This is a genomic window from Sphingobacterium sp. UBA5670, from assembly GCF_002420705.1.
Classification (GTDB): Bacteria; Bacteroidota; Bacteroidia; order Sphingobacteriales; family Sphingobacteriaceae; genus Sphingobacterium.
In genome coordinates, this window is sequence record NZ_DIIM01000011.1 from 115,343 (window position 1) to 173,013 (window position 57,671).

Sequence of the window (57,671 nt, forward strand, 5' to 3'; positions counted from 1 at the left end):
ATCACGTAATGCGTCATTTAATGACGTCTTTTTGTCCGTAGACTCTTTACGTTGGCCGATGATCAAAGCACAAGGAACTTGATATTCTCCAGCGGCAAATTTCTTCGTATAAGATCCTGGAATCACAACTGAACGGGCAGGTACATAACCTTTATATTCAACTGGCTCAGGGCCTGTCACATCAATAATTTTTGTTGATGCTGTCAATACAACATTGGCGCCTAATACTGCTTCTTTTTCGACACGAATACCTTCGACCACAATCGCTCTTGATCCGATGAATACATTGTCTTCAATAATAACAGGAGCTGCTTGTACGGGTTCCAGTACACCACCAATTCCGACACCGCCACTTAAGTGAACATGTTTACCAATTTGTGCACAAGAGCCAACAGTTGCCCATGTATCTACCATAGTGCCTTCGTCTACATAAGCACCAATATTAACATAAGAAGGCATCATAATCACCCCTTTGGCCAAATAGGCACCTAAACGAGCGGAAGCTCCTGGTACAACACGCACGCCCGTGTGTTTGTAGTCTGTTTTTAATTTCATTTTGTCATGAAACACAAAAGGACCAGCAGTCGTTTCACGCATATCATTGATTGGAAAATATAAGATGACGGCTTTTTTGATCCAATCATTTACATGCCATCTCGTCCCGATCATTTCAGCCACCCGGATTTCCCCGCTATCTAACTTCATGATAACAGCACGGATCGCTTCTGTATATTCTTTATATTCTAATAATTGTCTGTCTTCCCACGCTTCCTCAATCAATTTTTTTAGTGGCTCTACCATATTATTTGTTTGCTTATTTGAATTAGTTTATTTTGATGTACAAACTTAGATAAAGTTGGACTTAAAAACAACTTTATCCATTGTTCCTTGCAATAGACTTCCCTGATAATAATAGCCTACCAACTTATGATCAACTTCTGACTGCAACCACAGTGTGTGCACAGTGAATCCACGTTGAGTGCATCTTTTAAAGGGACCATCACTATACAGATCTCGTTTTAACAATCCGCTTGCAGTCAGGAGTTGGTATGGGGAATTTTCTATAATTGATTTTGGTTATATCGGTTCTAAAAATATAGTTATTTTTGTCATATGGCAGGAACATCAGAAAAATTGAGAATTGATAAATATCTGTGGTCAATTAGGTTATTTAAGACAAGGACTTTGGCGACAGAAGCCTGTAAGGCAGGGCGAGTGAAACTAAATGGCCAAAATATAAAACCATCTTACGAAGTCAAGATCGGTGATGTATATCATGTCCAAAAGGGAATTGAGAAAAAAGTGGTAAAGGTTACTGGTCTTTTAGAACGTCGTGTTGATGCGAAGACGGCAGTTCAATTTTATGAAGATCAGACGCCTATAGAAGAAACCGTAGGATTTAAATCCGTGTTTCATGCTCCAGTCCTAAAGCGCGATCGTGGTACCGGACGCCCTACGAAAAAGGACCGTCGTGAAATAGATGGTTTACAATCTTCAGAATGGTGGGAGAAAGAAGATGAATAATCTGAAGATATGCGTCATAATTACGGCGGGAAGCCTGTTGGCGATGTCCTGTAAATCGTATGTAAAATCGACAACCTCAGCTAAAGGTGAATTTGTCTTGGCTATCCATGGTGGGGCTGGCACGATCTTGAAAAAGAATATGACAGATTCGATGGAGCAGGCTTATAAAACCGTATTGGGACAAGCTCTCAAAGTTGGCTATGAAAAAATTAAGCAAGGCGGCAGCAGTTTGGATGCGGTTGAATCTGTGATACATATTATGGAAGATTCACCATTATTTAATGCTGGTAAGGGTGCTGTTTTTACACACGATGGGAGAAATGAACTGGATGCCTCAATTATGAATGGAAAGACTTTGGCTGCAGGAGCTGTTGCAGGGGTTACGACTATCAAAAACCCGATCTCAGCAGCGAAAGCGGTGATGGAAAAATCTGAGCACGTGATGATGGTCGGTAAAGGTGCGGAGCAATTCGCTGCACAAGCGGGATTGGAAATCGTAGATCCTTCCTATTTTTGGACCGAAGCACGTTGGGAATCTCTACAGAAAATTAAAAAAGAAGACAGTACCAAAACGCAATTGGATCATGATCAAAAACAGGTTTCGCGTTTGGGGCTGGCTAATAAAGATGCAAAATTCGGTACAGTAGGCTGTGTTGCTTTGGATGGATACGGTAACTTGGCGGCGGGTACTTCGACAGGAGGGATGACAAATAAGAAGTTTGGACGAGTTGGTGATTCTCCAATTATCGGAGCTGGAACTTATGCCAACAACGAAACCTGTGCAGTTTCTTGTACAGGGTGGGGAGAGTTCTATATTCGTCATGTAGCTGCCTATAAAGTGTCGGCATTAATGGAATATAAAGGTGAAGATGTTGTTCAGGCAAGTCAGGAAGTGATCGACGGTATTGGTAAGATGGGCGGCAATGGAGGGATGATTGTTTTGGACAAAGATGGTCATGTCGCTATGCCTTTTAATACCGCCGGCATGTATCGAGGAACTGTGACTAAAGATGGTAAGATTACCGTAGAAATTTATAAATAGTCACTTGGCTACTTCATAACCCTAAAATAGCCCAAGCGATCAATACAAGAAATACAACCAGTTGATCACTTGGGATAAGTTTTGTGGTTTTTATAGCATTTACAGGTGGTAACCTTAAAGTGCAGTCAGGTATTTTTCAATTTCGTCAAATTGAATATCACCATGCGAAGCATCATACCGGTTATTCTTCCCTTCTACGATCAGTATTTGTGGCGACTGGTGTTCTACGTTCCAGCGTTGAGCAATTTCATTCGATAATGAACGGTAGCGTAAGAGGTCTAAGAGATAAATAGCATAATCATGATCAGAAGTAGCTGACATTCGCTCCAGGCTACGCTTGGCCATGTTACTTATGCCACAAGTAGTGCTATGTTTAAAGATGGCCACGACTTTATCGGATTGGTAAAGTTCCTGTAATTGTTCTTCTGTATTTAATTCTATCCAATTAATCATATTATAGTTCTGTGAATTTTTTCTGTTCTACTTGTACAAAGGAAGAAATAGAGGAGAATACGCAGGTCTTCTTATCGTTATTCGTAGCGTTAAAAAAACTAGGGAGCCGTATGCCATCCCCGATTTCCTTGTATTTGCTTACTTCATAAGCAATTTTCTCTCCTTTATCGGTGTATTCGTAATAAGTGATCTCGCCGGTATTTTGATCTATGTAAATAGATCCATCTATCTTTAAACCAAAAATAGAACCCGACGAACTGATATTCGCTATTGTTAATTTTTGTCCACCAATGAAACGATCGGTTTGACCTTTGAGTGTGACATTCTTATGTCCAATTAAGGTGGGTAAAAGGAGTAGATTGAGGTCGGAAAATAGTTGGCCTCGGATTGATTTTCTAAGTTCCGCACCGTCTGGCGTCGAATTTCCTCCGATGTAGAGTTTATCCGCGCTACTTTTTTTAAAATTAAACAGATAAGTTACCTGATCTGTTCCACTATAGCCGTCAAATCTGCATTCTCCGGTTGAGCGATTGAATAAGAATTTTCGCTCATCATTGGACACTTGATCTGAAATCGTATTTCCCTTTGCTGAGAAAGCTAGAAATTGTAAAGAGTCCCATTTACCTTGGCCACCGATACTTTGCCATACCTGTTTGTTTAGACTATCACCTTGTGCTATAACATTGAGCTGACAGCAAAAAGTAAAGACAAATATCAACAGTACATTCGATAATGTTTTCATAATCCTATTTTTAAAGAAACAATCACAAAGCAACCGACTCCTGAATCGGGCGCATTCAGCTCGATGATTGTATTTTTATGCTAGTGAAAAATAAAAATCGATTAATAAAATAAGTGAATATCTTATTAATCGATTTATTCAAAATATGCAGTATCTGAGTTTCTAAGTTGTGCTCAAAAATACCTTTCATCATTGAATGGTAGGCAAAATTAATACCAAACTAGAATTTTTTGGCAATATGAGCCATTTGTATAGCAGTAATAGCGGCTTCTTCACCTTTATTGCCATGCTTGCCACCCGCGCGATCCAATGCTTGTTGCAAATTATCCGTTGTCAGCACACCAAAAATAGCGGGTTTGTTGTATTTGAGCCCCACATTGGCAATGCCGTTTGCAACGGCGTCGCAAATAAAATCAAAGTGTCTAGTTTCTCCCTGAATGACGCATCCTAAGCAGATAACGGCGTCAAAACTCTGATTTCTTAATGCTAGATCTGCTCCAGAAATTAACTCGAAACTCCCAGGAACCTCGATCACCTCTATATTGCTTTCCTTAGCGCCGTGCTTTTCTAAACCTGTAATTGCACCATTCAATAATGCACCAGTAATTTCTGCGTTCCATTGTGCAACAACGATTGCAAATTTGAATGGACTTGCATCCGCAACCTGGATATGCGAAAAGTCTGATAAATTTTTAATGCTACTTGCCATAATAGTAACAAAGATAGTGATTTTAGGTGGGCACAAAAAAAGAGGCTATAAAATAGCCTCTTTTTTATTATGTTCTAGATTTATTCTATTAAAGATGTGCTTGTACACGGCCTAATAAGCCATCAATTGTAGAAGCTTCTTGGCTCTCTGGAAAATCTGTTTTGATTTTTTTGTAAGCATTCTCTGCACTTTTGTAATCATTTTGTGCTTCGTATACAAGCCCTAATTTTTTCAAAAAGAGTGGCGTTGTATAGGAGTTGCTAGATTTTTCAGATGCTTGCTTATAATAGTCCGCGGCTTTTTTGTAATCTTTTAATTCTGAGTAAGCGTCACCTGTTAAACCGATTACCAAAGGATCTAAAATTTGGCTTCCAGTAGGAGAATATTTTTCGAGTGCTTTCACCGCTTCATTGAATTTGCCTTGACGCAAATATAAACCGCCTAAATATGCATTTGCAATATTTGCAGATTTTGTATTTGAATATTCGTCGGCAATTTGTTTAAAACCAAGAAATGCACCATCGCCCATGATTGCTTTGTTTTGCAAAGAATCAATTGTTGCAAGCTGTTCTGCTTTGTACATACGGTTCGAAGCTTCTTCTGCTCTTGGATCTAGATAAAGCTTTTGATATCCAAAATAAAGTAAGATCAATACAACGATACCACCTAAAATGAACACTACACTTTTTTGGTTATCTTGAAAAAAAGATCCTTTTGAAGGTTTGAAACCTTGATTTGTATTATTTGTGTTTTTAGACATTACTAATCAGTAAAATATGGATTGCAAAAATACACTTTTCGAGCAAATTTGCAAGTGTTTTGTAAATTTTAAAGTAATTTAACTTTAGTTTTCCGACCCGTTTGACAATTCAATTTCCTTGTCCAGTTGTTCGTAGATGGAATTTTTACTTTTGAATTCCGGTACAATAATTTTCATTTGATATACAACTTCGTTTTTGTTTTGTGTCGCTAAGCGCTGTTGCAATTCATCGATTTTTATACACACGATATCATAATTATTTTCTCTGACTTTGGCGATCATGATTTTCTCGTGGTGAGTGGGCAAGGTATTCTCTAAATCATTTAATAGTTCCTCATATAATTTTTCTCCGGGTCTCAAACCAGTGAATTTTATTTCAATATCTTCATTCGGTTTAAACCCTGAAAGGCGGATCATTTTTTTAGCGAGCTCAACTATTTTTACCGATTTCCCCATATCAAAAACAAAGATCTCTCCGCCTTGTCCCATTGTTCCGGCCTCAAGAACTAATCGACATGCTTCAGGAATGGTCATAAAATAACGGGTGATTTCGGGGTGGGTAACTGTTACAGGGCCACCTTTTTGAATCTGATCTCTAAATCGGGGAATAACTGATCCATTGGAGCCTAGGACATTGCCAAAGCGGGTTGTTATAAATTTGGTATGAACATTTCCGCCCGATGCGTGCTCCAAATGATTATTTAATGATTGTACATAAATTTCTGCGATACGTTTGGTTGCTCCCATGATATTTGTCGGATTTACTGCCTTATCTGTGGAAACAAAAACAAATTTTTCCACTTGGAATTCTACGGCTAAATCAGCTAGATTCTTTGTTCCTATGACGTTTGTCTGTACAGCTTCCAGCGGGTGGTTTTCCATCATTGGCACATGTTTGTATGCTGCTGCATGATATACATAGTGCGGTTTGAAGGTTTCAAAAAGTAAATGCATGCGTTTTGTACTTCGAACATCCGCGATATAGGTATGATATACCTGATTTGGGAACTCATCTTGAAGGTCAAGCTGGAGGTTATGTAGTGGTGACTCCGCCTGGTCACAAAGGATAATCATTTGAGGTTCGTATTTCCCTAATTGAGAAGCTATTTCACTTCCTATTGAACCAGCAGCTCCTGTGACCAATATCCGTTTGCCTTTTGTCTGGCTTAGTATATGGTCGTCATTAATCTTAATCGGATCTCTTTCTAGCAAATCTTCGATTCTTATTTTCTGAATCTGATTAGGGTTAAGGTCGCCATTCATAATCTTCTTAACGGGTGGTAGCGTTAAGATATTTACATTTTTTTCAAGTGCAACGTCCGTGATTTCATTTTTGCGGTCTGACGGGATGTTGTGGGAGGCGATGATGACTTCTTCAATATTTAGTGTGTTAATGAGGTGACTAAACTTTTGAGAAGCGTAAATTTTGGTCCCATCAATTACTTTATTGATCTTTTGCTCATTATCATCTAAAAAGCCTACAATAGCATTTTTGGAGCGTACGTCATGGTCTAGTGTTCTTTTTACAGCGATCCCCAAATCACCAGCACCATAGATCAGGGTTTTTTTTCTGGAACCGTTGACTTTTTTTGTATATAAAAAGAAAATTTTAATAATCGTTCGATATACGGTTAAAATAAGAAAGGAGAAGAGCGCAAAGAAGATAATGAGCGCGGTTGGGACGTTTCTTTCAACCTCGTTAGCCTGGATCACTAATTTGATTACTAAGAGAACGAAAACGCTAAATATTATAGTCGATAATATCCGTATGGAATCGATGGCGCTTGTGTAACGAACGATCCCGGTATACATCTTGAAGAGGTAAAATGACAGAGAGCATACACTTATGAATAAAATGTAACGAATACTAAAATCAATGTCGAGTAGAAAATCGAAATTAAAATCGTAGTAAATGACATTTGCAAGCAGATAAGCAATGGAGACACTAAAGATATCCAATAAAAAAATGATCCATCGAGGCACTATATTCACTTTGCTGAGCATGGTATTATATCTGATTAATTTAGACAAATGTAGATAAATTTGTCTCATTCCAAAGCTGGGCGGTGCCAAATTTATCTTCGTTTGATAAGATTGATTATTTATTGTAATTTTAGCTAACGATCAATTTTACAAGATGAATGAGTTAGGAAAGCTTGCGAGCCAGGCTATGATTTCTCCAAAAGAGATGCTGTTTGAGAAGAAAAGGAATGCAAAAAGTTTATTTATAGGCATTCCAAAAGAAACCTCGCTTCAGGAAAAGCGGATTTGTTTGACACCTCTAGCGGTTGCATTATTGGTAGAAAATGGGCATGAAGTAATCATAGAGACTGGCGCGGGCAGTGGAGCTAATTTTTTGGATCATCATTATAGCGAACAGGGCGCTCGTATCGTTTCTTCGAGGGAAGAAGTTTACCAAGCAGATCTGATCATTAAGGTTGGTAGCCCTACGACCAGTGAAGTTAAGCTGATGAAAGAACGGCAGCTGCTGCTGTCCTCTCAGCAACCCTCGTTAATGAACTTGGATGTACTAAAGGCATTAATGCACAAAAAAATTACAGCAATTTCTTATGAATATTTAAGAGATGAAGGCGGTTGCCTAGCTGTGGTTCGCGCGATGAGCGAAATTGTGGGAGCGACAGCAACTTTAATTGCAGGAGAATATCTGAGCAATGCATTTGGAGGAAAAGGACTGATGCTAGGTGGTGTTACCGGTGTAGCCTCCACAGAAGTTGTTATTATTGGAGCGGGTACCGTTGGAGAACAGGCCGCCCGAACGGCTTTGGCGCTTGGTGCAGAGGTTAAGGTTTTTGATAATTCGATTTATAAACTTAGACGCCTACAAAACAATCTGGGGAGCCGTGTATTTACCTCCGTTATCCAGCCCATTATTTTAAACAAGGCCGTTATCAGTTCAGATGTAGTTATCGGCGCTTTACGAGCTCGTAACGGACGTTCCGCTTGTGTGATTTCGGAAGAGACGGTTTCTAAAATGAAGCCTAATTCCGTTATAATAGATGTAAGCATTGATCAAGGCGGTAATTTCGAGACCTCTGAAGTGACTTCGCACGATAAACCTATTTTTCGGAAATTTGATGTTATTCACTATTGTGTTCCCAATATCGCCTCTCGGGTAGCGCGGACGGCGACGTACGCCATGAGCAATATTTTTACTTCGATTTTACTTGATTTTGCTGAACTCGGGGGATTGAAAAATGCAATTTGGAAGAATCCCGGTATCAGAAGTTCCATTTATTTATATCAAGGTAATCTTACAAATATAGATATGGCTTCCAGGTTTAATATGACAGCTAAAGATCTGGATCTTTTAGTGGTATCCTCTTTATAAGTGATTAATCTCAACGGTTTCTGGTAGGCAATTTTTAGAACCTGATATGCTAAAAAATACCTTATAAATTATTATTCTAATGAAAAAAGTTTTTATGATTTTATGTTCGTTGATTTCTTTCGTTCAGGCGCAGGAAACAATAAATCTTTATACAGATTCCATTCCGAATGCCACGGATAAAGAGGCTGTAAGTTTAGAAAAAAATGTCCCTAAACTGTTCGCTTACACGCCAGATAAAGGAATCGATAAGAATATTGCTGTACTTATTATTCCTGGAGGAGGTTATTCTCATATTGCGATGGACCACGAGGGGCACGCTGTTGCGAAAGAACTCATAAAAAATGGTTATTCAGCATTTGTGTTACAGTATAGGTTGCCTTCTCCAAATATTATGCGCGACAAATCAATCGGGCCGCTTCAAGATGCTCAACGATCGATACAATTGATTAGGGCTTTACATCCCGAACTTCGAAAAGTGGGGGTGATTGGCTTTTCTGCAGGCGGGCATTTGGCATCTACATTAATTACAAAGTTTAAAAAAGATTACATCGCAAATCCTTCCCATATCTCATTGAGACCTGATTTTGCTGGGTTGATTTATCCAGTGATCTCCATGGAAAATGATATAACCCATAAAGGGTCTCGTATTAATCTCATCGGAGAAAACCCATCGGATGATCTAATTAAACTGTTTTCTTCCAATTTGCAGGTGTCTCCTGAAGTTTGCCCCGTTTTCTTTGTGCACGCCAAAGATGACATGGCCGTACCTATAGAAAATAGTTATAGAATGATGGCTGCCCTGGATAAAGAAAAAGTGCCGAATAAGCTTTATACGTTCGAGCACGGGGGACACGGTTTTGGATTAATTAACAAAACCTCTGATAAATTATGGTTTGACGCATTCTTGTCTTGGCTAAAAACACAAGAGTAGGGTATCAAATTAATGGTCAAAAGCAATCCAGTGGGATATCGTTAAATCAACAGCCTGTTGTTTTTGTGGAATTACTTGGGACGTGATAATCGCGTGTAAGTTAATCTCATTATTGCTGACGACGATTTCATAATAAAAACCTCTGAAACGGACATCTTTTACAAAAAAGGTAGACTCTTCTGAAGGACTTATTGAAATCCATTCTTGATGGATCGCGATTGGTTTTTCGCTAGCTATGCCTAAATTTTGAGCCTGCTCAACTTGTAGTATATTGCTTTTTGCTAATAGTTGAGCGGTATAAGGATGAGATGGTTGGTTGTAAAGTAGATGCGGATTATTTTGATCCAAAATTTTACCTGCTTTCATCACAATCAGATTGTCTGCCAAGGCAAGTACTTCGGTTGGATCGTGCGAAACCAAAATGACTGTTAATCCAGTTTCTTTAACGATATCCTTTATATCCTGTTGTAGAGTGTCGCGAAATGAGGCATCTACCTGATTAAATGGCTCATCCATTAGTAAAACTTCAGGCTCGTTGATTAGCGCCCGACAGATTGCTACGCGCTGTTTCTCTCCACCGCTGATGTCCGCTACTCTTTTTCTGGCTAAGTGATCTATACGTAAACGTTGCAATATTTCCGCTGTTTTGTCTTGCTTGCGTTTGATATCTGTATTGGGTAATTGTGAAGCAACATTATCCCATACATTGGCATACGTATTCAAATCGTCGAAGCCTTGTGAAACTAATTTCATGGCATCGTGTCCAGGAATTAACTTGTCTTTACGTGTAGGGACTTGCCAACCTTTGTAGCGTACGATACCGCCTGTCGGTTCCAATAAGCCATAAATAAGTCTCAGCAAAGTACTTTTTCCGCTACCGGATTCACCAATGATAGCCGTTATTTTTCCCTCTTCGATATCGAAAGAACTGTTTTCAACAGCGAACTGGACATTGTTCTCGTGAAAGGAAAAGCTAAGGTGTTCGGCGTGTATGGCCGCTAATCCGGGTACATGGATATCAGATGGAATATATTGACAAGATGAGTGAGCCATAGTAAGCGTAAAAAGGTAGGTTAACGAATCGAAATTTTCCGTGTTGTTGCATCTATGATGCTGATGTGTATTTCTTTTGCTTCTTCAGGAAGTAAATTTGGGATTTTCTCCGGCCACTCCACAAAACAGTATGCACCTGAATAAAAATATTCCTCATAGCCAAAATCGAATGCTTCTTGTTCATCTTTAATACGGTAGAAATCAAAGTGATATATTGGCCCGGTGGGAGATTCGTATTCGTTAACAATGGAGAATGTTGGACTGGAGGTGCTATCCTTTACGTTCAATTGTGTGCACAGGTGTTTTACAAAAGTTGTCTTTCCAGCTCCCATTGGACCATATAATAGAAAAATTCGGTCCTTTGGAAAACTATTTAAAAGTGTCTGCGCAGCTTGTGATAGACCTGCTGTCGTATTTACGATAATTTCCATGGTGTAAAATTACTATTTCGGTAGGTATGTCGCAAAGGGGATAATCATTTCTTCCAAAGAGATTCCACCATGCTGGAACGTTCCATTAAAGTAATTTACAAATTGATTGTAATTGTTGGGGTAAACAAAATACGAATCTTCTTTGGCGAAAACGTATGTTGAGCTAACATGAAGTTTAGGTAGCTGTGCGTCATGGGGATTTTTGATGGCAAAAACATCTTTGTCGATATAGTTCAGGTTTTTCCCTTGTTTATATCTCAAATTTGTATTTGTGTTTCGGTCACCCACTATTTTACTTGGTTTTTTTACACGGATGGTGCCGTGGTCGGTTGTAACAATCACACGAACTTTCTTTTGTGAAAGCCATTTCATTGCCTCTAATAGCGGGGAGTGTTCAAACCACGACAAAGTGAGTGAACGGTATGCTGCTTCGTCGTTTGCTAATTCGCGAATCATTGAACTGTCCGTACGCGCATGAGATAGCATATCAACAAAGTTATATACTAATACATTGAGTTGATTGTGCATTAAATTACCGAGATTGTCTAAAACATCTTTTCCCTGTTCTAGAGTCAATACTTTTGTATAGGAGTGCTTTATAGGTTTGCGGTATATCCGTTTAACCTGATCTTCCAAGAATTTATCCTCATATAAATTCTTGCCGCCTTCATCTTCGTCGTTTTGCCATAATTTTGGAAAGCGTTTCTCCATTTCCAATGGCGTTAAACCACTAAAGATGGCATTTCTGGCGTATTGCGTTGCTGTCGGTAAAATACTGAAATAGTTTATTTCCTCTTCAAGCCTAAAATAATCGGTAATTACCTCATTGATAATTTTCCATTGATCGAAGCGCAAATTGTCTATTAGAAAGAAAAATGTAGGGATCTCATCCTCTAATGTTGGAAATACTTTTTTCTTGAATAGTTGGTGTGATAGGATGGGGGCATGCTCAGGGCGATTGATCCATTGTATGTAATTGTTTTCTATAAATTTAGAGAATTGCATATTTGCTTCGGATTTTTGCATCGTCAGAATTTCGTGCATATTATTGTCCTCCAGCTTTTCGAGTGATAATTCCCAATAGACAAGTTTTTTGTACACTTCCGACCATTGATTGAAATCCAAATTGTCATTTAGGATCATCCCTAAGTTGCGGAAGTCTTGCTGATAAGCCATAGATGTTTTCTCATTCACAAGACGCTTGTTCTCGGTCAATTTTTTTATCGTCATTAAGATCTGTTTGGGATTAACGGGCTTAATGAGATAATCATCTATTTTGGAGCCGATAGCATCTTCCATAACATGTTCTTCTTCGTTTTTTGTAACCAGAACAATAGGGACAGTAGGGTTGATCGATTTGAGTATGGCAAGTGTTTCGAGGCCTGTAAGCCCAGGCATATTTTCGTCTAAGAAAACGAGATGGAAAAAACCATTTTTAAAGGCTTCAACGGCATCATTCCCATTATTGACTGTGTCAACTTTGTATCCCTTGCTTTCTAAAAATAAAATATGTGGTTTTAGAAAGTCAATTTCATCGTCAGCCCAAAGAATATGTGTTTTTTGCATCGTGTTGTTATATATGTCTATTAGTAGGGGGAGATCGGATTTGCGATCTAATGCTAACATAAGCAAATATCGTGCTTTAGATTTTATTTTTAACATTTCTTAACGATGAACTAACTATCTTTGTTTTAAGTTTATACTAGTGTTAACCAGGAGTTCATGATTAAAGGGCTCGGTTTCATATTTATAGTGTTGATGATAGTATTAATTTATCGCCACATTGAACAAAAATAAAATTATTAATGATCCGGTATATGGATTTGTTGCGATTCCTTCGGGATTGGTTTTTGACCTAGTACAACATCCTTATTTTCAAAGGCTCCGTTATATTAAACAGGTGAGCATGACACATCTTGTGTACCCGGGGGCTTTACATACGCGTTTTCAGCATGCAATAGGGGCGATGCATTTGATGTCTATGGCTTTGGAAACTCTGAAGAGTAAAGGTGTTAGAATTTCAGAGGAAGAAGAGGAGGCTGTCCTTTCGGCAATTTTGCTCCATGATATTGGTCATGGTCCTTTTTCTCATTCTTTGGAGCATAGTTTGATTGACGGTGTTTCTCATGAGCTATTGTCCTCCCTCTTAATGGATCGAATTAACAGTGATTTGGGTGGAAGATTAAGCCTTGCAATCACAATATTTAATAATAAATACGAACGGAAATTCCTTCATCAATTGGTGTCGAGCCAATTGGATGTTGATCGAATGGACTACCTCAATAGAGATAGCTTTTTTACAGGCGTATCGGAGGGTGTCATCTCATTTGATCGTATCATAAAAATGCTCCATGTTGTAGAGGATGAGATTGTGGTGGAGTATAAAGCGCTCTATTCTGTTGAAAAATTTCTTATTGCAAGGAGACTGATGTATTGGCAGGTGTATTTGCACAAGACCGTTATTGGTGCTGAACAGTTACTAATTAAAATTTTGCAGCGGGCAAAATATTTGACGGCTGCCGGCGGCAAGCTTTTTGCGACACCGGCGTTTCATTGGTTTTTAAATCAACAGATCAACAAAAACAATTTTTTGGATGACCCGTTACATTTGGATTGGTTTACTCGTTTAGATGATACGGATATTATGTCCGCCATAAAAACATGGGAGCATCATGAGGATCATATTTTAAGTGAGATGTGCCAACGGGTTATGAAACGTAACCTTTATCGGTCTATCATGAGTGATAAACCATTTACAACGGCATATATTGATTTGGTGAAGGCGAAAGTACAGGAAAGAATGGGGGTGGCTCAAGAGGATATTCATTATTATGTGTTTACGCAGGAAATTCAAAACCGTGCCTATAACTCTTCGAAGGATCAGATTAAAATATTGTTGAAATCAGGTGAACTTGTCGATATCGCCGGAGCTTCTGATCTCGGAAATTTAGAGGCATTGTCGAAAAATGTGGCTAAATATGCTTTGTGTTATCCAAAAGAGGTGGGATATGTTGCAATTACTTCCAGCAAGTAGTTATTTTTTAATAAAAAAACATAGATTTGTACCATGCAATTTACTGCTCAACAAATAGGGACATTATTAGAAGGACGGATTGAAGGAAATCCAGAAGTTACTGTAGGTAACCTTGCCAAAATTGAGGAAGGTAAAAAAGGCGATCTTTCTTTTTTGTCAAATCCAAAATATGAGCATTTTATTTATACTACTGACGCCTCGATTGTAATAGTTAACGATGACTTACAATTGATCCAGGAGACCAAACCGACATTGACGATCATACGGGTAAAGAATGCTTATGCGGCGTTCTCTACTATTCTGAACATGTATAATGAGTTTCGTCTTGACAAAAGTGGACGTGAGGAACCTCATTTTATACATGCTGAAGCTGAGATCGGCCAAGGTGGGTATATAGGTGCATTTGTCTATATTGGTCGAGGTGCCTCTATTGGAGACAATGTGAAAATTTACCCGCAAGTCTATATTGGAGATAAAGTTACGATTGGAGATAATACAACGCTTTATCCTGGAGTAAAGATTTATCACGATTGTAAGATTGGAAAAAATGTGGTAGTACATTCGGGTGTTGTGATCGGATCAGATGGATTTGGATTTGCACCGCAAGAAGATGGAACCTATAAGAAAGTTCCTCAGATTGGTTATGTTCAAGTGGAGGACAATGTTGAGATTGGTGCGAATACAGTAATAGATCGGGCAACTATGGGGGCTACAATAGTACGTGATGGTGTTAAGTTGGATAATTTGATCCAAATTGCCCATAACGTGGATATTGGAAAGAATACTGTTATCGCTGCACAAACAGGGATTTCTGGCAGTTCAAAAATTGGAGAGCATGTGGTTTTGGGAGGCCAGGTTGGTGTTGTTGGGCATATTGTTGTTGCAAAGGGATCTCAAATTCAGGCACAATCAGGGGTGAATAGATCAATTAAGGAGGAAGGTAAAAAGTGGGGCGGTACCCCAGTGATGCCTTACCAACCGCAATTGCGTTCTAATGTGATTTTTGCACGTCTTCCTGAATTAGAAAAACGGATCCAAGAGTTAGAAAAGTTAGTAGAAAAAAAATTGAAATAATTATTTTTCATTGAAAATAAACTGTTCTTTAATTGTGATGAAGCAATTATTCATAGCCTCGCTCTATAGATTGGTCTAAATAGCTTAACGCATGAATGTTTTATCAAAAGAAGTTTTGATTTAAAAATATGTTATTAGAAATGAATGTAAAACAGAGAACCATCAAAAACGAGGTTGAAATTTCGGGGGTAGGTCTTCATACAGGGAAAATTGTATCGATGACCATTAAGCCAGCTCCGGAAAATCACTGGTTTAAGTTCAGACGTGTAGATTTAGAGGGGCAGCCAGAAATTTTGGTTGATGCGGATAATGTTACGGATACCTCTAGGGGGACGACAATTACGCAGAATGGGGCAAGTGTGAGTACAATTGAACATTTGATGGCATCTTTAATTGGTTTACAGATTGATAATGTGCTGATTGATATTGATGGCCCTGAAATACCCATCCTAGACGGGAGTTCAGCGATTTTTGTAAAATTGCTTGAGGAGGCAGGATTCGAAGAGCAGGATGCTGATCGGGATTATTATGAGATATCCAATAATATCCATTATGCGGAGCCAGATCGTAAAGTTGAGATATTGGGCATGCCGATGGATGGGTATCGGTTGACTTGTATGATCGATTTCAACTCACCTGTCTTGGGTAGCCAACATGCTGCGATCACATCAATTGAGGATTTTAAATCTGAAATCGCTTCTTCGCGCACGTTTTGTTTTTTGCACGAATTGGAAATGTTGGTCGATCATGGACTTATTAAAGGGGGGGATCTGAGTAATGCGATTGTTATCGTGGATAAGGAGACTTCTCCTGAGGAGTTGCAAAAATTAGCGCATCTTTTCCATAAAGAAACCGTTGCAGTTGCTAAAGAAGGAATATTAAACAATAATCAATTGCGTTATCAAAATGAACCTGCCCGGCATAAATTGTTGGACATGGTTGGAGATTTAGCGCTCGTCGGAAGACCTCTGAAAGGACATATTATGGCTGCTCGACCAGGGCATGCTGCAAACGTTGCCTTTGCAAAAAAGATAAAAGAGCAGATCAAGAAAGATAAAACACGTAAAAAAATTAAAGTTTACGATCCAAATATGCCGGCCTTGTACGATACGGTAGAAATTATGAAAATTTTACCTCATCGTCAGCCTATGCTTATGGTGGATAAAATCCTCGAATTGACAGAGACGCATGTTGTAGGTTTGAAAAATGTAACCATGAACGAAGATTTATTTATGGGGCATTTTCCTGGAGCACCATTATTTCCAGGGGTCTTGCAAGTAGAGGCTATGGCGCAGACAGGTGGAATTTTGGTTTTAAAGACAGTTCCTGATCCAGAGAATTGGTTAACCTTGTTCCTTAAAATTGAAAATGCACGTTTTAAAGCCCAGGTAACTCCAGGAGATTCGGTTATTTTTAGATGTGACCTGATGGAGCCAATTCGAAGAGGTATCGCAAAAATGAAAGGTGTGGCGATGGTAGGAGAGAAAATTGTGTGTGAAGCAGAGCTTATGGCACAGATCGTAAGAGTAAATAACAACTAAAGTAGTATAGATGATACAGCCATTAGCTTATATTCATCCTGAGGCAAAAATTGCTAAAAATGTGGTCATCGAACCATTTGTAACTATCTATAAAGACGTCGTCATTGGTGAAGGCACTTGGATAGGATCAAATGTGACCATTATGGATGGAGCTCGAATTGGAAAAAACTGTAAGATATATCCCGGCGCTGTAATTTCTGGAGAACCTCAAGATTTAAAATTTGATGGGGAGATCACTACAGCCGAAATTGGTGATAATACAACCATTCGTGAGTGTGTAACAATCAATCGTGGAACAAAGGATAGGTATAAAACGGTGATAGGGAAAAATTGTTTGATCCAAGCTTATAGTCATGTTGCGCATGATTGTGAAGTAGGTGATAACTGTGTTTTTTCAAACAATAGTACACTTGCTGGACATATTACGGTGGGTGATTATGTTGTACTTGCAGGAATGGTAGCTGTGCACCAGTTTGTCAAAATAGGCTCGCATGCATTTGTTACCGGTGGTTCATTGGTACGTAAGGATATTCCTCCTTTTGTTAAAGCTGCGCGTGAACCGATTTCTTATGCGGGGATTAATTCTGTTGGATTGAGAAGAAGAGGGTTTTCAGAAGAGCAAATCGCCGAGATTCAGAATCTTTATCGAATTCTTTTTGTCCAAAATAGAAACTTGGCTAAAGCGATAGAAATTATAGAAGCGGAATATCAGGCAACGGAAATCCGTGATGAAATTTTGGATTTTATTCGGAACTCAGGCCGGGGCATCATGAAAGGATTCAATAATAGAGCGATGTAATCGCGTTATCGATTCTAGTGAATTTGAAAATTACATTAAAAGATATTGGTAGGAGGTATAACAATGAATGGATTTTTAGGCATATAAACTATACCTTTGAGTCCGGCAAGAGTTATGCCATCCTTGGCCATAATGGTTCAGGGAAATCTACTTTTCTAAAAGTGCTTTCAAGTAGTTTGACACCCTCATCGGGTGAACTGATCTACACAGATGGAGACGAAATCCTTCCTTTAGATCATATCTATCAGCAACTATCTCTTGCAGCTCCTTATGTTGAACTGATCGAGGAATTTACCCTAAATGAGCTGATTGATTTTCATTTCAAATTTAAAAATTATCTTCCTTCTTTTGATAAAGAAACTGTCGTCAAACTTTTGGGATTGGAGCATGCGCTGGATAGAGAGCTACGCTTTTTTTCATCAGGTATGCGGCAGCGTGTAAAGCTGGCGCTAGCTTGCTGTTCCGCATCTGACCTAGTTTTATTGGATGAACCTACAAGTAATTTGGATAGTGCGGGTGAACAATGGTATCTTAGCTTGATAGATCGTACAAAGTTGCCATCCAGATTATTTATTGTCTGTTCGAATCAAAAGAAAGAGTATGAATTCTGCGATGAAACTATTTCCATTGTAGATTTTAAAAAGTAGCGAATGAAATTTTAATAACACAATTAGTTTTTGTACTTTTGACGACTCAATAATGAGATAACCGTTTAAAGTTCAATTCAAAGAATGGCTAAGGCATCAGAGGTAAAATCAGGAAATATCTTAAGATTTAACGGAGAACTAGTATCCGTAGAAGAATATATACACCGTACACCGGGCAATTTACGTGCATTTTATCAAGCTAGAATGCGTAATGTTAAAACTGGAAAGTTAGTTGAATACCGTTTTAGAGTTGATGAATCTGTAGAGATCGCTCGGGTAGAAACAAACGATTATCAATATTTATATGAAGATGGTGATTTCTTTGTTGTAATGGATAATAATACATACGAGCAATTTAATATTCCTAAATTTTTGTTCGGTGATTCAGCGCGTTTCTTGAAAGAGGGAATGACTGTAATTATTGCTTTTGAAAGCGATGAGCCTATTATGGCAGAAGCTCCAAAAAGTGTAGAGTTGGAAATTACATATACTGAACCGGCTGTAAAAGGAGATACTTCTACAAATGCTTTGAAAAAAGCGACTGTAGAGACAGGTGTTGAGATTATGGTGCCGTTGTTCATTAATCAAGGTGAGAAAGTAAGAGTAGATACGCAAACTGGTAATTATATCGAGCGCGTAAAATAATAGAAAGATTTTAGGTTTAGGTTGATTATTCGGTCTTGATAGCGCTCGCTACAAGGCCGTTTTTTTTGTATTTGAATAGATTTGAGTGCCAGTTTTTCGGTTTCGAATTAGAATTTCTTTTTTGCCTTAAATACAATTGAATGGCAGGAATATTATTTTTGGCTAATATTGACATAAATGATGGCCTCTAAAGGATCTTTTGAATGGGGATTGAGATTAGTTTTAATAAATAATTATTTTACAGATGAAATCAAAAAAGGAATTAAGATTGGAATATAAGATTAAACGATTGCAGCTGTCATTGGACATCGAAATTGCACTTAATGAACTTCTTCTTTCTCAGTTTACAAAGCTTGATCTTTCAAAGATAGCGTTTCTACATATTTTTATTCCCATAGAAAAATACCGCGAACCGAACACTTATCCAATTATCAATTATGTACAGCAACATTTTCCGCAAATAAAAATTGTTGTTTCCCGATCTAACTTTGAAGATTGTTCGATGCAACACTATATATTGGATCAACATACCATATTTGAAACGAATAAATGGGGTATTTCTGAGCCAATATCGGGTGCTCAGGTGGCTTCATCAGCAATTGATATGATTATAGTCCCCTTGTTAATCTTTGATCTTTTTGGTTATAGAGTGGGATATGGGAAGGGATTTTATGACCGCTTTTTCGCTAGTTGTAGAGTCGATGTACAGCGTGTTGGATTATCCTTTTTTGACCCAATTGATGTTATTTGGGATAAAAATAAATACGATGTACAATTAACGCAGGCAATTACACCAAATCGAATTTATCATTTTGATGCTGAATAATTATCTATATGAAATGACTGATTTGCTCCCTTTTGAATAGCACGATGTTTTTTCTAATATGTGCCTGTTTTGTTCGATGCTGCAACAATAGCGGAGTGGTTGGAACTGTATTCTTTTATTAAGCGGAGAGAGTTTAAGTCCATAATTGATGCTCTAATCCTAGGGATGGTTTGTGCGAGTTGATTTTGTCTTATGGTGATTTAATTAAAATTATTTTTTATTTTTATTGCGAAATTCAATGCCTGTACCGATATGTTTCGATTTCTTCTATTTCTTCTTTTCCTCACAATCATGCCTCGTCATGTTGTCTGTGGGATGGATCTAATGGACTCCAATTCCTCGGTTGAAGAGAAGAACTTTTACGAAACAATTATCAAGGAATCAGAAAAGTATCAAACCTCTAGTCTAACCTTAAGTAAATATCTAGCACCATATTTTAGCCAAGCGGTACGAAAAAATGATAAGGCACTTTTGGCAATTTATTATTGTCTGCTGGCGGATCAGTCTTTTAATGATGAAGGTGCACGAAATAGTTTTAGTGACAAATACTATTTGAAAGCCCTGGGTCTTGAAGAAGGATATAGCTACCAAAATGTACGAGCTTGGGTTAAAGTGATGTACGGATTTTATCTATATCGATGTCTGAAAGCTTCCGAAGCATTACCTTTTATCTTGGAAGGAGAAAAAGGGCTGGAAGATATCCCCAAAGAACTTGTTTTAGACCTAACACAAACCTATAAGAAGCTCGGTTATTTTTTTGGAACCTTAGGCGATTATACCTCTGGAATCAAATACCTAAATTTAGGGCAGCAACAGGAACAAATTTCACCAAGATTAAAAGCCGAAATTTTAGACAATTTAGGTGTATTGACGTTAAAGAGCGGTGGGGATACGCTGCAGGCAATGAGAAATTTTGAGCTGGCTCAAACTCTGGCTCTTTCTGAAAATGACTCGTTGCGTTATGCAAAGATTTTGGGTAACCAGGCTGCGGTATTTGAAGGCATGAAGGATTATCGTAAGGCTTTATTGTTGCTAGATAAGGATCTTGAAATTTCAAGATCTCTTGGTAATGACCGAAACACAATCTTTGCCTTAATGATGCGGATTCGTTTAACCATCGCGAGTAAGGAAACTAAAGATGTCCGACAAATGATAGCGGAGACTGAATCTCTTTTGTCTGGTTCGGACGATAAGAAGACGATACTTGAACTAGAGATTCACAAGCTGAATTTGGCTATTCAAAGCCGGGATATGGGGCGTGAGCTGAATGCGCGAAGACGGATTGAACGCCTCCAAGATTCCTTACGCTTTTTAGATGGCGATCCGGTATTGTCCCAATTGAAGTTTATGGCTGACAAGCAAAAGTATGCCGATAAATTATCGCTGGCACAAGCTGTTATTAAGAAAAAACAAGCGGAAAGACGACTATGGCTGATCGTAAGTTTATTGGTACTGGTGTTATTCTTTTTTATATACAATGCTGTACGATCCCGTGCTAGAAAACGGATACGTGATTATGAATATCAGCTTCTTAATTTAAAATATACGAAGGCTGAATTGGATAGGGAATTGGTGAGTTCCAAAAGCCAGGTGGAAGAGTATGTCGCTTACCTCAAGAGGAATAATGAACAGATAAATGTGCTTTCAGCGATGCTTGAGGAAAAAGGGAATGTGGTTGAAAAGGACCGTGATGAACTAAAAACGTTGCTACAGTCGCATCTTATTACTGATGAGAAATGGCAGGAATTTAAATTATTGATTGTAAAAGAATTCCCAAATTTACTTCAGGATATACAATCTAAATTTTCCGATATCACCGAATCTAATTTGCGTGTCATTGTGCTTATGAAATTGGGACTAAATAATAAGGAAGTTGCCAATGTCCTAGGTGTTACTCCTGATGCCATAAAAAAATCAATGCAGCGTCTAAAAAAGAAACTTGGGGACCGAGCTAGTGTACTGATGGAATATATTTCAGATAAGGAGTTTGTATAAGGATTTTAATTATCCGTAATCGCGGGCATCAATAGAAAAATGCGCAATAGGAAACGTCCAATGTCGGCGACATTGGACGTTTTTTTATTTTTAATCCAGGGGATTTTCCTGTAGATTTTTTTCCCAGGCCCAAGCAGAGGCCATCATTTCGTCAATGCCGAGAGCTGCTTTCCAATGCAGCTGATTGGCTGATTTAGTGACATCACCGTATACTTTGATAATATCTCCATCACGGCGAGGACCAAATTCGTAATTTAATTTCTGTCCAGAGGCCTTTTCAAATGCTTTAATCGCTTCAAGAACAGAATATCCATTTCCGGTTCCCACATTGAATACATCGTATTTTCCATTTGGGTTACCTTGTTCCAATAATTTTATGGCTGCAACATGCGCTTTGGCTAGATCAACTACATGGATATAATCGCGGATGCAAGAGCCATCTGGGGTATCATAATCTGACCCAAAAACGGTTAGTTTTTCTCTTTTTCCAATTGCGGTCTGCGTGATGAAAGGCAATAGATTTTGCGGTACACCATTTGGTAATTCGCCGATTAAAGCGGATTCATGTGCTCCAACTGGATTGAAGTAACGTAATGCAATAATATTATAGTTGTCATATGCCGAAGCAGTTTCTTGTAATATTTCTTCTGCGATTTGTTTGGTGTTCCCGTATGGGGAAGTCGCCTTTTTAACAGGAGCACTTTCATCGACAGGCAGGTAGTCGGGCTCACCGTATACAGTACAGCTTGAAGAGAATACGAAATTAATCGGTTTATTTTGATAAGCTTCCAACAAGTTGATTAATGAAAAGAAATTGTTGTGGTAATACTTTAATGGTTTTTGCACCGATTCACCGACAGCTTTAGATGCCGCAAAATGGATAATGCCTGAAATGTCCGTATTGTTTTTCACAAAATCATTGACTTTGTCTGTGTCACAAAGATCGAATTGATGGAATTCGGGTCTAACACCAATAATCTTCTCGATCTGATCTAAAATTTTAATATTTGAATTCGATAGATCATCGACAATAACAGGAACATATCCTGCTTGATGAAGTTCAACTACTGTGTGTGAACCGATATAACCCGTTCCCCCTGTGACTAATATTTTTTTGTTCATTATTGTTGATTATAGTAAGTAAAGTCTTTATGTGATAAGTTCTCCAAAGGAATCTCTTTGTAAAATTCAATGGTCTTTTTTAATCCTGTTTTGCGGTCTATCTCAGGTTGCCAAGCTAATTTTAATCTAGCCATTCCAATGTCGGGTTTCCGTTGTTTAGGGTCATCGACCGGTAAAGCTTCGTAAGTAATTTTACTTGAACTTCCTGTTAATGCTATGATTTCTTTGGCCAATTGGAGCAAGGTAATTTCGTCGGGATTGCCAATATTGATGGGATTTACACAATCAGAGTGCAACAATCGATAGATGCCTTCGATTTGATCGTCGATATAGCAAAATGATCGTGTCTGTGAACCGTCTCCAAAAATGGTGATATCCTCTCCACGTATGGCCTGAGCGATGAATGTCGGGATAGCTCGACCATCATTGAGGCGCATTCTTGAACCAAAGGTGTTAAATATTCTGACAATACGGGTATCCAAACCATGGGCGTTGTGATAAGCCATGGTTATTGCTTCTTGGAAACGTTTAGCTTCATCATATACTCCGCGAGGTCCTACGGGGTTTACATTGCCCCAGTAGTTTTCGGATTGAGGAGAGACTAGTGGGTCTCCATAAACTTCTGAAGTAGATGCGACCAATATGCGCGCTTGTTTTGCGCGTGCTAATCCGAGGAGGTTATGCGTGCCTAAGGATCCAACTTTCAGTGTTTGTATTGGGATCTTAAGGTAATCGACAGGACTTGCCGGCGACGCAAAGTGTAAGATATAATCCAGATGTCCGGGGACATGGACAAATTTTGATACATCGTGATGATAGAAGTCAAAATTTTCCAATTTGAATAAATGTGCAATGTTCTGTAGGTCTCCGGTAATCAAGTTGTCCATCCCAATGACATCATAATCTTCTGCAATAAAGCGATCGCAAAGATGGGAACCTAGGAAGCCTGCTGCACCTGTTATCAAAATTCGCTTGCGATGTTTATTTTCCACTCAATGGTTCCTTTTAATGAAATGGGTTTAATATCTTTGACTAAGATAAACATTATTTTAAAAACATGCGTTTGCTTTATTCAATTGGAATCGTTCTTTATGGACTGTTACTGCGTCTTTTGACCCCTTTTCATGCCAAAGCAAGACTGATGGTAAAGGGGCGAAAAGACTGGTATTCCAAGATGAAACAAACGGTTGATTCCTCCCAAAAACATATCTGGTTTCATTTTGCTTCATTGGGTGAATTTGAGCAAGGGCGACCAGTATTGGAGGCGGTGAAAAATTATTATTTGGAGCATAAAATTATTGTAACATTTTATTCCCCTTCTGGCTATGAAATCCGCAAAAATACAAATCTGGCAGATTACGTTTTTTATCTCCCTTATGATACAGCGAAGAATGCGCGGTTATTCTTAGATCTTGTAAATCCGAGTTTTGTTCTGTTTACCAAGTATGAATATTGGTATTATTTTTTTGAAGGTCTACATAGGCGCTCCATTCCACTTTATTTAATTTCTGCCATTTTTCGACCTGAACAGATTTTCTTCCAAGCGTACGGAACTTTCTTTCTAAAAATTTTAAGTTATGTGACCTATTTTTTTGTCCAAAATGAGGAAAGTGTACGTCTACTAAAGGAATTTGGGATAAGAAATGCGAGCCTCGCAGGGGACACCCGGTTTGACCGTGTTGTGAACCTTCCTAAAAATAGGCAGATGATTCCTGAAATAGTACAGTTTATCGGAGATCGCCCTATTTTGGTTGCGGGAAGTACTTGGCCAGAAGACGAACAGATTTTGCAGGAATTGTTTCAGGATTATTCCAATTATAAATTGATCTTAGCGCCACATGAAATTAATGAATCGCACCTGGCGAGTATTTTTAATCTTTGGCCAGCGGCACTACGTTTTTCCAAAATGGCAACTTATAGTTCTACAGTATTGGCGGAATCAAATGTGCTCGTTATTGATAATATTGGCATGTTATCTTCCCTTTATGGTTATGGTCAAATGGCCTATATCGGGGGAGGGTTTGGTGTAGGCATACACAATACGCTTGAAGCGGCAACTTATGGCATTCCCGTTCTTTTTGGTCCTAATTTCAAAAAATTTCAAGAAGCTAAAGATCTTGTCGAAAATGGCTCTGGTTTTTCTATTTCAAATAGTAAAGAACTGAAGAGCGTATTTTGCACACTACAGGATCAGTCTACTTGTCAAGAAGCAGGCAAATTGGCTCGCGCGTATGTATTACAGAAAGCCGGTGCAACGCAGATTATTATGAAATATCTTAAGGGCAATGATGTAAATATAAAAAAGTCGGAAGCAGAATCTTCCGACCATGGCTAGCTATGTCGTCGCCTTTTATATCTTTTAGGATTGCCTGTTAATAGTAAGTGTACCTTCTCACACCCGTGATATGGCGTGACAAACGCATAACTTGGTGTGAATATCCATACTCATTGTCATACCAAACATACAGAATGACGTTTCTGCCGTCGGCAGAAACAATAGTAGCGGGGGCATCAACAATTGAAGCAGCAGTACTACCAATGATATCTGAAGAAACGAGCTCATTGTCCTTAGAAAATTTAATCTGTTCAACGAGCTCGCCATGAAATGAAGCCGCTCTTAAAAGCTCATTTATCTCGTCGACAGTTATTTTAGATTTTGTTTCAAGATTTAAAATAGCCAATGATCCATTTGGGACGGGGACACGAATGGCGTTAGAGGTCAGCTTACCGGCCAATGAGGGGAGTACTTTTGAAACAGCGCTGCCGGCGCCAGTCTCTGTAATCACCATATTCAGTGCAGCGGCACGCCCACGTCTAGATTTCTTGTGCATATTATCTACAAGATTCTGATCATTTGTGTATGAATGTATGGTCTCAATATGGCCTTTTTCAATGCCTATTTTATTTTCCAGAACCGCCAGAATAGGGGAGATTGCATTGGTGGTACAAGAAGCTGCAGAAAATATATGCTGTTCTTGTAGATCAATATCTTTTTCATTGACAGCATAAACGATATTTGGAATGCCTTTTCCAGGAGCTGTTAATAGAACTTGAAGGGTGCCTTTAGACAACAAATGACGACTGAGCTCTTGCTTATCTCGGAACGCTCCGGTATTGTCAATGACTAAAGCATCCTGTATACCGTACGCTGTATAATCGATATCTTCGGGTTGTTTGGCTGAGATGAGGTGAACAGTTATACCATTAATAATAAGTGATTGATTTTCTGCGTCTACCCGTACTTTTCCTTCAAATTCACCGTGTATCGAATCAGTTTTTAATAATGTTGCCCGCTTCAAGAGAGATTTGGCATCGTTTGCATCCCGTGTTACAATAGCGCGCAGGCGAAGCTGTTGTCCTGAGCCCGCTTTGTTTATAAGTTCACGGGCAAGTAAACGACCAATACGTCCAAATCCATAGAGCACAACATCTCGTGGTTTTAATTCCTGTTGCTGGTTAATGCCCTTTAACTCGTCTCTGATAAAATTGACAAGCTGTGCATGGTCAACATGGTATTTCTTGATCTGCAAGGCTAGTTTTCCAATATCAATACGTGCGGGAGAAAGCGGTAATCTCTCCAAGGCCTGAGCGGCGTGGAGTATTTCAAATATGTTTAATGGTTTTTCCGCAAGAACAGTGCTTTCGCTGAGTAAGTTGAGAATTGAACTGGATTTTACATCAATGAGCTGATTTCTAAAAAAGACAAGTTCGACAGCTTGGTTGTACCATAGGTTGCTAACAATTTGGATTAAGCTTACTGCAGCATTTTGTTGTGCTTGATAACTTTTGATTTCCTCGTCAAAAGATGGCTTGTGTGACATAATAATTTTATAATAGATTATGTTGCAAACATAGCACAAACTGTATGAAAAAATGAGTTATATTTTCATTTTAGCAATTTTTTATGTTATTTTAGTCTTACTATTATGCTTTTATTAATATTTAATATGTTTTGTTGCTAATCTTCTATAATAAACAAGTCTGACATAATATGATCTGCCATCAATTTCCCAGTATCCGTTAAACACAATTTGTTTTCCTTCATAACAAGATTTTTTTCGGCTATGAATGGGTCTGCATCTGCTAATACTCTATTTTTAACAGACTGTCCAAATTTATATTCCAGCACGGTTAAATCAAGGCCCCACATTGTTCTAAGTGATGTCATGATACACTCATTGATCTGGTCCAAGGTCGACAGCTGTTCTACTTCCAAAGGAGGCTGATTTGAATGAATGGAAGAGATGTATTTTGCATTGTTGGATATATTCCAGGATCTAGAGGTACCATTGAAAGAATGCGCTGAGGGGCCAATGCCAAGATAATGTTTGCCTTTCCAATAATTTGTATTGTGACGGGCATAGTGCCCATTTTTTGCAAAATTTGAAATTTCATACTGTTCGTATCCTGCTGCTTTCAATGTATTGATGAGAATGTTCATTTGATCTGCAGCCTGATCTGAATCAATAGCGGGACTTATGCCTTTTTTGATGAAGTGATCCAATGCTGTTTTGCTTTCTACTGTCATGGAATAAGAAGAAATATGGGGAATTGCAAAGTCAATTAGCTGCTGCATATTGTGGCGCCATTTTTCATCAGTTAGTAATGGGAAACCGTAGATGAGATCACAGGTAATATTTTCAAAACCTGCATCCTGCACCCGCATAATTGAAGCGGTTGCTTCTTGTTGGTTATGGGCTCTGTTCATCCACTTGAGGTCTTCTTCAAAGAAGGATTGTATCCCGATGCTGAATCGGTTGATGGGGGTATTCCTGAGGCTTTTTACTTTTGCCTGATTCAGGTCATCTGGATTTGCTTCCAGGGTGATCTCGGCATTGTTGGCGATATCAAAATGTTTTGCAATAGTATCAATGATTTGTGCTATTTCGTCTCCTCCCAGAAGAGAGGGAGTGCCACCTCCGAAATAAATTGATTCAATCTTTTTATCTTCCAGATAGGGTGCCCTAAGTTCAATTTCCTGTAATAATGCATTGATCATTTCACTTTTATATTGCAGTGAAGTGCTGAAATGGAAGTCACAATAATGACAGGCCTGTTTACAGAAGGGAATGTGGACATAAATCATGGAGACAAATATACCAAGACCATCTCAACTTCACCTCCTAATCGAATTTTTTCTTCTTTTACATCGAGTTCTCCGCTTGGCTTTGGATGCTAAGAATTGTCCTTAAGTCAGTAGGTTGGTTAAGCCCTTGTTCAGTTCTTGGTAAGCCGGACTTCGACGGACTTTGGCAGACTTTGGCGGACTTCCTCTCACTTGTGTCTAGTATAGGTGCTGGAAATTTATGTATGAAAGGATTGCTATACAGAACAGACAGCTCTTGACAACAAGATAGTTATTTTTTATCTTGTTGTCAAGATTTAAAGCGTAAAACATACCAATATATAAATCTAATTCATGAAGGAGTTATTCAAAGAGGTAATTGCAAAGAAACTGAGGAAAAGAGGTGCCGATTATCAGCTGAGTGCAAATAGTGTTTTATCGGGTACGGGTTTTGGCGATATGAGCAAATTAGCGTCCAGATTATATCGGGCCATGCAAGCGATCAATCCGTGGTTAACAGGGGGCGAAGTATATCGACGATTGTTGCGTATTTTGGTCACCATCCGAACTAAGAATCTCAATATGCTCAAGGAAGGTAAAATTGGCTATACGCATGTGCACCTACTCAATGGATTCCGGCTCAGCAAACGTATAGGTTGGGATTCTTTACTTGCTTGGAATCCTATTATTTCTCTGGATATTCCTGATCGGCAGGTTCACATAACGTTACCTGAAGATAAAAAAGGACGCTTAAGAAAGTTTCCAGAACGATCAGTTCAGCTAGGTATTACATTCTATGTAGTAGTTGCCGATTTGGAAAACCCAAGTAAGGTCCTCTATCAACGTGGAACAAAAACTGCATTAATTTCTCCTGAAGAAGACCCAAGGGAGCAGAAAGTGAAAATACCATTGGAATTTTATCCGAAGAGCTTAATCCTCGTCATAGGGACCGCTCAGTATCATCTTGGGAATACGATTAACAAAGATATTATAGCCTCGAATCACAGCTTAGATTATGCGACGGATATCTTGCAGACATTTCATGTTCAGGACGACCAGCTTTTAATGGAGTACAAGGAGAAGGAGCCTAAGAAAATGATATTCCCTGAACCTATTGTTGGTGATATTGAATGGGAATAGAGTGCCACCATTTTGAAACAAAACAGGATTGTTATTTCGGATATATGTTGATTGGCCTCGAGTCTGGAAATATACTGTCCAGACTCGAGGCTGTTTCTTATGGAGCGATCTATTTAGAGAAATAAGCGATACTTGGCTTATTTGTTAAAACTGTTATTTGCAGATTCTACATCAGCTAAACGCAATGAAGGATCAATGGTTACCTGTTTAGGCGTTTTCGATATATGGATGGTATAATCAGGTTTGGTCCAGAACCAATCCTTAAGTACAGTTCGCTTAACGCCTTTATAGATGTCAAATTGCTCTTCAGGTTTTTCTCCGCGCATTTCACGTAAAGGGATATAGAAGAGCTCCTTGCTTCCATCGGTGTACTCGACTAAAACATCCAAAGGCATGGCAAAGTTTGACTTATTGGCCAGTTGAATTTCCGTGTCAGATACTTTTTCAATCGCGTAATCAATTTGACGTGTTGTATTGATAAACAAGTTGAAATACCATTTTAGGTTCATACCTGAAACTTCTTCGGCAACGCGTTTGAAATCATTTGGGGTAGGATGTTTAAATTTCCAGTTGTCATAAAATTTCAGGAACGTTTTCTCTAAATTTTCCTGACCAATAATGTAGCCCAGCTGTTCGGCAAGTACGGCGCCTTTATTGTAGGCTTCGTTGCTGTAGCCATAGTTGGTATTGTAGTAATCTGCAAGCAGGCTCATCGGCTCTTCTTTGCCTGAAAGTGCCAATTTATAGTATGCACGGTAAGCTGCAATTTGTGGATTGGACGCAATGGCGCCTCTTTTTTCAAAGATATGCTGCATCGCTAGCTCTTCTACATAAGAAGTGAAACCTTCATCAAACCATTCGTCGACTGTTTCATTGATACCGAATAATTGTTGATACCATGAATGTGCAGATTCATGAAATATTACCCCGACAAGGCTTTTTAGATTTCGGCCACCTGTGATAAGTGTCGCGGTGCCATACTCCATTCCTCCATCGCCCCCTTGGATAATGGTATAGGTAGGCCATGGGTATTTGCCGAATTTGGCACTACAGAAGTCAAAGAACTCGGTGGAGAGTCCTATTGCTGTTTTCCAATTTGAAATAACTTCTTTATCTGTTGGCAAGAAAACTGTATAGACTTTTATACCATTTTTACTTGAAGCAGAATCTACGACAAATTTTGGGTCTGCAGCCCATACAAAATCATGAATATTTTGAGCCTTATAGTGCCAGGTTGCTTTATTGTCGACTGCTTTTACTTTCGCTTTCTGTTGATAACCTTTGACATCCGACGGATTTTGAAGAACACCAGAGGCACCGACGACATAATTTTTGTTGAGGTGTATGGTTACGTCAAAATTGCCAAAAGGAGCAATGAATTCACGACCGGTATATTCGTCTAAGTGCCACCCGAATTCATCAAATTGAGCCATTTTTGGGTACCATTGTGCCATAGAAAGTGCTACTCCTTCCGCAGAATTTCGACCAGTTCGTCTAATTTGCTCTGGAACTTGGGCGGTCCATTCCATGTTGAAACTGGCTGTTTCGCCGTCTTCGATCGCCGTTGGTAAAGTGACTTCCAAAATCGTTCCATCTACCTTGAACGAGGTGTTGGCCCCGTTCATTGTTAGGCTCTTGATTTTTTGATAACCAATTTGATTGGCCTTAAGCTCGCCGATACGGCTCTGATATATTGGTTTTTCTTTTGTACCTAAATTAGTGACCATTCGCTTGTCGGGATCACTGATGTTTTTCAAGCGGTAATCCATCATCGATCCTGGTTGAAAAGCATTGAAATATAGATGAAAGTACACTTTTTTCAACGGTTGACCTGAATTATTACTATACTTCAAGGTCATTTTTCCATCGTATTGGTATGCTTTTTCATCCACGTTGACGTCCATGTTATAGTCAACTTTCTGTTGCCAGAATCCTTTTCTTTGGGCCTTCACTGTTGCCCCCCAAATATTTAATACACAAGCAAGTGTAAAAAAGGATATAATTTTGATTTTCATGCTCCAAACTTACAAAATTGTCTCAATAAATGGCACTTAAAGAAGATGTCGGTTTTAAATGTCATCAAATCTTGACGAAAATTTCCCTGTCTAATAAGAATTGGCCTGGTTTTGGTTGGGGGATTTATCTGTTGAGTTAAAAATCAATTTTACTTTTTTTTATGGAAAATCTATATTATAAGCCCTCGGGAAAGGCTCCAGCATTGGCATTAATAGGCTCTCTTGTGCTAGGTACCATCGGTGCAGTTATCTTGGCAATTGTCTACATCGCTTTGCAATGGTTTATTCCTATTATTTATTTTAATGTATTTATCACATTGGGATTTGGTGCAGGAATATTCTATGTTCTTAATTTCTGTTTCAAACAATGGAAATTAAGAAATAAAGGGCTTGCCATTCTGATTACTTTATTGATTGCCATTTTAGGCTTCTATGCGCAGTGGGCTTTATTTGTGTCCTTGATGTATAATGCTGAAGGTACCATGGGAGGAGACACTTGGGTAAAATCTTCTTTTAATCTGGAGGGATTTAAAGCATTTTTCTTACATCCCTCATTTATTTGGGAGGCGATGCAAGGATTGAACGAGGTTGGAACATTTACTTTGAAAAAAAGTCCGGTTTCCGGCGGAATGTTATGGGCAGTTTGGGCGATTGAGATGGGGATTATTCTGATTACACCAATCATCATGGCCTTCCGCGGTATCACTATCTATCCGTTTTCTGAAAAGGATGAAGTATGGATGACTAAACGTGCATTGCCAGGGAGGTTAAAATTTGTGGATGATAAGGAAGCTGTTGCGAGCTCGTTGGGAAATCATGATTTTGCCTATGTATACGACCATCTTTCTGACGAGGAACAGCATCTTTCGTTCGCTACGGCAGAAGTTTATGAGTCGGATACCGACGATCATCAGTATTTGACTATCTATAACCATCAATTTGTCGAGAAGAAAGGTAAAATGGAAGAGAAGAAGGATGAGGCGATAGAATTTTTGCGCATCAGCAGAAATAGTTTATAGGTTCGGCTTTTGTTGGCATTTGCTTCGGAACATTTGTTCATTTTTTACTGATCCTCTACTCATTTAGTAAGAAACCGGTGGAGGATCAGTATAGAATCGATAGCGAATTTTCGAATGTGGCGCGAAGCAGGTATGAATCAGCTATGTAGCTGTATTGAAAACCGATCAGGGGAAGTAAGTACCTGTTCTTATTCGTGTTGAACGAGTACTCCGCCTTTTGCTTTCCACTCGTTAATTGAAGGACTATAGATTTTGACGTTCTTGATCCCGTTTTGTGCTAATAGGGAAGCCGCTATAGTTGCCCGATCTCCAGATTGACAATGTAAATAAAGCTGTTTGCTTGGGTCAATTTTATGGAGATTGTCTACAAGTGTTCCAACAAAGAGATGTATTGCATGGGGTAAATGTCCTTCTGCAAATTCATTTGTATTACGCACATCGAGTATTTGCGTGTTGGGTTTCTCCAATGCTGCATTCATCTCCTCAAAATCGATCAGTTGCTGATGCGCCAAGGTAATTTCAAGCTGTGCAATGGTATCAGGTGTAATATAGCCCGCTACATGATCCAATCCTATACGCATAAGCTTACGGGCAATGTCGTCCAATTGGCTTTCTTCTACAATGAGTATAAAAGGATCCGTGTAATTAAGGATCCAGCCAGCCCAGGTATTAAACGTTTTGTTGTTCTGAATATTGATGCTATTGGGGAGGTATCCTTTGGCAAAGTCAAACTTGTGGCGTGTATCAATGACCGTTGTTCCTTTGTGGTATAAATCCAGAAAAGTTTCGTTTGTTAACTTGTTGTACAGAGGAACTTCGGTTTGCAGTGGTCGTGTTATTTTGTTGAGTTTTTTCATCATGGCAAAATAGCGTGGTGGCTCCGGCTGTCCTTCCAATAGTTCTTTCACAAAAGCGGGCTCATCATTTTGATATTGGAGCGCCCAGTTGCGTATTTTTTCATAACCCACCGTTGAGCTGGGGACGGCACCCAGTGCTTTTCCACAGGCAGATCCAGCACCATGGGCTGGCCATACCTGAATATGATCAGGTAGCGTCAGGAAGTACTGTATGGACTTGAACATCTGATGGGCACCTATTTCTTTGGTTCCAACCAATCCAGCAGCATTTTCCAGCAGATCCGGACGGCCTATATCACCGACAAATACAAAATCCCCAGTGAATATCATGACAGGTTCCATGGTTGCCGGTGTATCGATCAATACAAAGCTAATACTCTCGGGTGTGTGCCCAGGTGTATGAACGACTTTGAAAATTAGATTTCCAACCTGAAACTGATCACCATCTTTTAGTCCGATATGTGGAAATTCATATTGCCAATTCTCTCCACCCTCATCGGATAGATAGGGCTGGGCGCCTGTTAATGCAATTAATTCAAGTGTGCCGGAGAGATAGTCGGCATGTATATGTGTTTCAGCGATATGTGTTATGGTTAGATTGTTCTTTTTTGCGATCTCCAGATAAGTGTCTACATCTCTTTTAGGATCAATAACAATAGCGACACCTTTGGCTTGACAACCAATGATATAACTCGAATGTGCTAAAGATGATTCGAAAATGTGTTGAAAAAACATAATGTGTGATTTTAAAGATTTACAAATTGAATGATTTCAAAGACAAAGATTAGGATGCCGATACTAATTAAAAAGTACCCAAAAATACTTTTCAATTTTGTTGCATCTAATTTGTCTTTCCATTTGGAACCAATTTGGAGGCCTATTAAAGTGATTAACGTAAAGGTAATCAATATAAACCAATTCATATGCTCCAGGAATTGATAATTCGCGATCAAACCGAATGAAGCGTTTAAACCGATGATAAACAACGATGTGGCAATAGCCTGTTTAAGTGGGATTCCCAATAATAATACTAAGGCTGGTACAATGATAAAACCTCCTCCTGCACCCACCAAGCCTGTCATGATACCGACGAGCAATCCGACGAGGACAACGTTGAAAATCTGGCCAATTCCACCCCTGAATCGATCGTGCTGAACCTGTTTACGTCTTCGGACCATTGCTGTCGCAGAAATCAGAATAACGATCGAGAAAAGTAGCATGATGATATGGTTTCTGGAGATTGCTATTTCGCCCAGATGGAATGACTCTGGTATGGCAACAAGGAGATAACGCTTGGTCAAATAGACCGAAATTAGCGATGGAAAGAGAAAAATAGCCGTAGTTTTCAGGTCAATTTCTCTTTTTTTCAACGGAGAAATTGATCCGACCAAGGCTAATATTCCGATAGAAAACAGCGAATAGTCCAATGCATATTGAGGTTCTATATGAAAAATATAAACAAATATGGGCAATGTTAGAATACTTCCGCCGCTACCCATCAAACCCATTGATAGCCCGACCAGGACAGCTAATATAAAACCAGCTATAAATATTAATTCCATTTTTTGTTCTTAAAATTTTGAATATTGGTGCAGACGTTAGATTCCGATCTCTGGGACAGTTTATGATAAAATAGGTTGTGACAGTTAATGTGGTAACTTATTTCGTAATATGCCATAAAGCCAAGTGCCCAATAAGGCAAATAAGAGGACAATTCCCAGTGTCCAGTAACCGGCACCAATTAAGGCAAATAGAGGTCCGGGGCATGCACCTGTTAATGCCCATCCTAAACCAAATATTGTTCCCCCGACCAAGTATCTTGTAATACTTTTGTCTTTGTCGTGGAATACTATTTGTTCTCCATTGTTATCTTTGAGTCGTTGCCTTTTGATTATTTGTACGATAATAATGGCGGTTGTTAGAGCTGTTCCAATAATCCCATACATATGAAAGGATCTAAATTGGAACATTTCGTAGATTCTGTACCATGATGCAGCTTCCGATTTGTATAAGATGATTCCAAACAATATACCGATGGAAATAAATTTTAGTGCTTTCATTTATGCGAAAATTAGCGGGAATAAAAAATGAACCATGATGATCCCACCTAGGAAGAAGCCTATAACGGCGATCAAGGAAGGAAGCTGAAAATTGCTAAGCCCAGAAATAGCATGACCTGATGAACATCCACCCGCGTAACGCGTTCCAAATCCAATTAATACACCACCGATGCTTAGAATTAGAATCTGAAATAGGGAGCCATTAAAAATGAAAATAGATTCAGGGAGGTAGCCCTGTATATGGTCGATGATGCCAAGCTCTTTGAGGTCTGCGATACTTTTTTCATTGATGTGGGTAGGCGTACCATCGCTCAGAAAATAGTGGGCAATAAAACCACCGATCACTGTTCCAAGAACCACCAATAAATTCCATGCTTGGGTTTTCCAGTCGAAGCGGAAAAATGAAGATGATTTACCGGCACCTAATATCGTACACATGGTACGTAGATTATTGGACATGCCAAAATCCTTTCCCTGTTTCAGTAGGAGGTACATGACCAGTGCAATTAAGGGACCCGAGATATACCAGGGCCATGGCTGTTTGATGTATTCTAATAGCATAACAATGTTCTTAAGTTATGTTACAAAGGTACATACTGTGTCTGCAAAAGCCTGTAACAAATGTTACCGAGGGCATTTACATATCGTAATATTCAATGCTGGCTGCTTTTAGTGCCTCTGTTAGCAGGGGAAGATCATCTTCTTTTTGAAATAATTTGTTGCGCCAGGTACGAAAGGCTGGCCCTTTGTTTTGGTTGATAATGATCAGGTTGCCGCCGGAACGTTTAAGATTCCTGATATGAGAAATATTATTCAAAGGGAAAACGATTGTTTTTTTAGCATTGCTTATCTGCAGTGTATTTTCGTCCAAGACCCAAGTCGACGACAATGTCGAACATTTTATGGCGACATACAAAGCTAAAGGGACCATTAAAAGAGCGATGATAATCTTGAGGATTTCTTGGATAGGAACTTTAGACATGCCCATTCCGATGAATAAGATCGAAGTCAACAAGATTAACATATATTTTCCACGATGTAATGTTGATAAGTGGAATGTCTGTGGATTACTCTTCATATTTCTTGATATACTTCCCTTTTGCGTCAATATAATAAAAATTCTCGAAGTCCTCAGTCACAAGCGCTAGTCCGTTTTCAAAGGCTTGCGCATTTTGCAATTTAAAAGGTACGACAATATTTCCGTTGTAATCTATGTATCCATATTTATCGTCTTTGAATGCTAACAAGAGTTTCTCTCCGGCAAAGGACAGGAATTCATACTCGGATTTGAGTAGGTTAATACCTGTTTTATTGATGAGCTGATAAGACTGATTGACAATAATTAATGCCAGATTATCTTTAAAATCTGCTATGGTTTCGTATTTTGCTGGAAGCAAAACAGTGCCTTTTTTATCCATGACACCACTATGTTCTCCTTCCGTGAAAAGTAAATATTCCGAGCTAGGAACTGAAATAAAGTCATATTTGGCCTGCAGTAATATTTTGCCATTTGTATCCAAGAGACCATACTTTAGATCCTTCATGTAAACCACGGGGCCACCTTCAGTTTCTAGGCTTAGCGATTCATATTGACATGGAATAACTTCTTTACCATGCAGGTTTATTAGGCCAAACATTTGCGCAGCATCGTTTACGATGGCGTAATCTCCTATGAAACTATAGATTGCAGTATATTTAGCAGGTGTTAATTTGTTTCCCACACTGTCTTGTACGCCGAAATATTCCGTACTGGGATCCTGATACCATGATAAGTAGTCGTTCAATGTGGAGTCGGCAACAGTTGCTTCAGCTTCCCCTTCTTCATAGCCCTCAGGAATTTCGAAGAGTGACTGGTCAAAATTAATTTCCTCGACTTTGTTGGCTTCAATGCCCAGTCCTGCGGATCCGACATATAATGCCGCACCAGGCACTTTTTCAAGATAATCGTAGGTTCCCCAGTAGAGCTTTGGTAATTGCGCTGCATACCAGACGGTAATTTCCGTTTCCTTGTCTTTGCTTCCAGCGATGTTGAATAGTGCTTTTTGGCAAGCAATACCAGCGATGGTTTTTTTCTCATTGGGAACCAAACTGATCTCAAAATCGCTGGAATAGGCATAATTATCACCTTCATTCGAAGTCTCAATAAGCTGACCCGATGCTAAATCTGTAGGAGAATAAGTTTTGTTTGTTTCATCTAATAGATAGGATGTACCCTTAGAAATATTACTTATTTGTACCGATTTTCCGAAAAGCAGATTCTCAATTCTCATCTGATCTTTCGAAATAAAGGCATGCATTAATGCATCGCCATTTCCAGCTAATATTTTAATAAACTCAGAAGCCGAAGTATCGGTACCAGTTTCAGGATCTGCAAATTGGTAAGAAATTTTATAAAGCTTCTGCTGGGTGAATCCTTTTTCTATAAAAAGGGAGAATATCAGTGTTAAACAAATAAGAAATTGCTTCATTTTGCGATTTTAAGCTACAAAAATATCGAATTTCAGTGGTTTTTTGAAATAATATTTCGTTATTTGAGACGATATTCCAAAAATGATTTTCGCCTCGCTTGTGCTTATGCCTTTGTTCGCTCCTGCTATCCCTCTTATTCGCCCTTGTTCCGAGTAATCTCCTAGCTAAACCCTAGTGTCGACCTATCGAACTAGGGTTTAGCTAGGGAACCCATCGGTATTTGGTAGGTTACTCCCAAAAGCAGGGCATAAGCAGTCCGGTCCAAGGACAGAACAGAGTCTTACTATCATATCACCGTCAAGAAAAAATGAAATAATTTTGGAATGTGGCTTTTAAGAGGAAAGTGAATTATTAATTTTGTATTTTACATACCTCGAATTTTTTACTGCTTAAAAAGATATCTGTGGAACTGTTGCTTATAGAGGATGAACCATCCGTCATATCATTGATCGAAAGAGGCTTAAAAGAAGACGGCTATCACATCAGTATTGCCATGGATGGGTATACTGGTTTGAAAATGGCTGGACTGAATCATTATGACCTCATCCTATTGGATGTGATGCTGCCCGGTATGAACGGTTTAGATGTCTGTAAAAATATTCGAATGTCGAATAATGAAGTCCCTATTATTATCCTGACAGCTTTAAATCAAACAGAAGATATCGTTGAAGCCTTTGCCAGGGATGCAGATGATTACTTGACGAAACCATTCCGCCTGGAGGAGTTAAAGGCTCGAATCAGTCGCTATAGCCGTAAATCAAAAACAATTACTGAGCAGAAAAACATATTGGTGTTTGATGATCTTCAGTTGGATCGAGACAGTAAATCGGTTCAACGTGCCAATTCTCCTGTTATTCTTACCGCTACCGAATTTCGTTTACTTGAATTTTTAATGCTCAATCGAAATAAGGTATTGAGCCGGATCGATATTTTAGAGGAGGTATGGGGGATGGATGTGGATTTAAGTACCAATGTTGTTGATGTGTATGTAAATTATCTGCGGAAAAAGATCGATAAACAGTTTTCACGCAAACTTATCCATACTGTGATTGGTATGGGGTATGTAATCCGTCATGAAAATTAGGACCAAAATAGTTCTCCTCTTTTCTATCATCAGTACGCTGCTGCTTGTCGTTTTTGCCATTTATGTATCTTATTTCACGTACGACAGTCTGCAGACCAAATTTTTTCACCGGTTAGAAGAGAATGCGGTCATTGTTGGAGACCATATCGTCCATCAGAAGGATGAAAACAGAGAACTTTATATTCAGGTAAAACGTAAGTACCTGAAACAATTATCTGAAGGAACTGATCATCTCATTCGTGTTAGAAAGGGAAGTGACAGTGTTCAATTTAGGCCCGAGTTACCAATGCCAAAGACATTCTATACCGATGTAATCCATCATGGGAAGGGGAGGTATATGGATGGGAAGACTGCTTTTGTAGCTGTATTCTTTCACGATCATCTTCATCACGAAAATTTAATTGTGATATCGGAGGGAATCGATGATTATGGCCATGAAGAACAGCGCCAATTAGATCGCACATTGATTACAGGCGGTATTTTAGCCATTTTTTTAATCGTACTGATGTCTTTTTACTTTGCTGACCGATTATTGAAACCCATCAAGGATATTAACAATGATTTAGATAAAGTTGATATCGCACATTTGGACCATCGTTTATTCAGTAAATTCAGTAATGGTAAAGATGAATTGGGTGTTTTGATTGCGAATTTAAATTCAATGCTTAACCGATTGGATATTTCGGTCCAATCTCAACAGAGCTTTATCGGAAATGCCTCTCATTCTCTGAAAACTCCACTGACAATTATTGGAGGGGAGGCCGAATTGGCGCAGCAGCTTTTGTCAAAGGAACATGAAGCCTACTATTCATTGCAGACTATCGCGAAATACGCGGATAAAATGGAGCTTATTATCAATAATCTCTTGCAACTATCCCGGATGGGTTTTAAGGGCGAAGTGGACAATAAAGTAATTATTCGAGTTGATGAGCTGCTTTATGAAATCTATAAAGCTGAAAAGAGTATTCACAAGGAGTTTAAACTTTCTTTTGATCTCACAGAAATTCCGGAAGATAGTGACGAACTTACCGTTTTAGCCAATCCAGATCTGTTTTTTATTGCTTTTAGCAATATTATTTCAAATGCATTTAAGTACGGTAATGGACAGCAGGTTGTTGTCGCAATCAGTAGCGATAGTAAAAATATGACGATAAAAGTATTCGATCAAGGGATAGGTATTCCTCAAAAAGACCAGCCCCATATTTTCACGTCCTTTTACCGCGCTTCTAATGTCGGTGATATCTATGGAAATGGCTTGGGCCTTGTTTTAGCCAAGAATATTTTTGACCTCCATGGTGCCGAATTAGTGTTGCGTTCTACCGAAGGGCAGGGTACTTTAGTCGTGGTTACAATCCCAAAAACACCTTTCTAATTTCATTTTAATCTCATCCTTATTCCATTTTTAGGTGGCTGTGATATACTTGTGCCAGAGATAGGTATATCGCAGGGATTTTTCCAGATTTTCAAATTGAATGATAATTTGAAAATCTGAAACGCTTCCCGACCATATTGGAACAAAACATAAGGATGAAAAAAACACTTTCACTTTTTACAACACTGGGGCTTGGCATAGCTTCCTTACATGCTCAGGAGCAAGCTCAAACTGATTCTATTCCGGCGAAGAGAAGCAGTCTGCTGCTGAATGAACCTGCAAGAGCAAAAACATTTCAACTGGATGTCCTATTAAGAGCAGGATTGCAAACAGACAATGGAGATGGTTCATCACAGGCAAAAGCAAATCTTGATGACGCTCGTATTTTAATGAGTGGAGATTACAATGATCGACTTTCTTATAAAGTGCGTTTTCGTTTGAATAGGTCATTTGCACCAACGAGTCAGGATAATGGCTCGCGTGCATTGGATATGGCGTTGATCAAGTACAAGTTTGGCAAGGATCTCAAATGGTCCGTTACGGCCGGTAAGCAAAGTGCGATGGTCGGAAGTTATGAGTTCGAAAATAACCCAATTTACGAATATAAGTTTACCGACTATGTCGACCGTATATTGAATCTCTTTGTAGTCGGAGGAATGTTATCCTATGAAGTCAACCCGAATCATTCGTTGCATGCCCAAGTTTACAACACGACCAATGATAGTTTTATGGAGCTTCATACAAAAAATGGTTTTGCTGTAGGTGATTTGGAACGCTCTAGTGTACCAATGGGAGCCTATTTCACTTGGGTAGGTGCATTTATGGACAAGCGTTTTAATACCAAATGGTCCTATAATATCTCACAGTTTGCAAAGGGGCATACGAATCATTCAGTCTCCTTGGCGAATAAGTTCAAAACCTCTAAGCAGATGTTGTATCTGGACTTACAGTACTCTTATCTCGGTGTTGATCACGCGATGATTGCATCTTCTGCGATCAATGAGTTTTATGGTAGAACTGGTGATCATCGCGTGTTGGCAAAAGACGTTAACTATAGCTCTGCGATATTGCGCTATGATCAATTTTTGAGTAAAAAATGGGAGCTGGCACTGAAAGGTGGTTATGAGATCGCGGGATCGCGGGATGATAAGCAACTCGGTAAGAATTTCCGCCAAAATTGGACCTATTTTGCGGCGCTGCAACATAAGCCGTTTCATAACCAGGATCTTCGGTTTTATCTAGGTTACGTCGGTAACACCGTAAACTATAAGGGCTATATGGATATGGCCAAGAGTCAGTACAACCGCCTAGCCTTTGGGGCATATTTTACCATTCCAGTTTTATAATAATTCCTTTAACAAATTAACAAATAATTATTTTTTTATGCGTTTAACACCGAGAGAAACAGAAAAGCTGCTGTTGCATTTGGCCGGCGAATTGGCAGCTAAGCGATTGAAACGCGGGGTAAAATTAAATTATCCAGAGTGTATCGCTTACATCAGTGCCCAGATTATGGAGGAGGCTAGGGATGGAAGGTCTGTGGCAGACTTAATGTCTTATGGTACTACTTTATTGAAAAGGAGCCAAGTCATGGAAGGTGTTCCCGAAATGATCCATGATGTTCAGATCGAAGTTACTTTTCCGGACGGTACTAAATTGGTGACTGTCCATGATCCTATTCGTTAATAAATATTGAATGATATGATTCCAGGAGAATACATTTTAAAAAAAGAGGAAATCAAAGCTAATGTTGGGCATAGAACCACAAGCATTGTTGTGAAAAATGAAGGTGATCGACCGATTCAGGTAGGTTCGCATTATCATTTTTTTGAAGCGAACAAGTTGCTTTCCTTCGACAGAGAGAAAGCGTTTGGGATGCGCTTGAATATTCCAGCCAGTACCGCTGTTCGTTTTGAACCAGGGGAACAAAAATCAGTTGTTCTGGTTGAGTTTGGCGGAAGTAAGGAAATCCACGGTTTTAATGGATTGACAAATGGGAAGTATACAGATCAATCGGTGAAAACCAAAGCCATTGATAAAATGAAAAAATTAAAATTCAGACAATCTAAGTAACTATGGGAGGATGGAATAGACGCGAATGGATTAAAGTCGTAGGGCTCACCACTTTGGGCTCTACCGTTGGTCTACATGCGCTTGGTTTAGATAAGCTAGGTTTAGATAAATCATCAGTAAAATATGTTGATGGGGAACTTTATATCCCAAGAGACAAATATGCTGCTCTTTTTGGGCCGACCACTGGAGATAAGGTTCGTCTGGCAGATACAGAGCTTTTCATTGAGATTGAAAAAGATTTCAATGTCTATGGTGAGGAGAATAAATTCGGCGGTGGAAAAACCATTCGTGATGGTATGGGACAGTCTGCGCGTGCCTTGCGAGATGAGGACGTGCTGGATTTCTGTATCACCAATGTTATTATCATCGATCACTGGGGGATTGTAAAGGGTGATATCGGTATTAAGGATGGTAAAATTGTAGGTATTGGTAAAGCGGGAAATCCCGATGTTCAGGATGGCGTAACTAAAGGTATGGTAATTGGTGCTTCTACAGAGGTGCATGGTGGTGCTGGATATATCTTGACTGCCGGGGGTATCGATACGCATATTCACTTTATCTCACCACAGCAAATCGAAACTGCTCTATACTCTGGTGTAACTACTTTTATTGGCGGTGGTGCAGGACCTGCTGATGGAACACTTGCGACAACTGTGACTTCTGGGAAGTGGTACATCGAACGTATGTTTGAAGCTTTTGAAAACTTACCTATCAATGTTGGCTTTTTCGGAAAAGGAAACGTTTCTACCACGAAGCCAATCGAGGAGCAGATTGAGGCCGGGGCGCTTGGCGTAAAAATTCATGAAGACTGGGGGGCGACTCCGGCCACGATTGATGCGGCATTGAAAGTTGCTGATAAATATGATGTACAGGTCGCCATCCACACCGATACGCTTAATGAAGCCGGTTTCCTGGAGGATACTGTTGCTGCAATAGATGGCCGTGTTATCCATACCTTCCATACAGAGGGGGCCGGTGGAGGGCATGCGCCGGATATCATTAAGATCGCCATGTATCCCAATATCCTCCCTGCATCTACCAACCCTACAAAACCTTTTACGGTAAATACTGCTGAAGAACACTTGGACATGTTGATGGTTTGTCATCATTTGGATAAAAATGTGAAAGAAGATGTGGCATTTGCGGATTCGCGTATCCGTCCACAAACAATTGCTGCTGAAGATATCTTACAAGATATGGGAGTATTTTCGATTATGAGTTCGGATAGTCAAGCTATGGGACGTGTAGGTGAGGTGATCTCCCGGACATTCCAAACTGCGCATAAGATGAAAATCCAGCGCGGCCCTTTGGCTGAGGATCAAGGAAAAGGAAATGACAATTTCCGTGTCAAACGTTATGTATCCAAATTCACCATAAATCCAGCGAAAGCACATGGTATTGATCAATATATCGGTTCAATTGAAAAGGGAAAGTATGCGGATTTGATTCTTTGGAAGCCGGAACTGTTTGGTGTAAAACCCGAACTGGTCATCAAAGGAGGTATGATTTTAGGAGCTAAAATGGGAGATGCCAACGCATCAATTCCTACGCCACAGCCAATTATCTATAGACCGATGTTTGGAAATTATGGTAAAGCCGTTTCAAAACTGTGTTTCAACTTTGTTTCGAAAGTGTCTTTAGAGAATGGAAATATCCAAAAATTAAACTTATCGCGGAAGTGTCTGCCGGTAGTGGGATGCCGTACCGTGATGAAAAAGGATATGGTACACAATCATGCAACACCAAATATCGTGGTTAATCCGGAAACATATGAGGTAACTGTAGATGGCGTATTGGCTACTTGTGAACCATTGAAAGAACTTCCAATGGCACAACGTTACTTCTTATTCTAATGAGGTATCTATGTTATTAGCAAGTGACGTTAAGGGTAATATTTGGACGGATGGTTTGGAACAGGATTCTGTAGAGCTGGATTTTTTAGAGCTCGAATGGTTCGATACCGAAAAACGTGTGATCCGTGGGTTCACTGTTCTGGGTCGAGAAATAGGATTCAAAAATCTAGGAGAGGAGTCCTTGTTTGATGGTGATATTCTGTTTGAAACAGAAGAGCTGCGTATTGTTGTCCGGATATTACCCTGTCCTTGCCTTGTTGTGCGACCTAAGAATGTGCTGGATATGGCTCGGATATGTCTTGAAATTGGCAATAAACACATTCCTGTTTTCATTAACGCAGCTCACGAAATCATTGCTGCATATGAAAATCCACTATGGGAAACACTGGAGAGGGCAGGTTTCTCTCCGACTAAGGAGCTCCGGGTAATCGAAAGAACCCATACATTACGGATCCATCAGTATGCGGTGGCCCAAAATAAAATTACACTGGCAAAAGGGATGTAAATTAATAAAACTAAATATGAATCCATTGTTGACATTGATGCAAATCAATGATTCTGTATTTCCGATTGGAGGTTTTACCCATTCCTATGGATTGGAAACTTATATTAATAAGGAGATTATACATGATGCTAAAACAGCAAAAGAATATGCACAAACCTTATTGGAACATAGTTTCTATTATAACGACGCCGCTTTTTTCCATAAGGCTTGGCAATTGTGTGAATCAAGGGCGACAAAAAAGAAGATAGCGGAACTTGATGCTTTGATTACGGCATTTAAAGCTCCCTATGAGATTAGAGATGCTAGCAAGAAATTAGGCATAAGGTTCTTAAAATTGACGGAAAAGTTAAAACCCGTCAAGCGTTGCTCGACCTATCTCAAGGCAATCAATACACAGGAGCTTCATGGTCATTATGCGATGGCATTTGCCATGTTTGCTCATGCACAGCAAATTAGTTACACAGATGCACTGAGTGCTTTTTATTATAATTCATTGAATGGCATTATGACAAATTGTGCAAAACTAGTCCCTATTAGTCAAATGGATGCACAGCAAATTCTGTTTAAGCTGCAGCCTTTAATTAATAAACTGGTGTCTTTACAACCTGAATTGGATGATGACCTGATCGGAAATTGTTGTATTGCGCAAGATATTCGATGCATGCAACATGAGAAATTATATACAAGAATTTACATCTCTTAAAAATTAGAAAAGGAGAAATAAAAGATGTCGAAGAGAAATTATGTGAAAATTGGTGTTGCAGGTCCTGTTGGATCTGGCAAAACTGCGCTCATTGAACGTTTGACACGTTCAATGTCGGCAAATTATAGTATTTGTGTAGTTACGAATGATATTTATACTCGGGAAGATGCGATGTATTTACAGCAGAACTCGGCTTTACCTGCGGAGCGGATTATTGGAGTTGAAACTGGCGGCTGCCCCCATACAGCTATTCGTGAAGATGCCTCGATGAATATTGAAGCAGTCGAAGAACTGGCTCATCGTTTTGAAGATGTAGAGCTAATTTTTGTTGAAAGCGGCGGTGATAATCTGACAGCAACTTTCAGCCCTGATCTAGCAGATTTGACCATCTTCGTTCTTGATGTCGCTGAGGGTGAAAAAATGCCACGTAAAGGAGGGCCTGGCATTACACGTTCAGATCTGTTGCTGATCAATAAGATTGATCTTGCGCCCTATGTGCATGCTGATCTGGAAGTGATGCGTCAGGATACAATTCGCATGCGTGGTGAACGGCCATTTATTTTTACAAATCTAATGACACTTGAAGGCCTGGAAGACGTGAAAACATGGATCAAAAAATATGCTCTGTTGGAGCCGGTAGGTTAAAAATTAGCGTATATGGATAGTAAAATCGTATTAAATGTCGCCCGGGAAGAAGGTAGAAGCAGATTGAAAGAAAGTTATCATAATGCTCCCTATAAATTGACGCATTATGGGGCGGCCGGGTTGACAGATCATTTGGAAATGATCATTATGAGCGCATCTCCAGGGATCATGGATACCGATTACCTACATATCGATGTTCACGTGAAAGAGGATGCACAGCTGAAGCTTTTTACCCAGTCTTTCAATAAGCTGCATCCCATGAAAACTGGAGCGGGGCAGCATACGGATGTGCATGTTGATGCAGGAGGCGTGTTTCATTACATTCCACACCCTGTAACGCCATTTAAAGATTCCATTTTCAAAGCCAGTAATCACATTCATTTGGCAGAGGATGCGGTTTTGATGTGGGGAGATATTATCAGTGTGGGGAGAATTCACATGAAAGAAGCTTTTGAGTTTGACAGGCTGCATACACAAACGAAGATTTTTAGAAATGGTAAGCTGTCATTTATTGATAATCAGCTAATGAGCCCTAAAAGTCAACCGATCCAAAAAATGTTATTTTTTGAAGGTTATACCCATCAGGCGACATTTTTATTTTCTGCACTTTTTGCGCAAGAACTCAAACAGGAGCTTGATGAGATCTTAACAGTCGAATATAACGATATCTCTTATGGATTTACACAGGCATCGACAGATGTGGTTATTCTGCGTGCATTGGGGACAGATGGCGAGCTATTATACGACTTCTTACATATGCTAGGACAGTTGTGCTGGGATTTTACGCAGCATAAGCTTTCTGAAAAGAAAGAAAATAGCATGGTAAGGTCAATAGAGAAGGAGAAGGAGAAGGAGAAGGAGAAGGAGAAGGAGAAGGAGCTTGTTGAGGATAAGAAGTCTGTTCGAAAAAGTAGTAGAAAAGTTGTTGAAACAGGGGCGATAGAAGGGGTTAAGTATGCATAAGAATGGAATATTCAATGAGATCGTAATTGATGTCATCCCTGATTTTGATGATGTTAAATTGGGCCGCGACTCCGATATTCTGGATATTTCCTATTATGAAGTCAATAAGCGGGTCATTCAGCGAAAAACAAGAAGAGGAAATATTGTCCGGATACAACGAGATGAAGGCAATGCATTGCGTTCTGGTCAATGTATTTATCATCAGGGAGACCTTTTTATCCAGGTGAATATTTTACCCTGCCTTTGTGTACTGCTCGATAGCCAAAACCTATCGGTTGTAGGAGAATTTTGTTTTGATGTGGGGAATAGACATTTACCTGTTTATTTAAAAGCAGATGGACGATTTGCAGTTTCTTATGACGGGCGACTCTATCAGGCACTGAAAGAAAAGTATACCGGTTCAATCGCATTGGAAAATACTATTTTAGAACCAGATGAGCAGATCACGTACATCCGTAGGCCAATCCTTGAATGATCGAATGCTTGGATTAGGTAAAAATTATGCATTTTTGCCTTTATGATATTTAGTGAGGAACTGCAAGCATGGTATCAGCAACATAAGCGAGATCTTCCATGGAGAGAAACAAAAGATCCCTATAAAATATGGCTTTCTGAAATTATTCTGCAACAGACTCGCGTTGAGCAGGGCTTACCCTACTATTTACGTTTTGTGGAGCGATTTAAGACTGTTGTTGATTTTGCGAATGCAGCGGAAGATGATATTCTTCATCTTTGGCAGGGCCTGGGGTATTATTCTCGGGGTAGAAATATGCACAAAGCTGCTAAAATTGTTCGTGACCAATATAATGGGGTTTTTCCCATAGATTACAAGACTTTAATAACTCTTCCTGGTATAGGGGAATATACAGCTGCTGCGATATCTTCTTTTTCTAATAATGAAGCTCAGGCGGTTTTAGATGGAAATGTATTTCGTGTGCTTTCTCGATATTATGGTATTGAAACCCCAATAAATTCTACTGAAGGCAAGAAAATCTTTACAGCTATAGCTAAAGAAAATCTTGATCAAGTACATCCTGCATTATATAATCAGGCGATTATGGATTTTGGGGCTATCCACTGCAAGCCCAAGCAACCCTTGTGTGAGGTCTGTATGTTTCGTCCATTCTGTTATGCTGCGCTGAACAGAGAAGTGGATAAATTGCCTGTTAAACTTAAAGGGAAGGCAAGTAGAGACCGATATTTCAATTACTTTATTTTCAAAAAGGATGATAAGGTGTTGATGTCCAAACGTGGAGAAGGAGATGTGTGGCAGAATTTATATGAGTTTCCATTATTGGAATCAAAGCATTCGATGACAATTCCGGAGTTTCTTGAAGATGAGGATTTTATTCGATACTTTGGGGCCAATGTTAATTTACGGGTATTACAGACTCAGACAAAACATGTTTTGAGCCATCAGAATATCTACGCGACCTTTTTTGAAGTGCGGTTAGAAGGGGATCTAATTCAAAAAAAATCCAATTGGGATTATGTATTTTTAAAAGATTTAGATAAATTAGCTAAACACAAGTTGATCTTTACCTTTTTGGAAAGATCAAATTTTTAACCATTTATGCTTTTAAATTATGTCAGGAGTTAACAAAGTCATTTTAGTGGGCCATCTTGGGAAAGATCCCGAAATTCGCTATTTAGAAGGTAATGTCTCTGTTGCCAGTTTTCCATTAGCTACATCAGAAACGTATAACAAGGACGGGAAAAGAGTAGAACAAACCGAATGGCACAATATTGTGATGTGGCGAGGTTTGGCAGACGTGGCGGTAAAGTATCTAACAAAGGGGAAGTTAGTTTACATCGAAGGCCGATTACGGACGCGTACTTATGAGGATAAGGAAGGTATTAGACGTTACGCTACAGAGGTTGTTGCTGAAACCTTTACGCTTTTGGGCAGAAAGTCGGACTTTGAGCCAAATGGCGGTGTTAGCGCAGCCAATACTGGAAATACACAAGCACAGAAAGTCGAAGACAAAGAAGTGGAAGTTGATTTTACGGAGAATGATCAAGAGGATAATCCGTTGCCATTTTAAGTTGAAGAATTTGTGATTATGTAAAAACTTTACTTTTCAAAATAAAGACATTAATAAATTTAGGAGCAGGCCCATCAGTCTGCTCTTTTACTTTATTTACATTTCTAGCATAAAAGCCTAGGCTGTTCTATATAGGTGATTATTTTTTCTGAATGAGTCTAGATGTTATTAGCCAGGAAGGACCTTCTGTTCGCTTTCATTGCTGTTGGTGTCTGTGAAATTATGAAGTTTTATTTTATTCTTTGTGTTTTTTCGTGATTATTAGCCGAATTGTAAAATTTTTTTTTGGCAGAAATTTTGGCTATGTTTGCTCTAATTATGTTGCAAGATAGAATTACGCAGTATACTGAAGAAATTAAGGCATTTGTGCCCTCTTCTTCAGCCGATGTAGAAAATTTCAGATTGAAGTTTTTGGTTTCCAAAGGGATTGTGAAAAATCTTTTTGATGAATTCAAAACCGTTACGCCTGATGAGAAACGTACTTTAGGAAAGGTATTGAATGAATTTAAGCAATTGGCGGAAAACACATTCAAAGAAGCACAAGAAAAGTTTGGATCAGGGGAAAAGCAAAAATCCCAAGAATTGGATAGTGATTTAACACTGCCTGGTCAGGGATTTCAGTTGGGGTCTAGACATCCAATTTCTTTGGTTCGTAAAGAAATCGTTGAAATTTTTAAAAAATTGGGCTTCATTGTTGCGGAAGGTCCCGAAATTGAGGACGATTGGCATAATTTCTCTGCGCTGAATTTTCCACCGGAGCATCCTGCTCGTGATATGCAAGATACCTTCTTTATCAAAAAACAGGAAGGTAATGATATTACACTAAGAACGCATACGTCTTCGGTTCAAGTGCGTCTGATGGAAGCGGGTAAACCACCGTTCCGCGCAATTATGCCAGGACGCGTGTATAGGAATGAAGCGATCTCAGCACGTGCACACTGCTTCTTTCATCAGGTAGAAGGTTTATATGTAGACGAAAATGTTTCTTTTGCGGATTTGAAACAGACTTTGTATCATTTTGTTCAGGAAATGTACGGAGAAGGTACTAAAGTACGTTTCCGTCCATCCTATTTTCCATTTACAGAGCCTTCGGCCGAAATGGATATCTCTTGTACAATCTGTAAAGGTGCTGGATGCAACCTTTGTAAATACTCTGGTTGGGTAGAAATTCTGGGTTGTGGTATGGTTGATCCGAATGTACTTGAAAATTGTGGTATCGATAGTAAAAAATACTCCGGTTTTGCTTTCGGTATGGGGATTGAACGGATCACAAACCTTAAGTATGTGATTAAAGATTTACGTCTTTTCTCTGAAAATGATACACGGTTCTTGTCTCAATTTGAGACGGAATTAATATAAATTAATATTCGTAAAGGTATGGCATCACATTATTCTCCTCTATAATACGGCAAGGGAACAATGTGATGCTTTTTAGTCTTTATTCTTTTTAGCTGACACTCAACATTCGTACTATCCAAAGTCTATGGAACCAGATTACATCATTGAATCCATAAAAAGAACAGCACGTGAGCTCTTTCGTCAAAACGGCTATCATAAAACCAGTGTGAATACATTGGCAAAAAAAGCCAAGATTGCGAAAGCGACCGTGTATAAGTATTTTGATAGTAAGGAAATGATTTTGCATGCTATTCTAATGGATTATCTTCGAGCTAGTCTGCAAGATATTTTGAAAACGACAAAATATGAAGACGATATGGCTTCCTTTTTAGCATCTACTATTCTACGGGTAAGCAGGCTAACCTATACTGCATGTAATGAGCTGATTGGCTGGGAGTTTATCCGGGAATCCGCAAACGCGCAGGAATATCTTAAAACACTTTCTGAAGATCTTGAATTTCTATTGCTCAGCACCTTTATTCAGAATGAAAAAATTAATGAAGCTGTCAGTGAAGAAAAATTGACTTTTTTGATCAAGTCAAGTAAAAGTATTGTGTTTTCTTTTGCTTTTACTGCAGTTTCTGATGCGGATGTACGCAAAAACTTTATTTCCTTTCAGAAGGAAATTCTGCCTTATCTCGTTCAGGCAACTGTCCAATAAAATTGTTATAACATACTCATCCCTTTCTTATTCGCGACGTCATTTTTTTTTGCATGCTCACTTTTTTATGATTCTGCAACGTTAATGCTGTGGACGGGTTGTCTTCGTATTGTGTTCGGACCCGCTTCGGAGATGGACAGTTTTGCAATCATTATTGACGATATTTTGAACAGATAATTCCTGCTCAGCGTTTGGTCGGAATCTGGTCAGCATCGGTACACGATCTGTATCGCATCCGAAAGTGGTACGAACGTAGTCCGAATCTGATCCCGGTATGCTATTCGCTCGAAACTTATCATCAGGTTGTTCATAAGAAAGCAGGTTTTGTGCATGATCCTCTATGAGCCTGTCCCGTAATCATTTATGCTAGTGATAATCAATGGCTATAAATCATTTATGCAGATGAAAAATCGTTATAAATTTGTATTTTTGCAAGCTATGAGTAGAAGAATTCCGCAAGATAAAAAGTTCTTGAAAGATATTGCCATCATTGATATTGCCGAAGAGGGTAGAGGTGTTGGAAAAACCGAAGATTTGGTTTTGTTTGTAGAAAAGGCTGTTCCGGGTGATATTGTTGACGTGGAGCTTATGCGCAAGAAGAAGAATTTTGCAGAAGCTCGTATAACCAGTTTAAAAGAAGTCTCTTCTTATCGGGTAGATCCTTTTTGTGAACATTTTGGTGTTTGTGGCGGCTGTAAATGGCAGCATATGACTTACGATGCACAATTAAAATTTAAGCAGCAATCGGTTAACAATGCATTGTCGCGTATCGGAAAAGTAGATACTTCTTCGATGGAAGAGATCTTGGGCTCAACTCAGACGGAATACTATAGAAATAAGTTGGAATATACGTTCTCCAATAAAAAATGGTTGACATCTGTAGATGAGGATGCATCGACGTTGGAAATGAATGCGCTGGGCTTTCATGTGCCAGGACGTTTTGATAAAATTTTGGATATTGATCACTGTTTTCTGCAAGAAGATCCTTCAAATGAAGTTCGCAATACCATTCGTGATTTTGCGCTCAGCCAAGGTATGACTTTCTATGATCTACGTGAACACACAGGTGTATTGCGAAATTTGATTATTCGCATTTCTTCAACAGGAGAAATGATGGTGATCGTCGTGTTTGCCTATCCAGAAGAAGGGCAGGTTGAATTGTTGATGGATTTTGTTAAGGAAAAGTTCCCACAAATTGCTTCCCTATTGTATATTGTAAATCAGAAACGTAATGATACGATCTTTGACCAGGATATTCATGTATATGCCGGCCGTGATTTTATTTACGAGGAGATGGAAGGGCTGCGTTACAAAGTAGGACCTAAGTCATTCTATCAAACAAACTCTGCGCAAGCCTATGAACTGTATAAGATTACCCGTGATTTTGCGGATCTGAAAGGTGATGAATTAGTTTATGATCTATATACTGGGGCTGGTACGATTGCAAATTTTGTGGCAAAGAAAGCAAAAGAAGTCGTTGGTGTAGAATATGTTCCTACTGCTATTGAAGACGCAAAAGTCAACTCATCCATCAATAATATTACGAATACAAAATTCTATGCTGGTGATATGAAAGATGTGTTGACACCTGCTTTTATCGCCGAACATGGTAAACCGGATGTTGTGATTACAGATCCTCCACGTGCGGGAATGCATACTGATGTGGTGGCTCGTTTATTGGAAATGGAATCACCGCGCATTGTTTATGTCAGCTGTAATGCAGCTACACAAGCAAGAGATCTTGTGTTATTGGGTGAAAAATATGAGGTGAAACGTATCAAGCCGGTAGATATGTTTCCGCATACACAACATGTCGAAAATGTTGTTCTGTTAGAATTAAGGAAATAAAAGTTATGGAAGTAGAAGATTTATTTTCGGGGTCCGCAAGAGAGGAGAATACCCCGCCTACAGAGCAAAGTCCATTGAAAAGCTTGCAGGTAGATCTTGATTTTTACAGTGAATCAATCCGTGAAGTCGCACTGGAGATTGTGGAAGAAGGTTATTCCGATTATCCAATTTTTGTAGCTCATCAGCATGAAGTTTCTGTTGGCGAGGTGATATTGGATCGCAAGGAATTGGAAACGAAATGGACAATAAATGCCTCTACATTGGAAGAGTTTGTAGAAATGGATATTATCCAGGAAGATCGCAGGTCGTCTTTTATCCAAAACTATAAACCAGCGAAAGATTATATGTGTTTATTTGTTGTGGTTGCAGAAGGTGCCAATTTTGTTTTTTATCCCTACAAGTGATAAAGAAAGAATATTTAAACTTTTTTAACAGTACAAGTGTCAAACTATTATTACTTTTAGCAAAGTAGGTTAGGTATAACGGGCAATTCATAAGAGTGAAATAAATTATAAACTGTTCTCGCGAAAGCGACTGTTTGGCCCAATAAACTTGCAGGGATGTGCATGCCACAGGTAAATCGATTGGGATAATTGAAGAGAAATAATAGAATGAAAATAAGACATATACATTTAGGAGTATTGGGGCTATTCTTCCTGTTACTGACCAGTTATGCTGCAACGGCACAACACCTTCAGAAAGTTTCTGGAATGGTATTGCAAAAAGGTAATGGTAATCGTATTGGTGATGCGGTTGTTCTGAATTTGAGGACTCACAGATCGACTTTAACGAATTCCTTCGGTGTTTTTACCATAGATGCATCGGTTGGTGACTCGTTATCTTTCACTAAAGTTGGTTATTCTCCCGTAAAAACTGTTCTGACAAATCTGAATGAGTTCTATGTCGAATTGCAGGAGGGTATTCGATTGGAAACAGTTGTTGTCGAGCGAAAGTCTAAAGAGGCGGAATTAAATGACGCTATGGGCAATTACGGTAAGAAGGGTGTTTATAATGGTGGTAAAAATAAATTTGGAACCTATTTAGGCAGTCCTGCAACTGCCCTTTATAATCTTTTTGGAAGAGAAGCTAAAAATGCGAAGCGTTTTGGACGATTTATGGACAGGGAGAAAGAGGAATTGCAAGTTGATCGTATTTTTTCCCGTGAAGCTGTCAAAAATCTGACTAAACTAGACAGCACAGAATTAGATGCTTTTATGGTGCGCTATCGTCCATCATTTGATCTTGCGGAGCATTGGGGGCAGTATGATCTGATGCATTATGTACAACAGTCTATGGAGGATTTTAATGCAAAAGGAAGACCTAAAGGTTCTCTTTTGCCCGATATTGAAGTAAAGACGCAAGAAAAGTAAAAACATTTTGCATCTGCTACTGTTAGCTGTTTAAAGGAGTGGACGGAATTGATGTAAGATTTTGTAGCTTATCAACGTCATTTTAGGAAGTTTTATAGCGCTTTTTTGCTGTTTTGTAACAAAAAAGTTCATAAAAATATCTTTTGGCACTTTGTTTGATTTTAATAGAACGTATTTAGTTTGAATATTAAAAGTCTTAGATAGCATACATATGAAAATGAATAGAAAATTAGCTGTATTAGGTTTGACTGTTGCAACCTCAGCTATGTTATTTGGAAGTTGTTCTACAATCCAAAATACAAATAATACGACTAAAGGAGGTGTAATCGGTGGTGTTGCCGGTGGTGCTTTAGGAGCATTGATCGGCGGTAAAGCTGGTAACACGGCTATCGGTACGTTGGCAGGAGCTGCTATTGGTGGTGCTGCAGGTGTATTGATTGGTAAAAAAATGGATAAGCAGGCTGCTGAGATTTCTAAAACCGTTGAAGGTGCCGAGGTTACGCAATCTGCTGAAGGTATCGTGGTTAAGTTTGATTCAGGTATTTTATTTGATTTCAATAAATCGGATTTGAAAACGTCAGCGAAGGATAATATTGCAAATTTAGTAACAACTTTGAACAAAGAACAAGGTACTGAAATCTTGGTTATCGGACATACAGATAATGTAGGTACATTGGCTGCAAATGAAAAGGTATCTTTAGATCGTGCAAATTCAGTACGTGCGTTTGCGGTATCAAAAGGATTAGCTTCTTCGCGTATCAGAACGGAAGGTAGAAACTTCTCCGAGCCAATTGCAAGCAACGATACAGAAGCTGGACGTGCACAAAATCGTCGTGTTGAAATCGTGATTGTAGCTGGTGATCAAATGAAGAAAGAAGCAAAACAACAAGCAGGTCAATAAATAGTTTTCGGGAATAATTTCCTGGGAAAGATTTATTTTGATTTCGAGTCATAAGAAAGCGTTGATTTAATCGACGCTTTTTTTTTGGAAATTTGACAAAGCATAAACTATATTTCTGTCTGACAAACTGTCATTATATGGATTTAAATTTCTAACTTTGTAGTCTTTGAAACAACTAAGGGCATTGAATCAGATCATGAAAAGTTTGGTAATTGCGTTGGTTATTTCTTTGAAAATAAAAAAAATTATATTCTATTGAATATCGAGCTATGCTAGATTTAACACATACCACTAAGGAACACGACGAATCTCGTCAGGGTGAGGCATTATTATTAGAACAGGATCCGACTTTAAGTAATGGACGCAAGCTGTATATTGAAAGCTACGGTTGCCAAATGAATTTTTCGGATAGTGAGATTGTTGCTTCTATTTTGTTGGATAAGGGATTTGAAACAACCAAGAATTATCAGGAAGCTGATGTTGTTTTTATTAATACCTGTTCCATCCGGGAAAATGCCGAACAACGTGTGCGCAATCGCCTAAAGGAATTTGAGGCTGCTAAAACAAAAAATCCTGGAATGATCGTTGGTGTATTAGGTTGTATGGCCGAGCGTCTAAAATCGAAATTCTTAGAGGAAGAAAAATTGGTAGATGTTGTGGTAGGACCAGATGCTTATCGCGATCTGCCAAATTTAATTGATAAGGTCGATGACGGTGCTAAAGCTGTCAACGTTTTATTATCTAGAGAGGAAACTTATGCCGATATTAATCCTGTCCGCTTGAATTCAAATGGTGTAACAGCCTTCATTTCGATCATGCGTGGCTGTGATAATATGTGTTCATTTTGTGTGGTTCCTTTTACACGTGGCCGTGAACGGAGCCGTGATCCACAGTCTATCGTGAAGGAAGCCCAAGATCTTTTCAATGCAGGCTATAAGGAGGTTACTCTGTTGGGACAAAATGTGGACTCTTATAAGTATAGTGCATCTGTTACCGAAGGTGAAGAGCCAAGTGAGACAGTCACTTTTGCATCTCTTCTTACGATGGTTGCCGAAATTAGTCCCCTTTTACGTGTGCGCTTCTCTACTTCCCATCCAAAAGATATTACCGATGAGGTTCTATATGCGATCGCTTCACACGAAAACATCTGTAATTATATTCACTTGCCGGTTCAATCTGGAAACTCCAGGGTATTAGAACTGATGAACCGTACATATGACCGTGAGTGGTATATGGAACGCGTAGATGCAATCCGTCGTATTATTCCTGATTGTGCTATTTCTACAGATGTTATTACGGGCTTCTGTACAGAAACAGAAGCGGAACATCAAGAAACATTGTCTATGATGGATTATGTCAAATATGATTTCGCCTATATGTTTGCTTACTCGGAAAGGCCAGGTACTTTGGCTGCGAAAAGATATGCGGATGATATTCCAGAAGATGTAAAAAAACGTCGTTTGACAGAAGTTATTAATAAACAGCGCGATCATAGTTTATACCGTTACCAGCATTTTGTTGGAAAAGTTTGTAAGGTGCTTATTGAAGGATTTTCAAAAAGGTCTGAATTCGATTTTTGTGGCCGTAATGATCAAAATGCTTTAGTGGTATTTCCAATCGACCCTCGATTTAAGCAAGGCGACTATGTGAACGTGCTTATTGAATCATGTACCTCCGCTACGTTATTGGGAAAAATTGTTGATTAAGGAAACTGAGATTGTTTTATTTCCAACAGGAAATTTATGGATAACCAAGATATAAAGAATAGATTCGGAATTATCGGTAATTCGCCACTGTTGAATCGTGCCATCGATATTGCGCGACAAGTGGCCCCAACTGATATTTCCGTATTAATACAAGGTGAGAGTGGAAGTGGTAAGGAGGTTTTTTCGCATATTATCCATCAATTGAGCTCACGTAAGCACGGCCCTTTTATTGCGGTTAACTGCGGAGCTATACCAGAAGGGACCATTGATTCCGAATTATTTGGTCATGAGAAAGGTTCTTTTACTGGTGCTCATGAGGCTAGAAAGGGATATTTTGAAGTTGTTGACGGCGGAACAATCTTTTTAGATGAAGTAGGCGAGTTGCCACTGGGTACACAAGCGAGATTATTACGTGTGTTGGAGTCAGGTGAGTATATTCGGGTCGGATCATCTAAAGTACAAAAGACAAATGTACGTGTTGTTGCTGCGACAAATGTGAATGTGTTTGAAGCTGTACAAAAAGGTAAATTTCGCGAAGATCTTTATTATCGCTTGAATACCGTACCATTGCGTGTACCGTCATTGCGTGAACGACCGGAAGATATCAACTTATTATTTCGTAAGTTTATTGTAGATTTTTCTGAAAAATACCGCACGCCGGGAGTTCAACTGACGGAAGATGCACAGAATATGTTACGGAACTATAGCTGGCCCGGAAACGTACGTCAACTAAAAAATGTAGCGGAACAAATTGCAGTTTTGGAGAAAGAACGTGTTGTTGATGCGCATATACTTCAAAATTATTTACCTAATGAATCACGTACAAGTTTACCGGCGGTAGTTCCTTCAAATAATGGTGGAAAAGAAGATTTTTCAGAGAGAGATTTGTTGTACAAAGTCCTATTTGATATGAAAAAGGATATGGTTGATCTGAAAAAACTGGTGGTTGAATTGATACAAAAAGGTGTCGATTCCAGTACGTTTGATCAAAACTCGCCCTACATCAATCAATTGTATCAGGAGATTGAACCACAATTGAAATCAGAGCCGGAAAATTATACTGCAACACCAACTTTAACTATACATTCTCCGGCAAACACTGCAAATGTATTGAAAAATCCCGTTTCACAGGATGAATACCTGCAGGATGCCCAAGAAGTCGAGGAGTCTTTATCTCTTGTTGATAAAGAATCTGATTTAATAAAAAAGGCCTTGAAAAAACATCGCGGCAAGCGTAAAGCA

The 57,671-nt window shown here is 39.0% G+C and carries 56 protein-coding genes (2 of these 56 running past the window's edge); 36 read left to right on the forward strand and 20 right to left on the reverse strand.

The window, feature by feature from the left end:
* Window positions 1–801, reverse strand: partial view of a 2,3,4,5-tetrahydropyridine-2,6-dicarboxylate N-succinyltransferase gene (locus B3C94_RS10395; protein ID WP_293903085.1) — the 5' portion only. The gene continues 18 nt to the left of window position 1, outside the view; only the first 801 of its 819 coding nucleotides appear in the window; it begins with the start codon at window positions 799–801; its stop codon lies beyond the left edge, outside the window.
* A gap of 312 nt (window positions 802–1,113) precedes the next feature.
* Between B3C94_RS10395 and B3C94_RS10400 the strand changes: the two genes are divergently transcribed.
* Entirely contained in the window at window positions 1,114–1,524 is a 411-nt protein-coding gene (locus tag B3C94_RS10400; protein WP_293903088.1) for an RNA-binding S4 domain-containing protein, read from the forward strand.
* Complete coding sequence (locus B3C94_RS10405; RefSeq protein ID WP_293903091.1) at window positions 1,517–2,566, forward strand: isoaspartyl peptidase/L-asparaginase family protein; 1,050 nt, start codon at window positions 1,517–1,519, stop codon at window positions 2,564–2,566. The genes B3C94_RS10400 and B3C94_RS10405 overlap by 8 nt, the downstream gene beginning before the upstream one ends.
* Before the next feature lie 114 nt (window positions 2,567–2,680).
* Here the strand turns inward: B3C94_RS10405 and ytxJ are convergent, their stop codons facing one another.
* From ytxJ to B3C94_RS10430, 5 genes are all read right to left on the reverse strand, one after another.
* Window positions 2,681–3,019: a bacillithiol system redox-active protein YtxJ gene (ytxJ, locus tag B3C94_RS10410; RefSeq protein WP_293903094.1), complete on the reverse strand. Its 339-nt coding sequence runs from the start codon at window positions 3,017–3,019 to the stop codon at window positions 2,681–2,683.
* 1 nt (window position 3,020) lies between these two features.
* Entirely contained in the window at window positions 3,021–3,761 is a 741-nt protein-coding gene (locus B3C94_RS10415) for a hypothetical protein (protein WP_293903097.1), read from the reverse strand.
* A 220-nt stretch (window positions 3,762–3,981) separates the two neighbouring features.
* Complete coding sequence (ribH, locus tag B3C94_RS10420) at window positions 3,982–4,470, reverse strand: 6,7-dimethyl-8-ribityllumazine synthase (protein ID WP_293903100.1); 489 nt, start codon at window positions 4,468–4,470, stop codon at window positions 3,982–3,984.
* 88 nt (window positions 4,471–4,558) lie between these two features.
* Entirely contained in the window at window positions 4,559–5,230 is a 672-nt protein-coding gene (locus B3C94_RS10425) for a tetratricopeptide repeat protein (RefSeq protein WP_293903103.1), read from the reverse strand.
* A gap of 84 nt (window positions 5,231–5,314) precedes the next feature.
* On the reverse strand, window positions 5,315–7,261 hold the full coding sequence (locus B3C94_RS10430) for a nucleoside-diphosphate sugar epimerase/dehydratase (protein WP_349679137.1): 1,947 nt from the start codon (window positions 7,259–7,261) through the stop codon (window positions 5,315–5,317).
* Window positions 7,262–7,367: 106 nt separating this feature from the next.
* On the opposite strand from B3C94_RS10430, the gene B3C94_RS10435 reads away from it, so the two are divergent.
* Window positions 7,368–8,579 (forward strand): alanine dehydrogenase, encoded by a 1,212-nt coding sequence (locus B3C94_RS10435; RefSeq protein WP_293903106.1) that lies wholly within the window; start codon window positions 7,368–7,370, stop codon window positions 8,577–8,579.
* A gap of 79 nt (window positions 8,580–8,658) precedes the next feature.
* Entirely contained in the window at window positions 8,659–9,510 is an 852-nt protein-coding gene (locus tag B3C94_RS10440) for an alpha/beta hydrolase (protein WP_293903109.1), read from the forward strand.
* Window positions 9,511–9,519: 9 nt separating this feature from the next.
* Here B3C94_RS10440 and B3C94_RS10445 read toward each other — a convergent pair whose 3' ends face one another.
* The 3 genes from B3C94_RS10445 to B3C94_RS10455 are packed head-to-tail and all read right to left on the reverse strand — an operon-like array spanning window position 9,520 to window position 12,560.
* Entirely contained in the window at window positions 9,520–10,563 is a 1,044-nt protein-coding gene (locus tag B3C94_RS10445) for an ABC transporter ATP-binding protein (RefSeq protein WP_293903112.1), read from the reverse strand.
* A gap of 20 nt (window positions 10,564–10,583) precedes the next feature.
* A complete protein-coding gene (tsaE, locus tag B3C94_RS10450) occupies window positions 10,584–10,994 on the reverse strand; it encodes a tRNA (adenosine(37)-N6)-threonylcarbamoyltransferase complex ATPase subunit type 1 TsaE (protein WP_293903115.1) in 411 nt (136 codons plus the stop codon).
* 12 nt (window positions 10,995–11,006) lie between these two features.
* On the reverse strand, window positions 11,007–12,560 hold the full coding sequence (locus B3C94_RS10455) for a PglZ domain-containing protein (RefSeq protein ID WP_293903118.1): 1,554 nt from the start codon (window positions 12,558–12,560) through the stop codon (window positions 11,007–11,009).
* Between the two features lie 217 nt (window positions 12,561–12,777).
* Between B3C94_RS10455 and B3C94_RS10460 the strand changes: the two genes are divergently transcribed.
* From B3C94_RS10460 to B3C94_RS10495, 8 genes are all read left to right on the forward strand, one after another.
* Window positions 12,778–14,028 (forward strand): HD domain-containing protein, encoded by a 1,251-nt coding sequence (locus tag B3C94_RS10460; protein ID WP_293903121.1) that lies wholly within the window; start codon window positions 12,778–12,780, stop codon window positions 14,026–14,028.
* Window positions 14,029–14,061: 33 nt separating this feature from the next.
* The gene (gene lpxD / locus B3C94_RS10465; protein WP_293903124.1) at window positions 14,062–15,102 is read left to right on the forward strand and encodes a UDP-3-O-(3-hydroxymyristoyl)glucosamine N-acyltransferase; all 1,041 of its coding nucleotides are present in this window, start codon (window positions 14,062–14,064) and stop codon (window positions 15,100–15,102) included.
* Between the two features lie 140 nt (window positions 15,103–15,242).
* On the forward strand, window positions 15,243–16,643 hold the full coding sequence (locus tag B3C94_RS10470; protein WP_172840641.1) for a bifunctional UDP-3-O-[3-hydroxymyristoyl] N-acetylglucosamine deacetylase/3-hydroxyacyl-ACP dehydratase: 1,401 nt from the start codon (window positions 15,243–15,245) through the stop codon (window positions 16,641–16,643).
* A 10-nt stretch (window positions 16,644–16,653) separates the two neighbouring features.
* Window positions 16,654–17,442, forward strand: coding sequence for an acyl-ACP--UDP-N-acetylglucosamine O-acyltransferase (gene lpxA / locus B3C94_RS10475; protein ID WP_075990789.1), 789 nt, complete (start codon window positions 16,654–16,656; stop codon window positions 17,440–17,442).
* Window positions 17,443–17,459: 17 nt separating this feature from the next.
* A complete protein-coding gene (locus B3C94_RS10480) occupies window positions 17,460–18,089 on the forward strand; it encodes an ABC transporter ATP-binding protein (RefSeq protein ID WP_343556776.1) in 630 nt (209 codons plus the stop codon).
* 84 nt (window positions 18,090–18,173) lie between these two features.
* Window positions 18,174–18,734 (forward strand): elongation factor P, encoded by a 561-nt coding sequence (gene efp / locus B3C94_RS10485; protein ID WP_293903139.1) that lies wholly within the window; start codon window positions 18,174–18,176, stop codon window positions 18,732–18,734.
* A gap of 244 nt (window positions 18,735–18,978) precedes the next feature.
* Window positions 18,979–19,560: a 5-formyltetrahydrofolate cyclo-ligase gene (locus B3C94_RS10490; protein ID WP_293903142.1), complete on the forward strand. Its 582-nt coding sequence runs from the start codon at window positions 18,979–18,981 to the stop codon at window positions 19,558–19,560.
* 252 nt (window positions 19,561–19,812) lie between these two features.
* Window positions 19,813–21,555 carry a helix-turn-helix transcriptional regulator gene (locus tag B3C94_RS10495; protein WP_293903145.1) on the forward strand — a complete coding sequence of 581 codons (1,743 nt, stop codon included), beginning with the start codon at window positions 19,813–19,815 and terminating at the stop codon, window positions 21,553–21,555.
* A gap of 90 nt (window positions 21,556–21,645) precedes the next feature.
* Here the strand turns inward: B3C94_RS10495 and galE are convergent, their stop codons facing one another.
* A complete protein-coding gene (gene galE, locus B3C94_RS10500; RefSeq protein ID WP_293903148.1) occupies window positions 21,646–22,677 on the reverse strand; it encodes a UDP-glucose 4-epimerase GalE in 1,032 nt (343 codons plus the stop codon).
* Window positions 22,677–23,669: a UDP-glucuronic acid decarboxylase family protein gene (locus B3C94_RS10505; RefSeq protein ID WP_293903151.1), complete on the reverse strand. Its 993-nt coding sequence runs from the start codon at window positions 23,667–23,669 to the stop codon at window positions 22,677–22,679. The genes galE and B3C94_RS10505 overlap by 1 nt, the downstream gene beginning before the upstream one ends.
* A 65-nt stretch (window positions 23,670–23,734) precedes the next feature.
* Between B3C94_RS10505 and B3C94_RS10510 the strand changes: the two genes are divergently transcribed.
* The gene (locus B3C94_RS10510) at window positions 23,735–25,012 is read left to right on the forward strand and encodes a 3-deoxy-D-manno-octulosonic acid transferase (RefSeq protein WP_293903154.1); all 1,278 of its coding nucleotides are present in this window, start codon (window positions 23,735–23,737) and stop codon (window positions 25,010–25,012) included.
* 37 nt (window positions 25,013–25,049) lie between these two features.
* Here B3C94_RS10510 and B3C94_RS10515 read toward each other — a convergent pair whose 3' ends face one another.
* Both B3C94_RS10515 and hemW read right to left on the reverse strand, forming a co-directional pair.
* A complete protein-coding gene (locus tag B3C94_RS10515) occupies window positions 25,050–26,498 on the reverse strand; it encodes a glyceraldehyde-3-phosphate dehydrogenase (protein ID WP_293903157.1) in 1,449 nt (482 codons plus the stop codon).
* A 137-nt stretch (window positions 26,499–26,635) separates the two neighbouring features.
* A complete protein-coding gene (hemW, locus tag B3C94_RS10520) occupies window positions 26,636–27,763 on the reverse strand; it encodes a radical SAM family heme chaperone HemW (RefSeq protein ID WP_293903160.1) in 1,128 nt (375 codons plus the stop codon).
* A 333-nt stretch (window positions 27,764–28,096) separates the two neighbouring features.
* Here hemW and B3C94_RS10525 point away from each other — a divergent pair, with 333 nt between their 5' ends.
* Window positions 28,097–28,882, forward strand: a complete 786-nt coding sequence (locus tag B3C94_RS10525; protein WP_293903163.1) for a hypothetical protein — start codon at window positions 28,097–28,099, stop codon at window positions 28,880–28,882.
* 137 nt (window positions 28,883–29,019) lie between these two features.
* On the opposite strand, the gene B3C94_RS10530 is transcribed toward B3C94_RS10525, so the two are convergent.
* On the reverse strand, window positions 29,020–30,897 hold the full coding sequence (locus tag B3C94_RS10530; RefSeq protein WP_293903166.1) for a M1 family metallopeptidase: 1,878 nt from the start codon (window positions 30,895–30,897) through the stop codon (window positions 29,020–29,022).
* A 161-nt stretch (window positions 30,898–31,058) separates the two neighbouring features.
* On the opposite strand from B3C94_RS10530, the gene B3C94_RS10535 reads away from it, so the two are divergent.
* Window positions 31,059–31,916, forward strand: coding sequence for a hypothetical protein (locus B3C94_RS10535; protein WP_293903170.1), 858 nt, complete (start codon window positions 31,059–31,061; stop codon window positions 31,914–31,916).
* Between the two features lie 188 nt (window positions 31,917–32,104).
* Here the strand turns inward: B3C94_RS10535 and B3C94_RS10540 are convergent, their stop codons facing one another.
* The 6 genes from B3C94_RS10540 to B3C94_RS10565 all read right to left on the reverse strand — a co-directional run bounded on the left by B3C94_RS10540 (window position 32,105) and on the right by B3C94_RS10565 (window position 37,301).
* The gene (locus tag B3C94_RS10540) at window positions 32,105–33,508 is read right to left on the reverse strand and encodes an MBL fold metallo-hydrolase (protein WP_293903173.1); all 1,404 of its coding nucleotides are present in this window, start codon (window positions 33,506–33,508) and stop codon (window positions 32,105–32,107) included.
* Window positions 33,509–33,519: 11 nt separating this feature from the next.
* A complete protein-coding gene (locus tag B3C94_RS10545; protein ID WP_293903176.1) occupies window positions 33,520–34,335 on the reverse strand; it encodes a sulfite exporter TauE/SafE family protein in 816 nt (271 codons plus the stop codon).
* Between the two features lie 84 nt (window positions 34,336–34,419).
* Window positions 34,420–34,833, reverse strand: coding sequence for a DUF6691 family protein (locus B3C94_RS10550; RefSeq protein WP_293903179.1), 414 nt, complete (start codon window positions 34,831–34,833; stop codon window positions 34,420–34,422).
* A complete protein-coding gene (locus tag B3C94_RS10555) occupies window positions 34,834–35,394 on the reverse strand; it encodes a YeeE/YedE family protein (protein ID WP_293903182.1) in 561 nt (186 codons plus the stop codon). It lies immediately after the preceding gene.
* A 76-nt stretch (window positions 35,395–35,470) separates the two neighbouring features.
* Complete coding sequence (locus B3C94_RS10560) at window positions 35,471–35,911, reverse strand: hypothetical protein (RefSeq protein WP_293903186.1); 441 nt, start codon at window positions 35,909–35,911, stop codon at window positions 35,471–35,473.
* Entirely contained in the window at window positions 35,901–37,301 is a 1,401-nt protein-coding gene (locus tag B3C94_RS10565) for a WG repeat-containing protein (RefSeq protein ID WP_293903189.1), read from the reverse strand. Before B3C94_RS10565 ends, B3C94_RS10560 begins: the two co-directional genes overlap by 11 nt.
* Window positions 37,302–37,705: 404 nt before the next feature.
* Here B3C94_RS10565 and B3C94_RS10570 point away from each other — a divergent pair, with 404 nt between their 5' ends.
* The 21 genes from B3C94_RS10570 to B3C94_RS10670 all read left to right on the forward strand — a co-directional run.
* Window positions 37,706–38,386, forward strand: coding sequence for a response regulator transcription factor (locus B3C94_RS10570; protein ID WP_293903192.1), 681 nt, complete (start codon window positions 37,706–37,708; stop codon window positions 38,384–38,386).
* Window positions 38,376–39,758, forward strand: a complete 1,383-nt coding sequence (locus B3C94_RS10575; protein WP_293903195.1) for a sensor histidine kinase — start codon at window positions 38,376–38,378, stop codon at window positions 39,756–39,758. Before B3C94_RS10570 ends, B3C94_RS10575 begins: the two co-directional genes overlap by 11 nt.
* A 155-nt stretch (window positions 39,759–39,913) precedes the next feature.
* Window positions 39,914–41,104: a porin gene (locus B3C94_RS10580; RefSeq protein WP_293903198.1), complete on the forward strand. Its 1,191-nt coding sequence runs from the start codon at window positions 39,914–39,916 to the stop codon at window positions 41,102–41,104.
* 37 nt (window positions 41,105–41,141) lie between these two features.
* On the forward strand, window positions 41,142–41,444 hold the full coding sequence (gene ureA, locus B3C94_RS10585) for an urease subunit gamma (protein WP_046674789.1): 303 nt from the start codon (window positions 41,142–41,144) through the stop codon (window positions 41,442–41,444).
* A gap of 15 nt (window positions 41,445–41,459) precedes the next feature.
* Window positions 41,460–41,831, forward strand: a complete 372-nt coding sequence (gene ureB / locus B3C94_RS10590) for an urease subunit beta (protein WP_075990804.1) — start codon at window positions 41,460–41,462, stop codon at window positions 41,829–41,831.
* A gap of 2 nt (window positions 41,832–41,833) precedes the next feature.
* Window positions 41,834–43,684 (forward strand): urease subunit alpha, encoded by a 1,851-nt coding sequence (gene ureC / locus B3C94_RS10595; protein WP_293903203.1) that lies wholly within the window; start codon window positions 41,834–41,836, stop codon window positions 43,682–43,684.
* A gap of 10 nt (window positions 43,685–43,694) precedes the next feature.
* On the forward strand, window positions 43,695–44,189 hold the full coding sequence (locus B3C94_RS10600) for an urease accessory protein UreE (RefSeq protein ID WP_293903206.1): 495 nt from the start codon (window positions 43,695–43,697) through the stop codon (window positions 44,187–44,189).
* Window positions 44,190–44,205: 16 nt separating this feature from the next.
* Window positions 44,206–44,892: an urease accessory protein UreF gene (locus B3C94_RS10605; protein WP_293903209.1), complete on the forward strand. Its 687-nt coding sequence runs from the start codon at window positions 44,206–44,208 to the stop codon at window positions 44,890–44,892.
* 24 nt (window positions 44,893–44,916) lie between these two features.
* Window positions 44,917–45,537, forward strand: a complete 621-nt coding sequence (ureG, locus tag B3C94_RS10610) for an urease accessory protein UreG (protein WP_293903212.1) — start codon at window positions 44,917–44,919, stop codon at window positions 45,535–45,537.
* Window positions 45,538–45,549: 12 nt separating this feature from the next.
* Window positions 45,550–46,500 carry an urease accessory protein UreD gene (locus tag B3C94_RS10615; RefSeq protein ID WP_293903215.1) on the forward strand — a complete coding sequence of 317 codons (951 nt, stop codon included), beginning with the start codon at window positions 45,550–45,552 and terminating at the stop codon, window positions 46,498–46,500.
* Complete coding sequence (locus B3C94_RS10620) at window positions 46,493–46,975, forward strand: urease accessory protein UreE (RefSeq protein WP_293903218.1); 483 nt, start codon at window positions 46,493–46,495, stop codon at window positions 46,973–46,975. The genes B3C94_RS10615 and B3C94_RS10620 overlap by 8 nt, the downstream gene beginning before the upstream one ends.
* Before the next feature lie 42 nt (window positions 46,976–47,017).
* Window positions 47,018–48,067, forward strand: coding sequence for an A/G-specific adenine glycosylase (mutY, locus tag B3C94_RS10625; protein WP_293903221.1), 1,050 nt, complete (start codon window positions 47,018–47,020; stop codon window positions 48,065–48,067).
* 19 nt (window positions 48,068–48,086) lie between these two features.
* Window positions 48,087–48,545: a single-stranded DNA-binding protein gene (locus B3C94_RS10630; protein WP_293903224.1), complete on the forward strand. Its 459-nt coding sequence runs from the start codon at window positions 48,087–48,089 to the stop codon at window positions 48,543–48,545.
* A gap of 318 nt (window positions 48,546–48,863) precedes the next feature.
* Window positions 48,864–49,904, forward strand: a complete 1,041-nt coding sequence (gene pheS / locus B3C94_RS10635) for a phenylalanine--tRNA ligase subunit alpha (protein WP_293903227.1) — start codon at window positions 48,864–48,866, stop codon at window positions 49,902–49,904.
* A gap of 124 nt (window positions 49,905–50,028) precedes the next feature.
* Complete coding sequence (locus tag B3C94_RS10640; RefSeq protein ID WP_293903230.1) at window positions 50,029–50,604, forward strand: TetR/AcrR family transcriptional regulator; 576 nt, start codon at window positions 50,029–50,031, stop codon at window positions 50,602–50,604.
* A gap of 438 nt (window positions 50,605–51,042) precedes the next feature.
* Complete coding sequence (gene rlmD, locus B3C94_RS10645; protein ID WP_293903232.1) at window positions 51,043–52,452, forward strand: 23S rRNA (uracil(1939)-C(5))-methyltransferase RlmD; 1,410 nt, start codon at window positions 51,043–51,045, stop codon at window positions 52,450–52,452.
* A 5-nt stretch (window positions 52,453–52,457) separates the two neighbouring features.
* On the forward strand, window positions 52,458–52,856 hold the full coding sequence (locus B3C94_RS10650) for a hypothetical protein (RefSeq protein WP_293903235.1): 399 nt from the start codon (window positions 52,458–52,460) through the stop codon (window positions 52,854–52,856).
* Window positions 52,857–53,063: 207 nt separating this feature from the next.
* Window positions 53,064–53,822, forward strand: a complete 759-nt coding sequence (locus B3C94_RS10655; RefSeq protein ID WP_293903237.1) for a hypothetical protein — start codon at window positions 53,064–53,066, stop codon at window positions 53,820–53,822.
* A gap of 211 nt (window positions 53,823–54,033) precedes the next feature.
* Window positions 54,034–54,723 carry an OmpA family protein gene (locus B3C94_RS10660; protein ID WP_349679138.1) on the forward strand — a complete coding sequence of 230 codons (690 nt, stop codon included), beginning with the start codon at window positions 54,034–54,036 and terminating at the stop codon, window positions 54,721–54,723.
* 269 nt (window positions 54,724–54,992) lie between these two features.
* Entirely contained in the window at window positions 54,993–56,429 is a 1,437-nt protein-coding gene (gene miaB / locus B3C94_RS10665; protein ID WP_293903240.1) for a tRNA (N6-isopentenyl adenosine(37)-C2)-methylthiotransferase MiaB, read from the forward strand.
* Window positions 56,430–56,465: 36 nt separating this feature from the next.
* On the forward strand, window positions 56,466–57,671 hold the 5' portion of the coding sequence (locus B3C94_RS10670) for a sigma-54 interaction domain-containing protein (RefSeq protein WP_293903243.1). The gene runs 69 nt beyond the window's last position; 1,206 of the gene's 1,275 nt are visible here — the first part of the coding sequence; its start codon is at window positions 56,466–56,468; its stop codon lies beyond the right edge, outside the window.

Excerpts from the sequence above, each read along its gene's own strand:
- B3C94_RS10400 (WP_293903088.1), top strand. The coding sequence starts at position 1,114 with ATGGCAGGAACATCAGAAAAATTGAGAATTGATAAATATCTGTGGTCA.
- B3C94_RS10405 (WP_293903091.1), top strand. The coding sequence starts at position 1,517 with ATGAATAATCTGAAGATATGCGTCATAATTACGGCGGGAAGCCTGTTG.
- ytxJ (WP_293903094.1), bottom strand. The coding sequence starts at position 3,019 with ATGATTAATTGGATAGAATTAAATACAGAAGAACAATTACAGGAACTT.
- B3C94_RS10415 (WP_293903097.1), bottom strand. The coding sequence starts at position 3,761 with ATGAAAACATTATCGAATGTACTGTTGATATTTGTCTTTACTTTTTGC.
- ribH (WP_293903100.1), bottom strand. The coding sequence starts at position 4,470 with ATGGCAAGTAGCATTAAAAATTTATCAGACTTTTCGCATATCCAGGTT.
- B3C94_RS10425 (WP_293903103.1), bottom strand. The coding sequence starts at position 5,230 with ATGTCTAAAAACACAAATAATACAAATCAAGGTTTCAAACCTTCAAAA.
- B3C94_RS10435 (WP_293903106.1), top strand. The coding sequence starts at position 7,368 with ATGAATGAGTTAGGAAAGCTTGCGAGCCAGGCTATGATTTCTCCAAAA.
- B3C94_RS10440 (WP_293903109.1), top strand. The coding sequence starts at position 8,659 with ATGAAAAAAGTTTTTATGATTTTATGTTCGTTGATTTCTTTCGTTCAG.
- B3C94_RS10445 (WP_293903112.1), bottom strand. The coding sequence starts at position 10,563 with ATGGCTCACTCATCTTGTCAATATATTCCATCTGATATCCATGTACCC.
- tsaE (WP_293903115.1), bottom strand. The coding sequence starts at position 10,994 with ATGGAAATTATCGTAAATACGACAGCAGGTCTATCACAAGCTGCGCAG.
- B3C94_RS10455 (WP_293903118.1), bottom strand. The coding sequence starts at position 12,560 with ATGCAAAAAACACATATTCTTTGGGCTGACGATGAAATTGACTTTCTA.
- lpxD (WP_293903124.1), top strand. The coding sequence starts at position 14,062 with ATGCAATTTACTGCTCAACAAATAGGGACATTATTAGAAGGACGGATT.
- B3C94_RS10470 (WP_172840641.1), top strand. The coding sequence starts at position 15,243 with ATGAATGTAAAACAGAGAACCATCAAAAACGAGGTTGAAATTTCGGGG.
- lpxA (WP_075990789.1), top strand. The coding sequence starts at position 16,654 with ATGATACAGCCATTAGCTTATATTCATCCTGAGGCAAAAATTGCTAAA.
- efp (WP_293903139.1), top strand. The coding sequence starts at position 18,174 with ATGGCTAAGGCATCAGAGGTAAAATCAGGAAATATCTTAAGATTTAAC.
- B3C94_RS10490 (WP_293903142.1), top strand. The coding sequence starts at position 18,979 with ATGAAATCAAAAAAGGAATTAAGATTGGAATATAAGATTAAACGATTG.
- B3C94_RS10495 (WP_293903145.1), top strand. The coding sequence starts at position 19,813 with ATGTTTCGATTTCTTCTATTTCTTCTTTTCCTCACAATCATGCCTCGT.
- galE (WP_293903148.1), bottom strand. The coding sequence starts at position 22,677 with ATGAACAAAAAAATATTAGTCACAGGGGGAACGGGTTATATCGGTTCA.
- B3C94_RS10510 (WP_293903154.1), top strand. The coding sequence starts at position 23,735 with ATGCGTTTGCTTTATTCAATTGGAATCGTTCTTTATGGACTGTTACTG.
- B3C94_RS10515 (WP_293903157.1), bottom strand. The coding sequence starts at position 26,498 with ATGTCACACAAGCCATCTTTTGACGAGGAAATCAAAAGTTATCAAGCA.
- hemW (WP_293903160.1), bottom strand. The coding sequence starts at position 27,763 with ATGATTTATGTCCACATTCCCTTCTGTAAACAGGCCTGTCATTATTGT.
- B3C94_RS10525 (WP_293903163.1), top strand. The coding sequence starts at position 28,097 with ATGAAGGAGTTATTCAAAGAGGTAATTGCAAAGAAACTGAGGAAAAGA.
- B3C94_RS10530 (WP_293903166.1), bottom strand. The coding sequence starts at position 30,897 with ATGAAAATCAAAATTATATCCTTTTTTACACTTGCTTGTGTATTAAAT.
- B3C94_RS10535 (WP_293903170.1), top strand. The coding sequence starts at position 31,059 with ATGGAAAATCTATATTATAAGCCCTCGGGAAAGGCTCCAGCATTGGCA.
- B3C94_RS10540 (WP_293903173.1), bottom strand. The coding sequence starts at position 33,508 with ATGTTTTTTCAACACATTTTCGAATCATCTTTAGCACATTCGAGTTAT.
- B3C94_RS10545 (WP_293903176.1), bottom strand. The coding sequence starts at position 34,335 with ATGGAATTAATATTTATAGCTGGTTTTATATTAGCTGTCCTGGTCGGG.
- B3C94_RS10550 (WP_293903179.1), bottom strand. The coding sequence starts at position 34,833 with ATGAAAGCACTAAAATTTATTTCCATCGGTATATTGTTTGGAATCATC.
- B3C94_RS10555 (WP_293903182.1), bottom strand. The coding sequence starts at position 35,394 with ATGCTATTAGAATACATCAAACAGCCATGGCCCTGGTATATCTCGGGT.
- B3C94_RS10560 (WP_293903186.1), bottom strand. The coding sequence starts at position 35,911 with ATGAAGAGTAATCCACAGACATTCCACTTATCAACATTACATCGTGGA.
- B3C94_RS10565 (WP_293903189.1), bottom strand. The coding sequence starts at position 37,301 with ATGAAGCAATTTCTTATTTGTTTAACACTGATATTCTCCCTTTTTATA.
- B3C94_RS10575 (WP_293903195.1), top strand. The coding sequence starts at position 38,376 with ATGAAAATTAGGACCAAAATAGTTCTCCTCTTTTCTATCATCAGTACG.
- B3C94_RS10580 (WP_293903198.1), top strand. The coding sequence starts at position 39,914 with ATGAAAAAAACACTTTCACTTTTTACAACACTGGGGCTTGGCATAGCT.
- ureA (WP_046674789.1), top strand. The coding sequence starts at position 41,142 with ATGCGTTTAACACCGAGAGAAACAGAAAAGCTGCTGTTGCATTTGGCC.
- ureB (WP_075990804.1), top strand. The coding sequence starts at position 41,460 with ATGATTCCAGGAGAATACATTTTAAAAAAAGAGGAAATCAAAGCTAAT.
- ureC (WP_293903203.1), top strand. The coding sequence starts at position 41,834 with ATGGGAGGATGGAATAGACGCGAATGGATTAAAGTCGTAGGGCTCACC.
- B3C94_RS10600 (WP_293903206.1), top strand. The coding sequence starts at position 43,695 with ATGTTATTAGCAAGTGACGTTAAGGGTAATATTTGGACGGATGGTTTG.
- B3C94_RS10605 (WP_293903209.1), top strand. The coding sequence starts at position 44,206 with ATGAATCCATTGTTGACATTGATGCAAATCAATGATTCTGTATTTCCG.
- ureG (WP_293903212.1), top strand. The coding sequence starts at position 44,917 with ATGTCGAAGAGAAATTATGTGAAAATTGGTGTTGCAGGTCCTGTTGGA.
- B3C94_RS10615 (WP_293903215.1), top strand. The coding sequence starts at position 45,550 with ATGGATAGTAAAATCGTATTAAATGTCGCCCGGGAAGAAGGTAGAAGC.
- B3C94_RS10620 (WP_293903218.1), top strand. The coding sequence starts at position 46,493 with ATGCATAAGAATGGAATATTCAATGAGATCGTAATTGATGTCATCCCT.
- mutY (WP_293903221.1), top strand. The coding sequence starts at position 47,018 with ATGATATTTAGTGAGGAACTGCAAGCATGGTATCAGCAACATAAGCGA.
- B3C94_RS10630 (WP_293903224.1), top strand. The coding sequence starts at position 48,087 with ATGTCAGGAGTTAACAAAGTCATTTTAGTGGGCCATCTTGGGAAAGAT.
- pheS (WP_293903227.1), top strand. The coding sequence starts at position 48,864 with ATGTTGCAAGATAGAATTACGCAGTATACTGAAGAAATTAAGGCATTT.
- B3C94_RS10640 (WP_293903230.1), top strand. The coding sequence starts at position 50,029 with ATGGAACCAGATTACATCATTGAATCCATAAAAAGAACAGCACGTGAG.
- rlmD (WP_293903232.1), top strand. The coding sequence starts at position 51,043 with ATGAGTAGAAGAATTCCGCAAGATAAAAAGTTCTTGAAAGATATTGCC.
- B3C94_RS10650 (WP_293903235.1), top strand. The coding sequence starts at position 52,458 with ATGGAAGTAGAAGATTTATTTTCGGGGTCCGCAAGAGAGGAGAATACC.
- B3C94_RS10655 (WP_293903237.1), top strand. The coding sequence starts at position 53,064 with ATGAAAATAAGACATATACATTTAGGAGTATTGGGGCTATTCTTCCTG.
- B3C94_RS10660 (WP_349679138.1), top strand. The coding sequence starts at position 54,034 with ATGAAAATGAATAGAAAATTAGCTGTATTAGGTTTGACTGTTGCAACC.
- miaB (WP_293903240.1), top strand. The coding sequence starts at position 54,993 with ATGCTAGATTTAACACATACCACTAAGGAACACGACGAATCTCGTCAG.